General features: G+C 69.7%; 47 protein-coding genes and 3 tRNA genes. 28 read left to right on the plus strand and 22 right to left on the minus strand.

Annotated elements, in window-relative coordinates; genetic code table 11:
- Positions 1–46: 46 nt before the first annotated feature.
- The 7 genes from ACTH43_RS11655 to ACTH43_RS11685 all read right to left on the minus strand — a co-directional run bounded on the left by ACTH43_RS11655 (position 47) and on the right by ACTH43_RS11685 (position 5,715).
- Positions 47–841: a hypothetical protein gene (locus ACTH43_RS11655; RefSeq protein ID WP_441445069.1), complete on the minus strand. Its 795-nt coding sequence runs from the start codon at positions 839–841 to the stop codon at positions 47–49.
- Positions 838–1,314 (minus strand): hypothetical protein, encoded by a 477-nt coding sequence (locus tag ACTH43_RS11660; RefSeq protein ID WP_441445070.1) that lies wholly within the window; start codon positions 1,312–1,314, stop codon positions 838–840. Before ACTH43_RS11660 ends, ACTH43_RS11655 begins: the two co-directional genes overlap by 4 nt.
- 62 nt (positions 1,315–1,376) lie before the next feature.
- The gene (locus ACTH43_RS11665; RefSeq protein ID WP_441445071.1) at positions 1,377–2,150 is read right to left on the minus strand and encodes a hypothetical protein; all 774 of its coding nucleotides are present in this window, start codon (positions 2,148–2,150) and stop codon (positions 1,377–1,379) included.
- A gap of 92 nt (positions 2,151–2,242) precedes the next feature.
- Positions 2,243–3,499, minus strand: a complete 1,257-nt coding sequence (locus ACTH43_RS11670; protein WP_441445072.1) for a tyrosine-type recombinase/integrase — start codon at positions 3,497–3,499, stop codon at positions 2,243–2,245.
- 12 nt (positions 3,500–3,511) lie between these two features.
- On the minus strand, positions 3,512–4,069 hold the full coding sequence (locus ACTH43_RS11675; RefSeq protein ID WP_441445073.1) for a hypothetical protein: 558 nt from the start codon (positions 4,067–4,069) through the stop codon (positions 3,512–3,514).
- A 16-nt stretch (positions 4,070–4,085) separates the two neighbouring features.
- Positions 4,086–5,531: a tyrosine-type recombinase/integrase gene (locus ACTH43_RS11680; protein WP_441445074.1), complete on the minus strand. Its 1,446-nt coding sequence runs from the start codon at positions 5,529–5,531 to the stop codon at positions 4,086–4,088.
- A 110-nt stretch (positions 5,532–5,641) separates the two neighbouring features.
- Positions 5,642–5,715 (minus strand) — tRNA-Gly (locus ACTH43_RS11685).
- Positions 5,716–5,853: 138 nt separating this feature from the next.
- Between ACTH43_RS11685 and ACTH43_RS11690 the strand changes: the two genes are divergently transcribed.
- The 3 genes from ACTH43_RS11690 (at position 5,854) to ACTH43_RS11700 (ending at position 8,321) form a co-directional block, all read left to right on the plus strand.
- Positions 5,854–5,927: transfer RNA gene (locus tag ACTH43_RS11690), tRNA-Pro, on the plus strand.
- 83 nt (positions 5,928–6,010) lie between these two features.
- A complete protein-coding gene (gene tig, locus ACTH43_RS11695; RefSeq protein ID WP_441445075.1) occupies positions 6,011–7,606 on the plus strand; it encodes a trigger factor in 1,596 nt (531 codons plus the stop codon).
- A 133-nt stretch (positions 7,607–7,739) separates the two neighbouring features.
- Positions 7,740–8,321, plus strand: a complete 582-nt coding sequence (locus tag ACTH43_RS11700; RefSeq protein WP_441445076.1) for a dihydrofolate reductase family protein — start codon at positions 7,740–7,742, stop codon at positions 8,319–8,321.
- A 68-nt stretch (positions 8,322–8,389) separates the two neighbouring features.
- Here ACTH43_RS11700 and ACTH43_RS11705 read toward each other — a convergent pair whose 3' ends face one another.
- Positions 8,390–9,235 carry a C40 family peptidase gene (locus ACTH43_RS11705; RefSeq protein ID WP_441445077.1) on the minus strand — a complete coding sequence of 282 codons (846 nt, stop codon included), beginning with the start codon at positions 9,233–9,235 and terminating at the stop codon, positions 8,390–8,392.
- Between the two features lie 477 nt (positions 9,236–9,712).
- Here ACTH43_RS11705 and ACTH43_RS11710 point away from each other — a divergent pair, with 477 nt between their 5' ends.
- The 8 genes from ACTH43_RS11710 to nrfD all read left to right on the plus strand — a co-directional run bounded on the left by ACTH43_RS11710 (position 9,713) and on the right by nrfD (position 19,721).
- Entirely contained in the window at positions 9,713–10,288 is a 576-nt protein-coding gene (locus tag ACTH43_RS11710) for an ATP-dependent Clp protease proteolytic subunit (RefSeq protein ID WP_441445110.1), read from the plus strand.
- Between the two features lie 97 nt (positions 10,289–10,385).
- On the plus strand, positions 10,386–11,033 hold the full coding sequence (locus ACTH43_RS11715) for an ATP-dependent Clp protease proteolytic subunit (RefSeq protein WP_441445111.1): 648 nt from the start codon (positions 10,386–10,388) through the stop codon (positions 11,031–11,033).
- A gap of 335 nt (positions 11,034–11,368) precedes the next feature.
- Positions 11,369–12,709 (plus strand): ATP-dependent Clp protease ATP-binding subunit ClpX, encoded by a 1,341-nt coding sequence (gene clpX, locus ACTH43_RS11720; RefSeq protein WP_441445078.1) that lies wholly within the window; start codon positions 11,369–11,371, stop codon positions 12,707–12,709.
- Positions 12,706–13,074, plus strand: coding sequence for a chorismate mutase (locus ACTH43_RS11725; RefSeq protein WP_441445079.1), 369 nt, complete (start codon positions 12,706–12,708; stop codon positions 13,072–13,074). Before clpX ends, ACTH43_RS11725 begins: the two co-directional genes overlap by 4 nt.
- Before the next feature lie 203 nt (positions 13,075–13,277).
- Positions 13,278–14,192: a hypothetical protein gene (locus ACTH43_RS11730; RefSeq protein ID WP_441445080.1), complete on the plus strand. Its 915-nt coding sequence runs from the start codon at positions 13,278–13,280 to the stop codon at positions 14,190–14,192.
- 122 nt (positions 14,193–14,314) lie between these two features.
- Positions 14,315–17,611: a formate dehydrogenase-N subunit alpha gene (gene fdnG, locus ACTH43_RS11735; RefSeq protein ID WP_441445081.1), complete on the plus strand. Its 3,297-nt coding sequence runs from the start codon at positions 14,315–14,317 to the stop codon at positions 17,609–17,611.
- Positions 17,608–18,609: a 4Fe-4S dicluster domain-containing protein gene (locus ACTH43_RS11740; RefSeq protein WP_441445082.1), complete on the plus strand. Its 1,002-nt coding sequence runs from the start codon at positions 17,608–17,610 to the stop codon at positions 18,607–18,609. Before fdnG ends, ACTH43_RS11740 begins: the two co-directional genes overlap by 4 nt.
- Positions 18,606–19,721 carry an NrfD/PsrC family molybdoenzyme membrane anchor subunit gene (gene nrfD, locus ACTH43_RS11745; RefSeq protein ID WP_441445083.1) on the plus strand — a complete coding sequence of 372 codons (1,116 nt, stop codon included), beginning with the start codon at positions 18,606–18,608 and terminating at the stop codon, positions 19,719–19,721. The genes ACTH43_RS11740 and nrfD overlap by 4 nt, the downstream gene beginning before the upstream one ends.
- Before the next feature lie 63 nt (positions 19,722–19,784).
- On the opposite strand, the gene selD is transcribed toward nrfD, so the two are convergent.
- On the minus strand, positions 19,785–20,810 hold the full coding sequence (gene selD, locus ACTH43_RS11750) for a selenide, water dikinase SelD (RefSeq protein ID WP_441445084.1): 1,026 nt from the start codon (positions 20,808–20,810) through the stop codon (positions 19,785–19,787).
- 75 nt (positions 20,811–20,885) lie between these two features.
- Here selD and ACTH43_RS11755 point away from each other — a divergent pair.
- From ACTH43_RS11755 to selB, 3 genes are all read left to right on the plus strand, one after another.
- Positions 20,886–20,980: transfer RNA gene (locus tag ACTH43_RS11755), tRNA-Sec, on the plus strand.
- 58 nt (positions 20,981–21,038) lie between these two features.
- Entirely contained in the window at positions 21,039–22,382 is a 1,344-nt protein-coding gene (gene selA, locus ACTH43_RS11760; RefSeq protein ID WP_441445112.1) for an L-seryl-tRNA(Sec) selenium transferase, read from the plus strand.
- Positions 22,382–24,169 (plus strand): selenocysteine-specific translation elongation factor, encoded by a 1,788-nt coding sequence (selB, locus tag ACTH43_RS11765; RefSeq protein ID WP_441445113.1) that lies wholly within the window; start codon positions 22,382–22,384, stop codon positions 24,167–24,169. Before selA ends, selB begins: the two co-directional genes overlap by 1 nt.
- A gap of 91 nt (positions 24,170–24,260) precedes the next feature.
- On the opposite strand, the gene ACTH43_RS11770 is transcribed toward selB, so the two are convergent.
- On the minus strand, positions 24,261–24,737 hold the full coding sequence (locus ACTH43_RS11770) for a hypothetical protein (protein WP_441445085.1): 477 nt from the start codon (positions 24,735–24,737) through the stop codon (positions 24,261–24,263).
- Positions 24,738–24,894: 157 nt separating this feature from the next.
- Between ACTH43_RS11770 and ACTH43_RS11775 the strand changes: the two genes are divergently transcribed.
- On the plus strand, positions 24,895–26,193 hold the full coding sequence (locus ACTH43_RS11775) for a WXG100 family type VII secretion target (protein WP_441445086.1): 1,299 nt from the start codon (positions 24,895–24,897) through the stop codon (positions 26,191–26,193).
- A gap of 211 nt (positions 26,194–26,404) precedes the next feature.
- On the opposite strand, the gene ACTH43_RS11780 is transcribed toward ACTH43_RS11775, so the two are convergent.
- Together ACTH43_RS11780 and valS are read right to left on the minus strand one after the other, a co-directional pair.
- Positions 26,405–26,896 carry a hypothetical protein gene (locus ACTH43_RS11780; protein ID WP_441445087.1) on the minus strand — a complete coding sequence of 164 codons (492 nt, stop codon included), beginning with the start codon at positions 26,894–26,896 and terminating at the stop codon, positions 26,405–26,407.
- Positions 26,897–27,046: 150 nt separating this feature from the next.
- Positions 27,047–29,719, minus strand: coding sequence for a valine--tRNA ligase (valS, locus tag ACTH43_RS11785; protein WP_441445088.1), 2,673 nt, complete (start codon positions 29,717–29,719; stop codon positions 27,047–27,049).
- A gap of 107 nt (positions 29,720–29,826) precedes the next feature.
- Here valS and ACTH43_RS11790 point away from each other — a divergent pair, with 107 nt between their 5' ends.
- Positions 29,827–30,597, plus strand: a complete 771-nt coding sequence (locus tag ACTH43_RS11790) for a metallophosphoesterase family protein (protein WP_441445089.1) — start codon at positions 29,827–29,829, stop codon at positions 30,595–30,597.
- 23 nt (positions 30,598–30,620) lie between these two features.
- Here the strand turns inward: ACTH43_RS11790 and ACTH43_RS11795 are convergent, their stop codons facing one another.
- From ACTH43_RS11795 to ACTH43_RS11815, 5 genes are all read right to left on the minus strand, one after another.
- Positions 30,621–31,679, minus strand: a complete 1,059-nt coding sequence (locus ACTH43_RS11795; protein ID WP_441445114.1) for a lipoyl protein ligase domain-containing protein — start codon at positions 31,677–31,679, stop codon at positions 30,621–30,623.
- A gap of 42 nt (positions 31,680–31,721) precedes the next feature.
- Positions 31,722–33,017, minus strand: a complete 1,296-nt coding sequence (locus tag ACTH43_RS11800; protein WP_441445090.1) for a hypothetical protein — start codon at positions 33,015–33,017, stop codon at positions 31,722–31,724.
- Positions 33,018–33,127: 110 nt separating this feature from the next.
- Entirely contained in the window at positions 33,128–34,129 is a 1,002-nt protein-coding gene (locus ACTH43_RS11805) for an ABC transporter ATP-binding protein (protein WP_441445091.1), read from the minus strand.
- Positions 34,126–34,911 (minus strand): ABC transporter permease, encoded by a 786-nt coding sequence (locus ACTH43_RS11810; protein WP_441445115.1) that lies wholly within the window; start codon positions 34,909–34,911, stop codon positions 34,126–34,128. The genes ACTH43_RS11805 and ACTH43_RS11810 overlap by 4 nt, the downstream gene beginning before the upstream one ends.
- A gap of 82 nt (positions 34,912–34,993) precedes the next feature.
- Complete coding sequence (locus ACTH43_RS11815; protein ID WP_441445092.1) at positions 34,994–35,788, minus strand: ABC transporter permease; 795 nt, start codon at positions 35,786–35,788, stop codon at positions 34,994–34,996.
- 181 nt (positions 35,789–35,969) lie between these two features.
- Between ACTH43_RS11815 and ACTH43_RS11820 the strand changes: the two genes are divergently transcribed.
- The 4 genes from ACTH43_RS11820 (at position 35,970) to ACTH43_RS11835 (ending at position 42,422) form a co-directional block, all read left to right on the plus strand.
- Positions 35,970–36,416, plus strand: a complete 447-nt coding sequence (locus ACTH43_RS11820) for a cation:dicarboxylate symporter family transporter (RefSeq protein WP_441445093.1) — start codon at positions 35,970–35,972, stop codon at positions 36,414–36,416.
- 407 nt (positions 36,417–36,823) lie between these two features.
- Complete coding sequence (locus ACTH43_RS11825; protein ID WP_441445094.1) at positions 36,824–37,132, plus strand: helix-turn-helix domain-containing protein; 309 nt, start codon at positions 36,824–36,826, stop codon at positions 37,130–37,132.
- A 314-nt stretch (positions 37,133–37,446) separates the two neighbouring features.
- Positions 37,447–40,110 carry a hypothetical protein gene (locus tag ACTH43_RS11830; protein ID WP_441445095.1) on the plus strand — a complete coding sequence of 888 codons (2,664 nt, stop codon included), beginning with the start codon at positions 37,447–37,449 and terminating at the stop codon, positions 40,108–40,110.
- A gap of 758 nt (positions 40,111–40,868) precedes the next feature.
- A complete protein-coding gene (locus ACTH43_RS11835; RefSeq protein WP_441445096.1) occupies positions 40,869–42,422 on the plus strand; it encodes a hypothetical protein in 1,554 nt (517 codons plus the stop codon).
- Between the two features lie 60 nt (positions 42,423–42,482).
- On the opposite strand, the gene ACTH43_RS11840 is transcribed toward ACTH43_RS11835, so the two are convergent.
- A complete protein-coding gene (locus ACTH43_RS11840) occupies positions 42,483–43,676 on the minus strand; it encodes a hypothetical protein (RefSeq protein ID WP_441445097.1) in 1,194 nt (397 codons plus the stop codon).
- A 123-nt stretch (positions 43,677–43,799) separates the two neighbouring features.
- Between ACTH43_RS11840 and ACTH43_RS11845 the strand changes: the two genes are divergently transcribed.
- Positions 43,800–44,072, plus strand: a complete 273-nt coding sequence (locus ACTH43_RS11845; RefSeq protein WP_441445098.1) for a helix-turn-helix domain-containing protein — start codon at positions 43,800–43,802, stop codon at positions 44,070–44,072.
- A 34-nt stretch (positions 44,073–44,106) separates the two neighbouring features.
- Here ACTH43_RS11845 and ACTH43_RS11850 read toward each other — a convergent pair whose 3' ends face one another.
- Positions 44,107–44,655, minus strand: coding sequence for an antirestriction protein ArdA (locus tag ACTH43_RS11850; RefSeq protein WP_441445099.1), 549 nt, complete (start codon positions 44,653–44,655; stop codon positions 44,107–44,109).
- 354 nt (positions 44,656–45,009) lie between these two features.
- Positions 45,010–46,515 (minus strand): recombinase family protein, encoded by a 1,506-nt coding sequence (locus ACTH43_RS11855; protein WP_441445100.1) that lies wholly within the window; start codon positions 46,513–46,515, stop codon positions 45,010–45,012.
- Positions 46,516–46,543: 28 nt separating this feature from the next.
- Here ACTH43_RS11855 and ACTH43_RS11860 point away from each other — a divergent pair, with 28 nt between their 5' ends.
- The 6 genes from ACTH43_RS11860 to ACTH43_RS11885 all read left to right on the plus strand — a co-directional run bounded on the left by ACTH43_RS11860 (position 46,544) and on the right by ACTH43_RS11885 (position 52,181).
- The gene (locus ACTH43_RS11860) at positions 46,544–47,539 is read left to right on the plus strand and encodes a cation:dicarboxylate symporter family transporter (RefSeq protein WP_441445101.1); all 996 of its coding nucleotides are present in this window, start codon (positions 46,544–46,546) and stop codon (positions 47,537–47,539) included.
- A 117-nt stretch (positions 47,540–47,656) separates the two neighbouring features.
- The gene (locus tag ACTH43_RS11865) at positions 47,657–48,052 is read left to right on the plus strand and encodes an ArsR/SmtB family transcription factor (protein WP_441445102.1); all 396 of its coding nucleotides are present in this window, start codon (positions 47,657–47,659) and stop codon (positions 48,050–48,052) included.
- Positions 48,049–48,957 (plus strand): cation diffusion facilitator family transporter, encoded by a 909-nt coding sequence (locus ACTH43_RS11870; protein ID WP_441445103.1) that lies wholly within the window; start codon positions 48,049–48,051, stop codon positions 48,955–48,957. The genes ACTH43_RS11865 and ACTH43_RS11870 overlap by 4 nt, the downstream gene beginning before the upstream one ends.
- Positions 48,958–49,010: 53 nt before the next feature.
- Entirely contained in the window at positions 49,011–49,817 is an 807-nt protein-coding gene (locus tag ACTH43_RS11875) for an SDR family oxidoreductase (RefSeq protein WP_441445104.1), read from the plus strand.
- Entirely contained in the window at positions 49,817–51,748 is a 1,932-nt protein-coding gene (locus ACTH43_RS11880; RefSeq protein WP_441445105.1) for an ABC transporter ATP-binding protein, read from the plus strand. The genes ACTH43_RS11875 and ACTH43_RS11880 overlap by 1 nt, the downstream gene beginning before the upstream one ends.
- A 208-nt stretch (positions 51,749–51,956) precedes the next feature.
- Complete coding sequence (locus ACTH43_RS11885; protein ID WP_441445106.1) at positions 51,957–52,181, plus strand: hypothetical protein; 225 nt, start codon at positions 51,957–51,959, stop codon at positions 52,179–52,181.
- A 69-nt stretch (positions 52,182–52,250) separates the two neighbouring features.
- Here ACTH43_RS11885 and ACTH43_RS11890 read toward each other — a convergent pair whose 3' ends face one another.
- Positions 52,251–52,523 carry a 2Fe-2S iron-sulfur cluster-binding protein gene (locus tag ACTH43_RS11890; protein WP_441445107.1) on the minus strand — a complete coding sequence of 91 codons (273 nt, stop codon included), beginning with the start codon at positions 52,521–52,523 and terminating at the stop codon, positions 52,251–52,253.
- A 156-nt stretch (positions 52,524–52,679) separates the two neighbouring features.
- Entirely contained in the window at positions 52,680–52,937 is a 258-nt protein-coding gene (locus ACTH43_RS11895; RefSeq protein WP_441445108.1) for a hypothetical protein, read from the minus strand.
- A gap of 483 nt (positions 52,938–53,420) precedes the next feature.
- Between ACTH43_RS11895 and ACTH43_RS11900 the strand changes: the two genes are divergently transcribed.
- The coding region (locus ACTH43_RS11900) for a class I tRNA ligase family protein (protein ID WP_441445109.1) at positions 53,421–55,173 on the plus strand (1,753 nt) is incomplete at its 3' end.

The raw sequence follows: 55,173 nt of genomic DNA on the forward strand, positions 1-55,173 counted from the left end.
ATACCCGCCACAGCAGGGTCATTCACCACGAACCGCGAAGAGCCGGTTAAGCATGTAGGGCCATCTCCTTCACGTGGAGTCGGTAGGTAGCGCCGTGCTGGTTCTTCGGCTGCGCGATCAGCTCCAGCAGCGGGGGCCGGTCTGTCCCTTCGGGGCGCTCTTGCAGCACCCGCAGGGCACGGATCGCTGTGGTGCGGCTGATCTGGCAGGTGCGCTGGATCCACCGGGCGGACACCTGCACCTCGTCGTCTTCCCCGGCGAGGAATGCCACGGCGGTCAGCACGCGCCGCTGAGCCGGGCTGAGCGCGGGGGTGGGCACCAGCGGCAGCATGCTCGCGCTCGGGCAGGGTCCTTCGACCCTGAGCGGTGGCACACCGGGGGGTGGTGGGGGCAACGTGATCTGGTAGGTGGCGCGGCGTGACTGTCCTGGACGGTGCACCTCGGTGAGGGCAGTCGCCCCGGTTCGCCCCACGGTCGCCTTGCTCATGTGCCGGTTCCAGGCGCTGTCGGGGTCGCACAGATCGCCTATGGCATCGCTGACCTGATGGGGTGTGAGGCCGGTGAACCGGGCGATGCGCTCGTGGCCGCTCAGGGCGACGCCCTCAACGTTCCGGCGGTAGATGTCGCAGGCCAGCGCCAGCAGCACCAGATTCTGCGCCTGGGTGTAGTGGACAGAATGCGCCGTCACGATGGCCACGTAATCGCGGGCACCGTCAATCACGATGTCGCTGTGGCCGTCGGACAGGTCGGCGTCGGCACGGTGGTGGTCGATCTGTTCGGACTCGTCGGCAGCGTCGGTCGACGGTGACCAGGTGCCGGGCGCCTGGTCAGGGGTATTCATGCGATCCGCCCTGCCAGGGGGCCGGTAGTCGCGGTGTGGCTGTTGCGGTCGATCAGCTCGGCCACGTCGATTGGGCGGAAGCACACCCGGCGCCCGAGGCGGGTGGGGGCGATGCACAGCGGTGCGGCGGCGTCGAGCGCGATCCAGCGCTCCAGCGTGGTGCGGCTGATGCGCAGCCAGTGCGAGGTCTCATCGAACCGCAGTAGCCGGGCGCCGCTCAGCTCGGGGAGGTAGGACGCTGGTGGGCGGGGCAGGGTGCCGGTGGCGGCGTGAGTGACCAGGGCGTCGAGCGCTGAGGCGCGGACCAGCACGCGGGAGCCGAGGCGGACGACGGGCAGGCGTCCAGCGGCCAGCCAGCGGTCGAAGGTCCGTTCGGTGGTGGCGGCGTGGTCGGCAGCTTCGTGCCGGGCCAGCAGGACCAGTGAGGCGGGCAGGGGGATGGGCGTCCAGGTGGGCGCGGTGGGGGCAGACATGCGGGTTTCTCCCTAGGTGTGCCGCCTAGGGGTGTGCGCGTGTATGCCGGTGCGGCCTGGTGTCAGGCGGCGAGAGTGACAGCGCAGCGCGGGTACGGCACCGGCATACCGGGGGCCGGTGGTGCTGCGGTCAGGGTCGAGCGGGTCAGGGCGAGGCGTTGCGGGGCCGGTGCGGGCAGCTCTGAGGCGCGCAGCAGCAGCCCGGCGACGTACAGCGCGGCGAGGTGCTGAGCGGTCCGCAGCAGGGCGAGCAGGGCCGGGGACAGGTCGGTGAGCGCGTCGGCGCTGTGCGGCTGTTCTCGCTCCACCGTGTGCGCGATCGCGGCCCGTGCGTGGCGGGCGGCGGCGGGGGGCACGTCGCGCTCGCGGGGGTGGTCGTGTTCGGCCAGCAGCAGCCGGGCGGGGTGGTCCGGGGGCAGGTATCCGTCGACGGCGGCGAGGGCGTCACCGTGGCGGGCGGCGGTGCGGTTGCTCGCATCGGTGCGGCGGCGCACGTCGGCGCGGCGCTCGCGGTGCTGCGGTGCCTGAGGTGCGAGGGCGAGTGCGTCGACCTCGGCGGGTGGCGTGGTGCAGGTGCAGGTGAGCGGGGAGCAGGGGGCATCGGCTGCGGCGAGGGTCCAGTCGCTGAGGGATCCCAGCGTCTCGGCGTGGCGATCGGCGCTCACGGTTGCATCGGCAGCCGGTAGGTCCAGGGCGAGGGCGGCGAGGTCATCCCACAGGGCCGCGTGCTCGGCACAGGGGCTCTCCAGTTCGGCGGCGAGGGCCAGTAGCACGCGACGGGGCCGGGGGCGGCGTGTGGCCGTGCCCCGGTCCCATAGGTGCTGTGCTGTCCTCATGTCCCACATCATGACAGGGTGCACAGTCAGTCGACGCCATGGCGAAGCGAAAGCGCAGGACAGGACGAAAAGTGAACCCCTACGAGGTGACATTAGGCGACATTAGCCGACATGCGTACGCGGGCAGGCAGGGGTAACGGGGCGTCGGCCACGGCGTCGACCACGGACCATAGTTCGTCCACGTCCAGCCCGACGTAGCGCTGCGTGACCGATGGGGAGCCGTGGCCCAGCAGGCGCTGGACGGCGTACAGATCCCGGCTGGCGCGGTAGATGTTCGTGGCGAACCGGTGGCGGAGGGTGTGCAGGGTGTGCGAGGGCGGCAGCACCTCGGCGGCGAGCTTGCCCACGTAGCGCGGGGACAGGTGACCGTCGGGGTGATCGGACGGGAACAGGTACCCGTCGGGGAGCGTGAGCAGGGCGCGGCCCAGGTTCTCGGGGACGGGCACGATGCGCTCGCGGGCGCCCTTGCCGTGCACCAGCAGGGCGACCCGTCCGGCGCGCTCGCGCAGGTCTCGGGTGTGGCACGCGGCGATCTCGGCCCGGCGTAGTCCCACCTCAGCGGCCAGGCGCAGGATCAGGCGGCGCCGGTCGTCGGCGCGGTCCAGGGCGTCGGCTAGATCCTCGTCGGGGATCGGTCGCGGCAGCGGCCTGGGGGTCGACACCTCGGGCAGCAGTTTGGCCGGTGAGGTGGCGACATGGCCCACCAGCTCGGCCCAGCTGTAGAACGCTCGCAGGGTCGAGCGGCGAGCACGGCGGGTCTCGGGGGCCAGCTCGGCGTCGGCCATGACATAGGCGAGCAGATCCGCGTCGGTCACGGACCAGGGGTGTGTCTCGGCGTTGCGGCGGGCGAACCGGGCCAGCTCTTGCCTGCGGGTGGTGCGGGTCGTCTCGGGACGGCCCCGCATGATCAGGTAGGCGTCGAACAGCTCCAGCGCCTCGCGCCACAGGGCGGGCACGACAGCTCGGGGCGGGCCGTAGGACCGGGCCGGTGCGGGACCAGCTGGCGGCAGCCCCTCGGGGCGGGCACCGGGCAGGGTCCCGGCTGGCGAGCTGGTGAGGTGACCTGCGCGCACGGCCCAGGCGTAGAACGTGCGCAGGGTGGCGCGACGTGAGCGCCAGGTGGCGGGGGCGATCTGTTCGCGGGCGAGCCAGGCCAGCAGCGTGTCGGTGCTCAGGTCCCACGGGGTGTGCTTGGGGTGCGCCTCGCGCAACTGGGCGAGGATCGCGGCGTGCTTGCGCCGTGAGGTGTCGGCAGCGCCCTGCGTTGCCAGGTCGAGGTCGAACAGCAGCAGGTAGTAGCTCCACTGGTCACGCGGGGCGAGGGCGGCGAGGTCGGCGGGGTGCGGCATGACGGTTCTCTCTCAGTGCTCGGGGTGATCGTGGTGGCCCTCGGCGCGGGCGTCGGCCTGCGCGGCCTGTAGCTGGTCCTCGGCGGCGAGGATCGCCAGCGGGTGCGCGTCGGGGTCATGCGTGACGCGGTGGTGTTCGGCGCGTGCGGCGGCGAGGTAGTCCGGCGCGGGAACCTCGGCAGGGACGCTCTGTGGGCGCACCAGGCGCAGCGGGGCGGCATCTGTGGGGGCGGGCAGCGGGTCACCGTCGAGCACGCCGCGTGGGCACGCCCAGGCGGTGAACGATGCGAGCGCGGCGGGCAGCTCGGCGTGCTGCGCTGCGGTGAGGTCGGCGCCCTCGGCGGCATTGGCGAGGTCATCGGCGGTCACGTCCAGCGGCGAGGGATCGCCCAGGGCGCGCACGACGGCCAGCAGCAGGGCGGGGTGCCCGTTCGGTGCCAGCGGGATCCCGTCAGGGCTGATCCGGTGCGGTAGGTGGGCGTGGGTGTCGTGGTCCCAGGCGAGCATGGCGACCAGCCAGGCGGGCGGGAACAGGTTCAGGTCGAGCGGGGGCGGGGCGGTGTCGGTCATGGCGGGGTGCTCACTCTCAGGCGGTGCGGACTAGGGACAGGTGGCGGCGCGCAGGCGCAGGGGCCGGCTGTGCGGCAGGGACAGGATCCGGGGCAGGTGCGACAGCGGGCGGCGCCTCGGGCGACGGCGACGGGGGCACGGGGCCGGGCGCGGCGAGGGCGTCGAGCTGGTCAGCGATCCAGCGGTCACGGTCGGCGCGGGCGTGCTGGTAGATCGCAGCAGCACGGGGCGTGCTGTGCCCGATCCGGGCCTGTAGCTCGGCCTGGGTGGCCCCGGCGATCGCGGCGAGGGTGGCCCCGGTGTGGCGCAGGTGGTGCCAGGTGGCATCGGGGCGCCCAATCGCCTCGCGGGCACGGCGCAGGGCGCGGGTGCGGTCGGCGCCGCGCCAGGGGCCACCGGCAGGGGTGGTGAACACCAGCGCCTCGGCGCCGGACGCGGTGTGCTCGGCCAGGTGGGTGGCGAGGGTGGCGGCGACGGATCCGGGCAGGGACACGGTGCGGCGCCCGGCTGCGGATTTGGGCGGGCCGTAGGTGATGGGGGATCCGGGGACCTCCACCAGTGCGCGGCGCACGGTGACGGTGCGGGCGGTGGTGTCCACGTCGGTGCGGCGTAGGGCGAACAGCTCACCGGGGCGTAGCCCGGACCAGGCGGCGACCAGCACGGCAGCGGACAGCTCGGCAGGGACAGCGGCGGCGAGGGCGCTCACCTCCTCGGCGCTCAGCGGCAGCCGTTCGGGGTGGTCGACCTGACCGGCGCCCTTCACCCTCGCGGGGTTGTGGGGGATCAGCCCGTCGGACGCGGCTTGGTTCAGCACGGCCCGCAGCAGCCGGTAGGCCTGCGCGGCGGCGGTGCGGCCCGCAGTCTCGGGCACGGCGCCCTCGGCGTGGCCGGGGGATCCGGCAGCGCGCCAGGTGTCCAGGATCGCGGGGGACAGGCGCCCGGTGGGGGCGACGGTGTACCCGGCCTGCCGTGCCCAGGCGCGGGCGGGGTGGGAGCGGGTGGCGCGGCGCACTGCGGAGCGCTGGGCGTGGCCGACGGCCTCGGCGTGGGCGTGGTCTGTCAGTGCCGTATGCCACTCGCGCAGCAGGGGCGTGGTCAGGGTCGACAGCGGCAGCGGCCCGAGGTCGATCCGGGCGGCGTCGGTGCCGACGGGGCGCAGGATCCAGCGCTCAGCGGTGCGGTGGTACAGGTCCAGCGTGCGGGGGCGCAGCCGTGAGGCGTTGGTGCGCAGGTAGGTGGCGACGGCCTCGGCCACGGTGATGCGGGTCGGGATCACGGCAGCGGTGTTGCCTGCCAGCAGCTCACCGCGCACGCGGGCCAGGTAGTCGGTGGCCTCACGCTTGGTGGCGAAGGTGCGGGGTGCGGTCACCAGGCGCCCGTCGGGGCCGGTGAATCGTGCGCGGTAGCGGCCTGAGCGCTGGCGGTCGATCTGACCGAACTCACGGTGTGTGCGGCGGGGCATCGGGGGACCTTTCGGGGCAGTGGCCCCGCAAAGCCCCGCAAATACCCGGTTCCCGCGTGCTCAGCCGCTCGGCCCCGCACACCTGCGCCGCTGTGACCAGCGGTGATACATGGAGCGGGCGACGGGAATCGAACCCGCGTAATCAGTTTGGAAGACTGAGGCTCTACCATTGAGCTACGCCCGCGCTGCGGCTCTATTGAACCAGATCAGCGATGCAAGAGCACATCCGCAGTGGCCTAGGCGACATGCATCTGCTCACAGCGCCCGGGCCAGACCGAGGCACTCCGCAGTGGGAACGGGTAATATCTCCAAGGTTGCCCCCCGGGGTGTAGCTCAGCTTGGTAGAGCACCCGCTTTGGGAGCGGGAAGTCGCAGGTTCAAATCCTGTCACCCCGACTCCGCGTCGGGTCGCCCGCGTGCGGGCCCGGGGCGCCATCAGAAACGTCCACCTACTGTCCATCTACAGGGAGACCTGACCAGTGAAGACCGAGTCCGAGAAGCTCAGCCCCACCCGGGTGAAGCTCACCGTCGAGGTGCCCTTCGACGAGCTCAAGCCCGCCGTCGAGACCGCCACCAAGAAGATCGCCGATCAGGTGCAGATCCCCGGCTTCCGCAAGGGCAAGGTCCCCTCCAAGCTCGTCGAGCAGCGCTTCGGTCGCCCCGCGATCATGCAGGAGGCCGTCAACGACGCCCTGCCCGACTTCTACCAGCAGGCTGCTGCTGAGGCGGAGATCAAGCCCGTCGGCCGCCCCGAGGTGGAGATCACCGAGGTGCCCGGCCTGGACGGCTCCGAGGACGGCAACCTGCTCTTCACCGTCGAGCAGGACGTGCGCCCCGAGATCGAGCTGCCCGACTTCTCGACCTACGAGGTCGAGATCGACGAGCCGACCGTCGACGAGGACGCCGTCGAGGTGCGCCTGGACGAGCTGCGCGAGCGCTTCGGCACCCTCGTGGGCGTGGACCGCCCCGCCGAGGATGGCGACTTCGTCTCCCTCGACATGGTCGCGACCATCGACGACGAGGAGATCGAGTCCGTCGAGGGCGTGTCCTACCAGATCGGTGAGGGCAACATGCTCGAGGGCCTCGACGAGGCGCTCATCGGCCTCTCCGCCGAGGAGACCACCACCTTCGTGTCCAAGCTGGCCGGTGGCGACCGTGCCGGTGAGGACGCGCAGGTGAAGGTCACCGCACAGTCCGTCAAGGTGCGCGAGCTGCCCGAGGCCGACGACGAGTTCGCCGAGATGGCCTCCGAGTTCGACACCATCGACGAGCTCAAGGATGACCTGAAGAAGCAGGCCGCCGCCGACGCCGAGGGCAACCGTGTGGGCCTGGCCCGCAACGCCCTGCTCGAGAAGCTCCTCGAGGAGCTCGAGATCCCGGTCCCCGAGCAGCTGGTGGAGGACGAGATCCTCTCCCACCTCGAGAACGAGGGCAAGGAAGCTGGCGACCCGCACGGCGAGGAGATCCGCGAGGACACCGAGAAGGCCGTTCGCGCCCAGTTCCTGCTCGACGAGATCAACGGCACCCGCGAGGTGAACGTCGATCAGAGCGACCTCATGAACTACATGACCCAGCTCTCGACCCAGTACGGCATCGAGTCCAACCAGCTGCTGCAGATGCTCGCCCAGTCGGGTCAGCTCGAGCAGATCTTCTCCGAGGTCCAGCGCTCCAAGGCGCTCGAGGTCGTCCTCGCCGAGGTCACCGTGAAGAACACCGCTGGCGACGTCATCGACCTGGGCCTGAAGGCCGAGGGCGCCGACGCCGACGCGGCAGAGGCCGACGAGAAGCCCGCCAAGAAGGCCCCGGCCAAGAAGGCCCCGGCCAAGAAGGCCGCTGCCAAGAAGGCGCCGGCCAAGAAGGCTGCTGCGGCGGATGACACCGACGCAGCGGAGGCCGACGAGAAGCCCGCCAAGAAGGCTCCGGCCAAGAAGGCGCCGACGAAGAAGGCTGCTGCGGCGGATGACGCTGACGCCGCTGAGGCGAAGCCGGCCAAGAAGGCTCCCGCCAAGAAGGCACCGGCGAAGAAGGCCGCTGCGAAGAAGGACGAGGCCGCCGAGGCGACCGACTCCGAGTGACTCGCCGCCCCCGCTGCGGGGCATGAGACGACGCCGGGCCGTCACCCATCGGGGTGGCGGCCCGGCGTCGTCGATGGAAGACTCGGCGACCCGGCCCGCAACGGTCCGAGACTGCCGTCCCCGGAGGTACCTGATGGGATCGTCGACCGCATCCGGCACGAGCAAGGTCACCTGGAGCTTCACTGCGTCCCTGGACGGGTTCATCACCGGCCCCGAGCACGACATGGCGTGGCTCGAGGCCTGCCCGAGGATGGACGAGTCGGTGCTCGCACGACTCGCCGCTGCCGTCGGCGTGATCCTCTCCGGGCGCCGCGGCTACGACGCCGCCCGCGCACAGGCCGACCATCGCGATGAGCTCACCGCCGAAGCCTACGGCGGGGCATGGACGGGCACCGAGATAGTTCTGACCCACCGCCCGGCGGAACTCGCTGACGATCCCGCGGTGACCGCATGGGATGTGGACGTCGTGGAGGCGGTGCGCCGGGCTCAGCAGCTCGCAGCGGGCAAGGACGTGCAGATCATCAGCGCGGATATCGCCCGCCAAGCGCTCGAGCATGGCCTGGTCGACGAGCTGCAGGTGTTCTCGGCCCCCGTCATGCTCGGCGATGGCACCCGCGCCTTCGACGTGCCCGGTGGTCGCTTGGTGGAATGGGAGCTGGTCGGGCCCATCCCCGGCGCCGAGGCGGCGTTCGGCAGGATCTACCGGGCACGCTGAGGTGAGCGGCCATGCGAACGGCCCGGCTCCCCAGAGGGGGCCGGGCCGTTCTGCGTGCGCGCTGTGGATCAGCGGTAGGTCACGAAGCCGATCGGGTTGCCCCAGATGGAACGCTCGACGACGCGCTGCTTGGAGCCGGAGGCGTCGATGATCTGGCCGTTGCCGGCGTAGATCGCGACATGGCCGGACCAGGCGACGATGTCTCCGGGCTGAGCCTGCGACTGCGAGATCCAGCGGCCGCCGTTGGCGATCTGGCCCGAGGTGCGCGGGAGGTCGATGCCGGCAGCCTGGTAGGCGTAGTTCACCAGGCCGGAGCAGTCCATGCCGCCGAGCGAGGAGCCGCCCCAGCTGTAGGGGGTGCCGACGGCCGAACGGGCGGCGCTGACGATCGAGCTGGTGTTCGAGGAGGAGCTCGAGGACGAGGCGGCGGGAGCCGAGGCGCCGCCGGTGGAGACGGCACCGCCGTTGAGCGCGCTGCGGGTCTGGGGACCGACGACGCCATCGACCTGGAGGCCCTGGGAGGACTGGTAGTCCTTCACTGCGGAGTGCGTGCGCTTGCCGAACACGCCGTCGACGGACAGGTTCGCGCCGTGGTCGTTGAGCGCCGACTGCAGATCCTGCACGGCACCGCTGCGCGAGCCCCAGCGGAGCTTCTGCGAGCTGTCCAGGACAGCGGTGGGAGCGGTGGCCGTGGGGGCCGCGGGGGCGGCGTTGACAGCAGGTGCTGCCGGGGCGCTGGCGATCGGGGCGGCGGGCGCCGCCGGAGCGGCCTGGGCGGCGCCGCCGACGAAGGCGGTGCCGAGGACCACGGTGCCGAGGACGGCAGCTCCACCGAGGCCACGAGCCGCGCGCTGGGCGTGGTGGGTCGGGAGCTGGGCGCGGCCGGGGATGCGATGCGAGTTGTGCTGGGCCATGATGTGCGGTTCGTTCCTTCCGGTCCCGGCGTGGGCCGGGGTGTACTGCAGGCTGTTGTGACCACCGTCTTCGAGGCGATGTAGCCACCGTAGGAGGGCGACGGGGCATCGGTAAGGGTGCTTGGCAGAGCTGAACCGTGGTCTTGACACGGTTTTTGCACGCGCATCGCCGGACGTGACCCGATCTCGCCACGACTTGACGATCTCGCGAGAGGCGGGACACAGCGGAGGGATCTGGCGAGGGCTGGGACGCGGTGGAGCGAGCCCCGTCCGGCTGCGCGTGACGTCCGCTCTGCTGGCAGGGCCCGCTGTCCCGCTCGTGCAGTGCGCCTGCGGCGAACAGGGCCCGCGAGGGTCCCGCCGAGCGCCTAGAGTCGTGTCATCGACGATTTCCGCTATCAAGGAGACACCGTGACCCGCGTGACCCCGCAGAGCACTCAGACCTCCCCGCCCCGCAATGCGGCCGGCGACACCCCCATGGGGCTGGACGACAACGTCTACCAGCGCCTGCTGCGCGAGCGCATCGTCTGGCTCGGCTCCGAGGTGCGCGACGAGAACGCCAACGCGATCTGCGCCAAGATGCTCCTCCTCGCCGCCGAGGACCCGGACAAGGACATCTACCTCTACATCAACAGCCCCGGTGGTTCGATCACCGCCGGGATGGCCATCTACGACACCATGAAGTACATCCAGCCGGACGTGGTCACGGTGGCGATGGGCATGGCCGCCTCGATGGGACAGTTCCTGCTCTCCTCCGGCACCAAGGGCAAGCGTTTCGCCACGCCCCACACCCGCGTGCTCATGCACCAGCCGCTCGGTGGCCTCGGTGGCACCGCGACCGATATCAGGATCCAGGCCGAGCTCATCCTGTCGATGAAGCGCACCCTCGCCGAGTTGATCGCCGAGCAGACCGACAAAAGCGTCGAGCAGATCACCGCCGACTCCGACCGCGACAAGTGGTTCACCGCGGAGGAGGCGCTCGAGTACGGCTTCATCGACAAGATCGTCACCGGTGCGCGTGACGTCACCGGTGGCGGCGGCACCGCCGACTGACCGGCCCCGGCACCCACCGACACCCTTGACTCAAGGAGACCCAGTGACCTTCGACCCCCGCACCATCGGCGCATTCCCCACCGCCCAGGCCGGCCGGATGGCCCCGACGGCCCCGCTTCCCACGTCGCGCTATGTCCTGCCTCAGTACGAGGAGCGCACCGCCTACGGCATGAAGCGTCAGGACCCGTACACCAAGCTGTTCGAGGACCGCATCATCTTCCTGGGCGTCCAGGTCGACGACGCCTCCGCGGACGACGTGATGGCCCAGCTGCTGGTCCTGGAATCCCAGGACCCGGATCGTGACATCACGCTGTACATCAACAGCCCCGGCGGCTCGTTCACCGCGCTGACCGCGATCTACGACACGATGCAGTACATCAAGCCCGAGGTCACCACGGTGTGCCTGGGCCAGGCGGCCTCCGCCGCCGCCGTGCTGCTGGCGGCCGGCGCTCCGGGCAAGCGCCTCGCGCTCCCGAACGCGCGCATCATGATCCACCAGCCCGCCATGGGTGGAGAGGGCGGCGGCGGCCAGGCCTCCGACCTGGAGATCCAGGCCAACGAGATCATGCGCATGCGCGAATGGCTCGAGGAGACCCTGGCCTTCCACTCCGGTCGCACCAAGGAGCAGGTCAGCGTCGACATCGAGCGCGACAAGATCCTCACCGCGGCCGGAGCGCTCGACTACGGCCTGGTGGACCAGGTGCTGGAGTCCCGCAAGGTGCCTCGCGCGCAGCTCTCGAAGTGATCGCCCGCCGCTTCCGGCGCCTCGGCTGAGGCCCCGCGGCGGCACCGGCGTCACGATCCATCGGCCCCTGCCCGCTCCCGAGCGCTGGCAGGGGCTGATGTCGTTCCCGCGGGGCGGCGACGGTTCCCTCGGAGGCCGGCCGTCGATCCGGCGGGGCGCGGCCTCAATCCCTCGGGGGCCGAGCATCGCTCCTGCGGGGCGCGGCGTCCCGGAGCGCGTCGCCTACCGCGTCCGGGGTCGTCTGCGCGGTACCGTGGTGAGGGTCCGCGGGGCTCGAGCCGTGACCCGAGGATTCTGCAAGAGCACTGCTGACGGCCCGATGAAAGGACACGGACATGGCGCGTACGAGCGATGGGTCCGACGTGTTCAAATGCTCCTTCTGCGGAAAGTCGCAGAAGCAGGTCGAACGACTGATCTCCGGCCCCGGGGTGTACATCTGCGAAGAGTGCATCGAGCTGTGCAACGAGATCATCGCCGAAGAGATCCAGGCCGCTCAGCCGGTCGCCCAGGACCAGGCCCCCCTCCCGGCCCCCCGCGAGATCTTCGACTTTCTCGAGGAGTACGTCGTCGGCCAGGAGCCCGCCAAGCGTGCGCTCGCGGTCGCCGTCTACAACCATTACAAGCGCGTGCGTGCGCAGGACGCCGCCGAATCTGCCTCGCCGGCCAAGAGCGCCGCGGTGAGCCTCGCGGAGGAGGCCGACTCCGAGCGCGACGAGATCGAGGTCGCCAAGTCCAACGTGATGCTGGTGGGTCCCACCGGCTGCGGCAAGACCTATCTCGCGCAGACCCTCGCCCGGATGCTCGACGTCCCCTTCGCGATGGCGGACGCGACCGCGCTCACGGAAGCGGGATATGTCGGGGAGGACGTCGAGAACATCCTGCTCAAACTCCTGCAGGCCGCAGATTACGACGTCAAGAAGGCCGAACGCGGCATCATCTACATCGATGAGGTCGACAAGATCGGTCGGAAGTCCGAGAACCCGTCGATCACCCGCGACGTCTCCGGGGAGGGTGTGCAGCAGGCCCTGCTGAAGATCCTCGAGGGCACCGTCGCCGCGGTGCCGCCGCAGGGCGGGCGCAAGCATCCCCACCAGGAATTCATCCAGATCGACACCACGAACGTGCTGTTCATCGTGGCGGGTGCCTTCTCAGGCATCGAGGACATCATCGGTTCACGGCTCGGCAAGCGCGGCATCGGATTCGGCGCCGAGCTGCATACCCCCCTCGAGCAGGAGCAGATCTACTCCAAGCTGCTGCCGGAGGATCTGCTGAAGTTCGGACTGATCCCCGAGTTCATCGGCCGTCTGCCCGTGATCACGAGCGTCTCGAACCTCGATCGCGACGCCCTGATCACCATCCTCACGGAGCCGCGCAACGCACTGGTCAAGCAGTTCCAGAAGATGTTCGCCCTGGACGGGGTGGAGCTCGACTTCGAGCGCAGCGCCCTGGAGGCCATCGCCGACAAGGCGATCCAGCGGGAGACCGGAGCACGTGGACTGCGAGCGATCCTGGAGGACTCCCTGCAGCCGGTGATGTTCGAGGTGCCCTCTCGCGACGACGTGGTCAAGGTCGTGATCACCGAGGGCGTCATCACCCAGGGACGCGCCCCGCTGATGCTCACCGGCAAGGACGCGGACCGTGAGAGCTCCCGGACCCGCCAGGAGCGCACGGCATGACCGGTGCGAAGCCGGGACCTGCAGGAGGCAGCCACCCCGAGACCCGTGCCCGCGAGCTGCTTCTGGAGGAGCGGCGCAGCATCGACAACATCGATGCCGCGCTCGTGCATCTGCTCGCCGAGCGCTTCGCCCACACTCAGCGTGTGGGGGTGCTCAAGGCCGAGCATGGACTGCCGCCTGCGGATCCTTCGCGGGAGCGCGAGCAGGTCGATCGGCTTCGTGCCCTGGCTGATCAGGCAGGTCTGGACCCCACTTTCGCCGAAGCCTTCATGCGCTTCATCGTCACCGAGGTGATCCGCCACCATGAGCGGATCCGGGACGAGAGCTCCGGCGCGAGCCCCGCGGAGAGCTCTGCGCAGAACTGACCCGGTCGCACCTGCCGGGCCATCCCCGTCGGGCCACCCCCGTCGGGTCGTCTCTGCCTGATCACCCCTGCTGGGCCGCTCCGCTGAGGCCCGTGGTCCTGCCGCAGCAGGCGGGTGCATGGATAGTCCTCCCCATCGACGGATGGAAGCGGGCCCCGTAGTTTCTCGTCCTAGACGGATGGCGATGAGCAGGGGAGCGGACGATGAGCGGGTTCTGGGGAGCCGAGGTCGAGGTGCTGCGTCAGCATGGCACGGCCTGCGGTGCAGCGGCAGGGGCGGTGGAGTCGCTGCTGGGGAGCTGCGCGAGTCTGATCGACGGGATCGAATGGATCGGGCCTGATGCCGACTCGTTCCACGAGCGCTGGGGCGGGGAGGTCCGGCCGCTCATCGAGCAGATGATCCACATGCTCCGAGCAGATGGACGCGAGCTGAGCCGTCACGCCGATGCCCAGGACGAGGCCTCCGGCGGCGGTGACGGACGCCGAGCGCCCACCTCGCCGGGAATGCCGATCCCGAGCCAGCCCCTGCCGTTTCCCCTGCCCAAGGGGCTCCCCCCGATCCTTCCCCCGATCTTCCCTCCGCTCCCGATACCGGGAGATGACTTCACGTGGCCGATCACTCCGCCGTGGGGGAAGCCGCCGGTCTCTCCGCTCCCGACACCGGGGGATGACTTCACCTGGCCGATCCCCCCGCCGTGGGGCAAGCCGCCGGTCCCGACCGTTCCGGACGGACCGTTCGACGTCGGCCCCTTCCCGTTCCCCATCCTGCCGCTGCCGAGGCTGGAGATCCCGCGCTGCCCGGTGCCGCGCATCGATCCGGACGACCTGATCATCGGGATCCCGCCGATCCTCACTGACTGCTTCCCGACTCCGCCACCGCTGCCGCCGCTGTTCCCACCGCCCATGACGGACTGCTGGCCGATCGGGGAGCGCGCGCCGCTGCCCATGCCGGAGAATTGGCCGCTGCCTCAGCCGCGCTCGCTGCCCAGCCTGCTTCCGGAACCGATGCCGTTGCCGGAGAACTGGCCGCTTCCTCAGCCGCTGCCGCGTCCGCTGCCGATCCCGGACCAGTGGCCTTTGCCGATGCCCCTGCCGCGGCCCGACATCTATCGGCTCTGAGGAATAGCGGGCCGTCGCCCCCTGGTCCAGGGCCATCTGCCCAGGTGAGAAGGTATGAACTTGGCAGCGGGCAACTGTGGTGAGGCGGCCCGCCGCGGGCAGGCGGTAGGTAGGATGCCGATATGGCTCGCACAACGTTCCTCGACTGGCCGGTGATCCGGCAGCTTCGCGGGGCAGATCCGACAGGCCGCGGCAAGGCGGTCACCTCGGCGAAGACCCGCACCACCGCCCCGCGCACCGCTGACGTCGACGGGGTGGCGGACAGCGTCTGCCCGTACTGCGCAGTCGGCTGTGGCCAGCGTGTCTTCCACAAGGACGGCAAGGTCATCCAGATCGAGGGCAACCCGGATTCCCCGGTGTCCCGCGGTCGCCTGTGCCCCAAGGGCGCCGCCAGCGAGCAGCTCGCGAACTCCTACCTCCGCCAGACGAAGGTCCGCTATCGCCGGCCCTACGCGACCGCGTGGGAGGATCTCGAGCTCGAGACGGCGATGGACATGATCGCCGACCGCTTCATCGCCTCCCGCCGCAAGCACTGGGAGGACGAGGACGAGCACGGCCGGCCTCTGAAGCGCACGATGGGGATCGCCAGCCTCGGCGGGGCGACCATCGACAACGAAGAGAACTATCTGATCAAGAAGTTCTTCACCGCGGCGGGCGCCATCCAGATGGAGAACCAGGCCCGCATATGACACTCCGCCACGGTTCCCAGTCTGGGAACCTCGTTCGGACGTGGCGGTGCCACGCAGTCGGTCCAGGACTTCGCCAATGCGGACCTCATCGTCATCGAGGGCTCGAACATGGCCGAGGCCCATCCGGTCGCCTTCCAATGGGTGATCGAGGCGAAGAAGCGCGGTGCGCGGGTGATCCATGTCGATCCTCGCTTCACGCGCACCTCGGCGAACGCTGATCGGCACATCCCGATCCGCTCCGGCACCGACATCGTGCTGCTGGGCGGGGTGATCCGGCATGTGCTCGAGAACGATCTGTACTTCAAGGAGTACGTCCAGGCATTCACCAACGCCTCGACGCTCATCTCCGAGGAGTACGGGGACCCCGAGGACCTCGACGGCCTGTTCTCCGGCTACGACCCGGAGACCTCGACCTATGACAACAGCAAGTGGGCGTACGCCGGTGATGAGGACAGCATCACCCGCGGGATGCCCGAGCGTGACGAGACGATGCAGCATCCGCGCAGCGTGCTCCAGATCCTGAAGCGCCACTACGCCCGGTACACCCCGCAGATGGTCCAGGACACCTGCGGCATCGCCCCGGAGGACTTCGAGTACCTGGCCACCGCGATCGCGGAGAACTCCGGGCGCGAGAAGACCACGATGTTCGCCTACGCGCTGGGCTGGACCCAGCACCAGGGCGGGGCGCAGATGATCCGCACCTCCGGCATCCTGCAGCTGCTCATGGGCAACATGGGCCGCCCGGGCGGCGGCATCATGGCACTGCGCGGCCATGCCACGATCCAGGGCTCCACGGACATCCCGACGCTCTATCACATCCTCCCCGGCTACCTGCCGATGCCGAAGGTGGGACAGGACGACTTCGCCGAGTTCACCCGCGGGATCGGCAAGAAGGAGCAGAAGGGCTTCTGGGCGAACGCGGACATCTACACCATCAACCTGCTCAAGGCATGGTGGGGCGAGAACGCGACGGTGGAGAACGACTGGGGATTCCATCACCTGCCCCGGCTGACCGGTGCCCACGGCACCTACCAGACCACCATGCGGATGCTCGAGGATGGCGTCGACGGGTACTTCCTCTTCGGCCAGAACCCGGCCGTCGGCTCCGCGAACGGGCGGCTCCAGCGCCTGGGCATGTCGCATCTGGAATGGATGGTGGTGCGGGACTTCTACATGATCGAATCCGCCACCTGGTGGCGCGACGGTCCGGAGATCGAGTCCGGGGAGCTCACCCCGGAGCAGATCGCCACCGAGATGTTCTTCCTGCCGGCGGCGAACCACACGGAGAAGGCGGGCTCCTTCACCCAGACTCAGCGCATGGTGCAATGGCGCGACCAGGCTGTCGAGCCCCCGGGTGACGCGCGCAGCGACCTGCAGTTCATGTACGACCTCGGCTGCCGCATCCGGGAGAAGCTCAAGGACTCCACGGACCCTCGTGACCGTGCGATCCTCGACCTCACCTGGGACTACCCGGTCAACGACCATGGTGAGCCCGACGCCGAGTCGGTGCTGGCCGAGATCAACGGCCGCCACCTCACCGGGGAGAAGGCCGGGCAGCCGCTCGCCGCGTTCAGCGAGATGAAGGGCGACGGCTCCACGATCGGCGGCTGCTGGATCTACACCGGTGTCTACGCCGAGGGCATCAACCAGGCCCGCCGCCGCACGCCCGGCCAGGAGCAGGATGAGACGGCCGCCGAATGGGGCTGGGCGTGGCCGGCGAACCGCCGAATCCTCTACAACCGTGCCTCGGCCGATCCCCAGGGCAGGCCCTGGAGCGAGCGGAAGAAGCTGGTGTGGTGGGACGAGGAGGCCGGCCGGTGGACCGGGAACGACGTCCCCGACTTCCCGCTGACCAAGCGTCCGGACGATCCGGGGGATCCCAGCCAGGGTGGTGCCGCGGCGCTCTCCGGCACCGACGCCTTCATCATGCAGTCCGACGGCCGCGGCTGGCTGTTCGCCCCCACCGGGATGGTGGACGGCCCGATGCCGACGCACTACGAGTCCCCGGAGTCGAACATCCGCAACCCGCTGTATGCGCAGCAGTCCAACCCCACCCGGGTCACCTTCCGCGATGAGGACAACCTCAGCTCGCCCGGGGCGATGGGGCCCGGCGGCGAGGTGTACCCCTACGTGTTCACCACCTACCGGATCACCGAGCACCACACCGCCGGCGGCATGAGCCGCTTCCTGCCCTACCTCTCGGAGCTGCAGCCGGAGATGTACTGCGAGGTCTCCCCGGAGCTGGCCGAGGAGGTCGGGCTGGAACCCTACGGCTGGGCGACCATCATCTCGGCGCGCAGCGCGATCGAGGCGAAGGTGCTGATCACCGAGCGGATGACCCCCCTGCAGGTGGGGGAGCGGACGGTCCACCAGATCGGGCTCCCGTTCCACTGGGGCCAGGGCACCGAGGCGATCATCAGCGGTGACGGCGCCAACGACCTCATCGGGATGAACCTCGACGCCAACACGCAGATCCAGAACAGCAAGAACAACTCGTGCACCCTCCTCCCGGGACGCCGCCCGCGGGGTCCGGAGCGTGGGAAGCTGGTCGAGGAATATCGTCGCCGCGCCGGCCTGGTCGTCTCCGAGCACCCGGCCGTCGACGGCGCCGAGGGTGCCCCGGGTGCCGGGCCCGCCGACGGCTCCGTCCCGCATGAGGTGCGAGGGCCGGAGGAGGCCAGCGCGGTCCCCAGCGGAGAACGCTCGATGAAGGAGATGAAGAACCGATGAGCCTGCTCTCCGGACCTGAAGGGCCCGCCGCGGATGCCGGCTGGGCGCACGAGCACGTGCGCAAGGGCTTCTTCACCGACACCTCGATCTGCATCGGCTGCAAGGCCTGCGAGGTGGCGTGCAAGGAGTGGAACCGCAATCCCATCGACGGCAACCTGGAGATCCTCGGCTCGAGCTACGACAACACCGGTGAGCTCGGCGCCAACACCTGGCGCCATGTCGCCTTCATCGAGCAGGGGCAGGAGCGGATCGAGGAAGCCCGGGAATCGGGCCGCAAGCTCGTCAGCCTCGGCATGCCCGGGATCGGCCCGAAGCCCTCGGGCCGCCGCGGCGCGACTCCGGCCGGGGATCTGTCGAGCACGGACCGCACCCCGCCGGACACCCCTGAGTTCCGCTGGCTGATGTCCTCGGATGTGTGCAAGCACTGCACCAACGCCGGCTGCCTGGACGTCTGCCCGACCGGCGCGATCTTCCGCTCCGAGTTCGGCTCCGTGGTGGTCCAGGAGGACGTCTGCAACGGCTGCGGCACCTGCGTGAGCGCCTGCCCCTTCGGGGTCATCGAGCGCCGCGACGACGGCACCATCTCACCCTTCGCGCATCGCGGGGACAAGGTGGATCGGATGGGCACCGCCAGCAAGTGCACCCTCTGCTACGACAAGATGGTCGACGGGCAGGAACCCGCCTGCTCCGCGACCTGCCCCACCCAGTCGATCAAGTTCGGCGATCATCCGGACCTGACCACGGAGGCGCAGCAGCGCGTCACCGACCTCCACGAGCGCGGCATGACCGAGGCCCGCCTGTACGGCGCGAACCCCAAGGACGGAGTCGGCGGCACCGGCTCGGTGTTCCTGCTGCTGGACGAGCCCGAGGTCTACGGGCTCCCACCGGACCCGCAGGTCCCCACCAAGTCCCTGCCCGCCACCTACGCCCGGGTGGGCATCGCCGCTGCGGGCATGGTCGCCGTGGCCGCGCTCTCGTTCCTGGGAGGGCGCCGATGAGCATCACCGAGTTCGATGCCGACCGCCCGCCCGAGCTCCCGCGGAAGCGTCGCCGGGGCGGGGGACGGCGCCGCCGCAGCCTCACCGAGGTCGGGATGGGGGACGGCTCCCGCGAGGGCGCCGTCGTCGAGGACGTCGAGTTCGAGCGGTCCGATGAGTTCGACTCCTATTACGGCCGACAGGTCGTCAAGGCTCCGCCGTGGAAGGAGCCGATCGCGATCTACCTGTTCCTCGGCGGGGTCGCCGGCGGCTCCGGTCTGCTCGCCCTCGGCGCGCAGTGCACCGGCCGCCCGCTGCTGCGCCGCAACTCCCGCCTCATCGCCCTCGGCGCGGTGGGTGCGGGCACCGTCGCACTGATCGAGGACCTCGGCCGCCCCGAGCGATTCCTGAACATGATGCGCACCGTCAAGGTGACCTCCCCGATGAGCCTGGGGACCTGGATCCTCGGCGGGTTCGCGACCTTCTCCGGAGTGCTCGGCGCGATCGAGGTGGATCGGATGACGGGGGAGAGGCTCCCGTTGGGAGTGCTGCGTGACCTGCTCAGCGGGCTCGAGGGTCCCTCCTCGCTGGGTCAGGGCGTGCTCGCGCCGCTGCTGGCCTCCTACACCGGCGCGCTGCTGGGCAACACCGTCGTGCCGACCTGGGAGGCGGGCCGCGAGCACCTCTCCTACCTCTTCACCTCCTCCGCGAGCCTCGCCGCCGGCGGAGCCGCAATGCTCACCAGCCCCGTGGCAGAGGCCGGTCCCGCCCGGCTCCTCGCCAGCGCCGGGGTGGTGGGAGACGTGATCTCCATGCACCTCATGAAGGAGTCGATGCATCCGCTGGAGGCCGAGCCGCTGGAGACCGGGCGGGCCGGGACGCTGCTGAAGTGGTCCGAGCGCCTCGCGATCGCCGGCGGCATCGGCACCCTCCTCGGCGGCCGCAACCGGTACCTCGCCGCCGCGAGCGGCGTCGCGCTGCTGACCTCCTCCGCGCTGACCCGCTTCGGGGTGCTGTACGCGGGGCTGGAGTCCGTGAAGGACCCGCGCCGCGTCATCGAGCCGCAGAAGGCACGGCTCGCCGCGCGCCGCGCCACGGGCAACACCGACGACTCGATCACCACCGCCGGCTGAGCTCCGGCGCGGGAGTTCCCGGCGCAGGAAATGTCAGCGCAGGAATCCTCAGTGCAGGAGTTCTCAGCGCACGTCGATGCCCGAGCCCTCCACGGTCTCGCCGATGATCGGATAGCCGGGGACCTCACCGATCACCAGCAGCCCGCCGGAGGTCTGCGCGTCGGCCAGCAGCAGAAGATCCTCCTCGGTGATGCCGGCCCCGGCGCGCAGCCCCCTGCTGGCCTGCACCCACTCGAGGTTCCGTCGCGTCCCACCGGAGACGTAGCCGTCGCGCAGCGCCTCGGCGGCCCCGTCGATCAGCGGCACCGCGGCACGGTCGATCACCATGCCCACCCCGGAGGCGCGACCCATCTTGAACAGGTGTCCCAGCAGACCGAATCCGGTCACATCGGTCGCCGCCTTCGCGCCGGCGGCGAGTGCCGCCTTCGAGGCATCGCGGTTCAGGGTCGTCATGGTCTCGATCGCCGCGGAGGAGACCTCACCGGTGCTCTTCATCCGGTTGTTCAGCAGGCCCACGCCGAGCGGCTTGGTGAGCGTGATCGGCAGTCCTGCCTCGGCGGCGTCGTTGCGCAGCAGACGGTCCGGGTGCGCGGTGCCGGTGACCGCCATGCCGTACTTCGGTTCCGGATCGTCGACCGAGTGCCCGCCGATGACCGGCACCCCTGCCTCCTGCGCGATCGCAAGACCGCCCGCGAGCACCTCCTGCAGCAACTCGTAGGGGAGCACCCCGCGGGGCCAGCCCACCAGGTTGATCGCCACCACCGGGTCGCCGCCCATCGCGTAGATATCCGAGAGGGCGTTCGCGGCGGCGATGCGACCCCAGTCGAAGGCGTCATCGACCACCGGGGTGAAGAAATCCGCGGTCGAGAGCACAGCGGTGGTGCCATCGGGCCCGCCGATCCGCACCGCGGCGGCGTCGTCACCGTCCTCGAGGCCCACGATCACCTGCTCGTACTGCTGCCCGGAGAGTGCGGAGACGACCTCCTCCAGCTCACCCGGCGGGATCTTCGAAGCGCAGCCGCCGCCGTGCGCCATGGTGGTCAGACGGATCGCGGGCTGGGACACGGGACGGATCAGGTTCTCGTTCATGCATCGAGCCTATGTCGCCGCAGACGCCCGTGCGGGGCGAGTCGTCCCTGGTCCGGCGGTGATAGCTTGGTGCGCGGAGGCGTACGTGTCCTGGTGGGCGCCCCGGTCTTCAAAACCGGTGAGACCGAGCATCTCGGTCTGGCGGGTTCGATTCCCGTCCGCCTCCGCCATGCATTCGCCGCCCCCGCAGGTGGCACCGCCCCGTCGGCACCAGGAGGTCCCGTGCCCATGCCCGTGCCCCCGCAGCCCGGCGAGGAGAGCCCGGACCCGCGTCGTCGGATACCGCGCACCGACCAGCTGCTGGCCCATCCCGACGTCGTCGCCGCGACAGCGACCTTGAGCGAGCTCGTGGTGGTCGGCATCGTGCGCGCGGTCCAGGACCGCGCCCGGACGGGTGAGATCACCCCCGAACAGGTGCAGGAGGAGATCCTCGCGGCCCTTGGAGGTCGTCCCGCCGGGTCCTCGCGCCCGGTTCTGAACGCGACCGGGGTCATCGTCCACACCAACCTCGGCCGAGCGCCGCTCTCCGGGGCTGCACGCACCGCGCTGCAGGATGCCGCCGGATACACCGACGTCGAGTTCGACCTCGGCACCGGTGCCCGCTCCCGCCGCGGCGCCGGGGCCCGGGCGGCGCTGCTGGTCGCCTGTCCCGAGGCCGAGGACGCGCTCGTCGTCAACAACGGCGCGGCCGCACTGCTGCTGGCCGTCACGGCACTGGCCGGGAACGGCGAAGTGGTGCTCAGCCGCGGGGAGATGATCGAGATCGGTGCCGGCTTCCGCCTGCCGGACCTCATCACCTCGACCGGCGCGAAACTCCGCGAGGTCGGCACCACGAACCGCACCCACCTCGCCGACTACACAGGAGCGATCGGCCCCGGGACCGGCTGCGTGCTGCGCATCCACACCAGCAACTACCGAGTCATCGGCTTCACCTCCGAGGTGGGCCTGCGCGAGCTCGCCGGCCCCTGTCACGAGGCGGGCGTCCCGCTGATCGCGGACCTCGGCAGCGGACTGCTCGCCCCCGAACCGTTGCTGCCGGAGGAGCCCGATGCCGCCACCGCCCTGCGCGGGGGAGCGGACCTGGTGATCGCCAGCGGGGACAAGCTGCTCGGCGGCCCCCAGGCCGGGATCCTGCTGGGCAGCGCCGAGATCATCGCGCGCCTCGCCCGGCACCCCCTGGCCCGGGCCGTGCGCGCGGACAAGCTCACCCTCGCCGCGCTCGAGGCGACCCTCGGAGGGCCCGTCCCCCCGGTGCTCGAGGCGCTGCGCCAGGACCCGGCCGCCCTGCGCGAGCGCACCGAGCGCCTCGCCGTGCAGCTCGGCGGGCGCGTGCTCGCCCACGAGGGCCGGGTCGGCGGCGGGGGAGGAGCCGAGGTCCCGCTGCCCGGCTGGGCGCTCGCCCTCGAGCCCGAGCTCGCCGCCCCGCTGCGCACCGGTGAGCCGGCGGTCGTCGCCACCGTGCGGGACGGCGACTGCCTGCTGGACCTGCGCTGCGTGCCCGCCGCTGAGGATGCGCATCTCGTCCTGGCCGTGGCCGCGGCCCGCGGGCGCCTGCAGCAGACTTCTCGATGATGCAGGTCATCGCCACCGCAGGTCATGTCGACCACGGCAAGTCCACCCTCATCCGAGCTCTCACCGGGATCGAGCCGGACCGGCTGGCCGAGGAGAAGCGGCGCGGGCTGACCATCGACCTCGGCTTCGCCTGGACCGCGCTGCCCTCGGGCCGAGAGGTGTCCTTCGTCGACGTCCCCGGTCATGAGCGCTTCCTCGGCAACATGCTCGCCGGCCTCGGCCCCGCCCCGATCGTGTGCTTCGTGATCGCCGCGGATGAGGGCTGGCAGGCTCAGTCCGGCGACCACCGGGATGCGATCGCGGCGCTCGGCATCGACCAGGGCCTGATCGTCATCACCCGCATGGACCTCGCCCCCGACCGGGTCGAGCAGGTCATCGCCGAGGCCCGCAGCGAACTCGCCGGAACCGGCCTCGCAGGCGCGCCCGCCGTCGGCATCTCCGCAGTCGCCGGGCAGGGCCTCGACGAGCTGCGCACGCTGCTGGATGCCGCGGTCGGCTCCGCCCGCGAACCCTCCACCGCGCAGCGGGTGCGGCTGTGGGTGGACCGTGCCTTCTCGATCTCCGGAGCTGGCACCGTGGTCACCGGCACCCTCGCCGCCGGCACCCTGCGGCGCGAGGACCGCCTCACCCTGTGCGGCGCTGATCGCAGCGGAGAGGTCGTGGTGCGCGGCCTGCAGAGCCGCGGCGGCCAGGTCCCTCAGCTGGGACCGGTCAGCCGTGCCGCGGTGAACCTGCGTGGGGTGAGCACCGAGGAGATCGGTCGCGGCGACGTGCTGCTCACGCCGGACACCTGGGAGCTCACGCATCTCCTGGACGTGCGCCGCAGCACCGGGACATCCCTCGAGGACGCCCCGCAGCAGCTGGTGGCCCACATCGGCACTGCCGCAGTCGGGGCGCGGGTGCGCCCGCTGGGGCCCGACCACGCGCGTCTCACCCTGGACCGCCCGCTCCCGCTCCAGCTCGGGGACCACCTGGTGCTGCGCAGCAGCGGCAGCCACTCGGTGCGCAACGGCGTGCAGGCGCTCGACCTCGACCCTCCCTCCCTCGAGCGGCGCGGCGACGGCGCCCGGCAGCGCGCAGTGCTCGAACAGATGCCGCTCGGCGGCGACCTCGCCCTCGAAGTGCGACGCCGCGGCGCGGTGCGTGCCTCCCTCCTCCTCCGCTACGGGATGACGCTGCCGGTCCCGCTGCCGGAGACGGTGCACCGCCACGGGGACTGGCTGGTGGATGCGGAGGCGAGGACGGGCTGGGCGGAGCAGCTGGGCGAGCGCGTCGCTCAGCAGCGTCGCACCGATCCGCTCACCGCTGGGCTGCCGCGCAGGGCCGCGATCGATGCGCTTGCGCTGCCTGACGAGGCGCTGCTCGACCTGGTGGTGGCTGCTGCCGGACTCGTCCAGCACGAGGGTCGGGTGCGCGATGCGGAGTCGGGCCAGGATCTCGGCGCTGCCGAGGCTGGCGTCCGCACCCTCGAGGAGCGGCTCGCGCGATCACCCTTCGCCGCGCCGGAGGCCGACGATCTCGCCGCGCTGGGACTCGGGCCGAGAGAGCTCGCGGCCGCAGCCGCGCAGGGACGGCTGCTGCGCCTGCCGGACGAGGTGATCCTGCTGCCCGCGGCGCCCGCGCTGGCGATGCGCGCCCTCGCCGCGCTGCCGCAGCCCTTCACCACGAGCGAGGCCCGGCAGGCGCTCGCGACCACTCGCCGAGTCGCGATACCGCTGCTCGAGCATCTCGACAGCCGCGGCTGGACTCGCCGCCCGGATCCCGGCCACCGCGAGGTCGTGCGCTGAGCTGTGCGCTGAACCGGGCAGCGCAGCATGTGCCGGGCCGTCTCCGCAGGTTCGAGGACGGAAACGGTCGTCTGCGGGGGCCCGCCTTGCCTCAACGCCGTGCGGCGAGCCACTCCTGATGAGCGTTGAGCAGAGCGTTCTGGGCCCTGCTGTGGTCGGCCGGGGTCAGCAGCGCGGCAGGTGAGGTCGGAGACTCCCAGATCGCCCTGACCTCGACCTGCCGGCCGTCGTGCAGCTGGGCGATCACGACGGTCCGGGGGCTGCCGGGCGGGGGAGGCAGCAGCTGATGGACCTGCTCCCAGCGCAACGACTGCGCAGCCTTGAACGCCCCGCACCAGCTGAAACCCTGCCCGTCGATCCGCAGCCCAGAGCGCTGCACCGCCCAGAGGATGAACACGCCCGCGCCGATCGCCAGCAGCGAGGGGAGGAACAGCATGAGGAAGCCGGCACTCTCCAGGGCCCACGTCAGGATGATCGCCGTGATGCCGGCTGCGATCCCGATCAGGATGACGAAGGGTCCGACGGCGTAGTTCACCTTGGCGGCGACGCTGCGGATAGTGATGCTCAAGAGGGTTCTCCGACGTGAAAGGGGACGGACCCGGCCACACTACTGTCCCGGTGCTGAACCATCGATCGTCGGCACATGGGGAGTTGTCCCCATGGGCACGGCGATGACCACTGGGTAGCCTCGTGATGTTCGGGGACCAGAAGTGAGGACGGGCGGCATGGCGGGTTTCTACGGCAGCGACACGGATCAGCTGCGACAGCACGGGGATGCATCCCGGCAGGGTGCGCAGGCCCTCATCGAGCTGACCGAGCGGGTCACCGCTGCGATCGATGCGGCAGCCTGGATCGGCGCCGACGCAGACGCCTTCCGTGCCGAGTGGCACGGGACGGTCAAGCCCGGACTCCATACGCAGGCGGACACCCTCCGCGGCAAGGGCGACCAGCTCGATCAGCACGCCGAAGAGCAGGACCAGGCGTCGGCAGTGGACGGCGGCGGCGGTGGCCTGCTCGACCTGATCGGTGATCTCCACGTCCAGCTGCCCCTCCTCGGAGGCCCGCTCATCGGCCTCCCGCTGACCCCTGACGTCATCCGTGACCTGGCCGACGGACTGGACGACTGGTTCACCGGTGGGGACGCCGAGGGTGATCACCACATGTACGGCTCCGGGGAGGACTTCGGCGAGGGGCAGGTGGCCGCCGACGGACGCCCGGTCGGCCAGTCTGACGCAGGAGGCTCCCACTGGGACGGCAGGGAGATCGACAACGAGCGAGGGTACTTCGACGGCTACGCCGAGACCCGTGCGAGTGCGGGCGCTCACGCCACCCAGGACGAATACGGCAACTACACCGCGAGTGCAGGTGCTCGGGCCGGCGCCGAGGTCGGCTTCGACGAGATGGTCTACGGCCCTGACGGCAAGCCCCTGATCTCGGCCGACGGACGCATCGGCGCGGAAGCCTATGCTGAGGGCGGTGCCAGCCTCGGCCCTGACGGGGCGAGCGCCGGCGTCCGCGCCGGAGCGGGGGTCTACGGCGATATCTCGAACACCTTCCACGGGCCGATGGGCTCGAGCTACGAGATCGGTGTCGAAGGCTATGCGGGCGCCCACGCCGAGACCAACGCCTACGCGAACCTGACCCGCAACGAGGACGGCCAGGTCAACGGCGCTGAGTGGGGCGCGGGAGCTGAGGCCTTCGCAGGCGCCGAGGGTGCGGTGAAGTTCGAGCGGACCAGTCCCGGAGGCTGGTTCTCCAGCGAGGGTTCTGTGGGCGGCCAGGCAGGTTTCGGTGCTGGCGCGTCGACCGGCGGCTCCGTCTCGACCGATGAGATCTCCTTCGGCCTCGGTGGCGAGTTCGCCGTCTACGGGGGAGGTACCGGTAACCTCTCGGTCGCGATCCACCCCAACGCCATCGTCGACTCCTTCACCCCCGGTGACTACAACATCGATGACGCGCTCGGTGATGCCTCCGGAGCAGCTCGCGATGCCGGACATTGGGTGGCGGACCGGTGGCCCTTCTGAGCGCTCCTCGGTGACGACGAGACCGGGCAGGGGAGTTCCCCCCATGGGCATCTCCGCACGGGAGATATAGGCCCTTCGGAACGGGCGAGTACGACCTCGAGAACATCATCGACGACGCCTCCGGCATCTTCGACGGGGCGAAGAACTTCGTCGAGTAAAACTGGCCGTTCTGACCTGGCCGGCTCAGCCCAGCAGCCCCGGCCGGGCGGGCTCAGCGCCCGGACTCGGGGTTCTGCGCAAGCCACTGCTGATGCGCCCTGATCACAGCGGCACCGGCACGCACGTACCACGGATGAGGGCCGGTGCTGTCGCCGGCGCTCTGCGTCTTCCGCAGCGGCGTGATCGGCACCATGGAGCCGTCCCGGAGCCACAGCAGCACCGAGTCGCCTCGCTCGTGCATCCCTGGGACCACGACCTGGTGGACCTGCTCCCAGGGCACGAAGCTGCGAGCTCCGAACATCGTGGACCAGGCGACCCCGCGGGCATCCAGACGTGCGCAGGCCCGGCGGGCGAGCAGGAACAGGGCGACCCCGACCCCGACCACAAGCAGTCCGAGCAGCACCACGAGCACGGCACCCAGCACCTCACCCTGGACGATCAGGGCCACGGCGAACAGCGCAGTGAAGACTCCGGTGGCGGCGACCGCGGCACCGGCCCACATGAGTCCGGAGCTGGATCCTGCCCGGACGGTGGCGAAGCCCATGGGGTCTCCTTTTCACAGCGCCGGCCACTCAGCTCCGGCGACGATCGGGTCTGCACAGACTGAGTCGGGTCTGCACAGGCCGAGTCGGGTCTGCGCAGACTGAGCCGGGCCTGCGCAGACTGCGACTGTGCAGAACGAGCCTGCGCGGGCTCAGCCCTGGTTCCGGGGCTGCTTGACCGGCGGCTCGCCGAGCTCGACATCGCGGGTGAGGATCCCTTCGACCTCACCGGCGACCAGCTCGAGCTTCTCGATGCGGCCCAGCGCCGTGAGGTCACCGGCGGCGGCCTCGAGGTGGGCGAGCGCCGCCTGTGGGGCCACGACCGTGACGGACAGGATCGGGGTCTTCTGTGAGACCTTCGCATCGGACTTGATGCGCCGCAGCGTGATCGCGGCCTGCGCGACCGTGTCCACGAGCGCCGCGTCCTGACCGGCTGCCGCTTCCCGCAGGGGAGCGGCCTCGGGCCAGGCCTGGGTGTGCACGCTGCCACCCCGCCACCACGACCAGACCTCCTCGGTCGCGAACACGACCACGGGGGCGAACAGCCGCAGCAGCACCTCGAGCGTGATCGCGAGCGCGGCCCGGGCCGAAGCTGCCCCGGCCTCACCGGCGGGGGAGTTGCCGTGGGCACGCTCCTTGACCAGCTCGATGTAGTCATCGCAGAACGCCCAGAAGAACGGCTCGATGACCTCGAGCGCGCGGGCGTAGTCCATGTCGTCGTTCGCGGCGGTGGCCTGCTCGATGACATCCGCCAGCTGTGCGAGCAGCGCCCGGTCCAGCGGATCGGTCACCACGGCAGGATCTGCGGCGAGGCGTCCGGCGGGATCGGCCGGGGCGTCCCCGAAGCCGAGGGCGAACTTCGAGGCGTTGAGGATCTTGATCGCGAGGCGTCGGCCGATCTTCATCTGCCCCTCGTCGAAGGCGGTGTCCACGCCCTGACGGGCACGACCGGCCCAGTAGCGCACCCCATCGGAGCCGTGCTGCTCGAGCAGACCGATGGGGGTGACCACGTTGCCCTTGGACTTGGACATCTTCTTGCGGTCCGGGTCCAGGATCCAGCCGTTGATCGAAGCGTGCTTCCAGGGCAGCGAGTCCTGCTGCAGGTGGGAGCGCACGATCGTGGAGAACAGCCAGGTGCGGATGATGTCGTGGCCCTGGGGCCGCAGATCCATCGGGTACACCTTGGAGAAGAGCTCCGGGTCGGAGTTCCAGCCACCTGCGAGCTGCGGGGTCAGCGAGGACGTGCCCCAGGTGTCGAGGATGTCGGGGTCGGCGACGAAGCCGCCGGGCACGCCGCGCTGGGACTCCTCGAAGCCGTCGGGCACGTCGATCGTGGGATCGATCGGCAGTGACTGGACCGACGGAGTGAGCACGGTGTCGTAGTCCGTCTCGCCATCGGCGCCCACCGCGTACCAGATCGGGAAGGGCACACCGAAGAAGCGCTGGCGGGAGATCAGCCAGTCACCGGCCAGGCCCTCGACCCAGTTGCGGTAGCGGGACTCCATGTACGTGGGGTGCCAGGTCAGCTCCTTGCCACGGGCGATCAGCTCGTCGCGCAGGCCGCCCTCGGACTGATCACGGCCTCCGTTGGTGAGGTACCACTGGCGGGAGGTGACGTACTCCAGCGGCTTGTCGCCGTTCTCGTAGAACTTCACCGGGTGGGAGATCTTCTCGATCTCGCCGGTGAGGTCTCCGGACTCGGTCGCCATCTCCACCACGCGCTTCTGCGCGCTGAACACGGTCAGTCCCGCCAGCTCGGAGTAGTTCGCCTGGCCCTCGGGCGTGGTGATCCACGGCGCCTCGGTCAGGAAGCGGCCGTCGCGGCCGATCACGGAGCGGGTGGGCAGCTCGAGCTCGCGCCACCAGGTGACGTCGTTCGAGTCGCCGAAGGTGCAGATCATCGCGATGCCCGCGCCCTTGTCGGGCTGGGCGAGGGGGTGCGCCAGCACGGGCACCTCGACCCCGAACAGGGGAGAGGTGACGGTGCTGCCGAAGAGCCCCTGGTAGCGCTCATCGTCCGGGTGGGCCACAAGAGCCACGCACGCGGGCAGCAGCTCGGGGCGGGTGGTCGCGATGACGACCTGCTCGCCGGTGCCGTCGGTGCGGGTGAAGCCGAGGCGGTGGTAGGCGCCGTCGCGGTCGCGGTCCTCCTGCTCGGCCTGCGCCACCGCGGTGCGGTAGGTGACGTCCCACATGGTGGGGGCCTCGGACTGGTACGCCTGACCGGCCTCGAGGTTCTCGAGGAAGGCACGCTGGGAGGTCGCGCGGGAGTGCGCGTTGATGGTCTGGTAGCTGTAGTTCCAGTCCACCGAGAGGCCGAGGGTGCGGAACACTTCCTCGAAGGACTTCTCGTCGATCGCGGTGAGGCGCTCGCACAGCTCGATGAAGTTGCGGCGCGAGACGGGCACCTGGTTCCCGGGCTTGGAAGACTTGTTGTCGCCGCCCTCCTGCGGGGGCGTGTAGTCCTCCACATAGGGCAGCGAGGGGTCGCAGCGCACGCCGAAGTAGTTCTGCGCGCGGCGCTCGGTGGGTAGGCCGTTGTCGTCCCAGCCCAGCGGGTAGAAGACGTTCTTGCCGCGCATGCGCTGGTAGCGCACGATCATGTCCGCCTGCGAGTAGCCGAACACGTGGCCCACGTGCAGCGAGCCCGAGGCCGTGGGCGGCGGGGTGTCGACGCTGAAGACCTGGTCGCGGGTGGTGTCGGGGTCGAAGGCGTAGAGCTGCTGCTCGCTCCATACGCCGTCCCACTTGTCCTCGAGGCCCTCGAGGGAGGGTCGATCGGGGATGGAGGTGGCGGTGTCAGGGCGCGGTGCAGTGTCGGTCATGGGGACATTGTTCCAGGTCTGTGCTCGGGTGCAACGCAGGCGGCGACAGTGTGAGCGCCCTCGCGTACGAGGCGGGACGCAGCAGGGGCGGGCCGTACCGTGGAGGGATGTCCTTCGAACGCCTCGCCGTGGTCTCCGACGTGCACGGCAACCTCACCGCTTACGACGCTGTGCTCGCCGACATCGCAGCGCGCGGCATCACCCGGATCCTGAACCTCGGCGATGTAGTGGGCAAGGGCCCCCGCGGCGCCGCCTGCACGGCGCTGACCCGAGAGCGCTGCGAGGCGACCGTGCGCGGGAACTGGGAGGTGTTCGTCGCCGGAGATGGCGAGCTGCGCAGCGAGGGCCAGGCCTGGTGGCGGAAGGAGATTCCCCCGGAGGACAGGCAGTGGCTGTTCGCCCTGCCTGGCAGCCTGGACCTCGAGCTCTCCGGGCGACGGGTGCGGGTGCTGCACGCCTCGCCGGTCGATGAGTTCACCCGGGTGCACCGCGAACACGGGGCGGAGCAGTTCGCGATGATGTTCGCTCCCACCCCGTTCACCGGGGACGGCGGCCCCGCGGATGTCGTCGTCTACGGCGACATCCATGACCCCTTCCTGCGCTCCGGCAAGGAGGGGACGCTGGTGAACGTCGGCAGCGTCGGCAATCAGTTCGACGATCCGACCCCCTCCTACGCGATCCTCGAAGGCGACCCGGACGGCGGGAAGGACGCACCGTTCGGGATCCAGTTCGTACGGGTGTCCTATGACGTCGAGGCCGAGATCGCGGCGGCCCGTGCGCTCGGCATGCCCGAGCTCGAGGCGTACGAGATCGAGCTGCGCACTGGGGTGTACCGCGGGGACCATGCGGCGCTCGGGCTCAGCACGCCGCGTGGCTGAGCCTCACCGCGCATCTCGAGCGCTCACGGCACCCGCGCGGTCCACTCCTCGGTCCCGAACTTCGTCTCCACCAGCTCGCGGGCCTTGGCGAGCTCATTCTCGGTGTAGTCCGAGTCGACGGTGTCATAGCGGGCGCGGAAGAAGTCCAGGAACCCGGCGATGATCTGCTCACGGGCCAGGCCCGTCTGCGAGCGCATCGGGTCCACGCGCTTGTTCGCGCTCTTGGTGCCCTTGTCGGAGAGCTTCTCGCGGCCGATCCGCAGCACCTCGCTCATCTTGTCCGCGTCGATGTCGTAGCTCATCGTCACGTGGTGCAGCAGCACCCCGCCCGCGAAGCGGCGCTGGGCGGCGCCGCCGATCTTGCCCTGCTCGGAGGCGATGTCGTTCAGCGGCACGTAATGAGCCTTCACCCCGATCTCCGCGAGGGCGCCCATCACCCAGTCGTCGAGATAGGCATAGGACTGCTCGAAGTTAAGTCCCTCCACCAGGGAGGTGGGCACCACCAGCGAGTAGGTGATGCAGTTGCCCTGCTCCATGAACATCGCGCCGCCGCCGGTGATGCGGCGCACCACCCCGATGCCATGCCTCGCTGCGCCCTCGGCGTCGATCTCGTTGCGCAGCGACTGGTAGGAGCCGATCACCACCAGCGGGGAGTCCCAGTCCCAGATCCGGAAGTGAGGGTTGCGACGCCCGGCGATCACCTCGTTCGGCAGCACCTCGTCCAGCGCCACGTGCATCACCGGCGGCAGCACCTGTGGGCCGATCACGTCGAAGGTGAGGTCGTCCCAGCTGGTCGCGTGACCGAGCGCCCGGCGCACCGCGATCGCGACCGCCTCGACGGAGAAGCCGATCATCTGCACCGGGTCCGGGCGGGCCTCGAGCCGGGTGGTGAGCGCCGCGCCGAGCTCGGCGGCGGTCGCGTCGGTGGGCATCCCCTCCAGCGCGGCGTTGAGATCCTCGAGGGCATCATCCGGCTCGAGGAAGAAGTCCCCGAAGACGTGGGCGGTCGCGATCCGGCCGCCCGCGACGGTGACGTCCACCGAGACCAGCTTGCCGCCGCGCACCTTGTACTGGCCGTTCATCACCGTGCTGTCGTTGCGCTCTTCCATGCCTGCCATTGTCCCTCAGTGGATCGTCAGCGACCGCAGAGCGCGGTGGACCTCCCAGACGAAATCCGCGGTGGACTGGCTCTTGCGCGGCGCGATCGCGTAGGTCTCGGCGGGGCGCCGTGAGGTCTCCTCACGAGTGACGCGGGGGATGAGGTTCTTCCACTCGCGCTCCCCGCCCACCCACAGGCGGTACTCGGTGCCGGACTCGTCCCCCCTGTGCAGCAGCCGCATCCCCATCGACGTCGCGGTCAGTGCCGGCTGGCGCTTGGCGGCTGCCGGCTCGAAGCCGCGGTCGCGCAGCAGCATGGGATTGAACAGCGCCCACAGCAGCAGCCGCGCTCCCTCCAGCTCGGGGGACGCGGGCGCGCCTATCAGCTCAGCGGAGACAGGCGGGCTCCCCGCCTCCGTGCGCCACGCGGTGCGACGGGAGAACATCGCCAGGCGCTGCGTGACAGCCTCCCGCTCCTCGTCGGTCTCGATCCGGCCGATGCCCAGCGGGACGGGGTCCTCGCCCGTGCGCAGGAAGTGCACCGGGGTGCCCTGCTCGACCTCTCCGAACTCGAGGCCCGTGCGATGCCGTCCCACACCCGCCTGGAGGTGGGCGCCGGTCTGGCCGCGACGGGTCGAGAAGTGCGGGCTCGTGCCGAGCAGGGTGCGGCTGGCCAGGTGGAGCACGTCCAGGTGGGCGCGGAACTCGCGGGCGGTGGAGGTCTTCGTCAGCAGCTTCTTCGCATCGACGGGGAACTGCACGACGGGCCGCCCGGCGTTCTCACCCACCTCGCCGAGGGTCTCCCACAGGTGGGCGTGGCCGGGATCGGCCTTCGGCATCCGCCTGGCCACTCGGGCCCAGCTGGTGGCGACGACCCCGTCGGGGACTTCGCCGTCGAGTTCGGCGCGGTCGGTGTGTCGGGCGATCGCGACCAGCAGGTGCTGGGGTGAGGGGCCGAGCGCCGCTCGCATCTCCCTCAGCCGGGTGGTGGAGAACGGGCCGCCGACGCGCAGAGCGATGCCCAGGCGGGCGCCGTCGTCGGTTTCCCCTGCGGTGGGCAGCAGCTCGGCGAGCAGATCGGGGGAGGTCTTCCGCAGCCGTGGGGCGGCGGCGATCGAGCCGGTGGTGTGCTCGGTGCGGGCGATCGTGCGCAGGAACGCGTCCCGACTGCGAGGGGACATCAGCACGAACTCGAGCATGTGCCGCAGGATCACCTCGACCCGCACATGGCGCTCCGCCGAGGACTCCAGATCGGGGGAGAGCGCGGAGCGATCCACGGCATAGGTGAGCATCTGTCCGACGGTGGCGTACGAGCGGGCCATGATCCTCCTTCTCCAGGGCGGGCACAGGCGGTCCGGGCTGTGGTGGTGGGCCATTATCCTCCTCCTACAGTGTGCATCGTCGCAGGTGGAGGGTCTAGGCGTGTCCCGGGTCAGAGCCTCCCGTCGCGGGCGTAGATCTGCCGCACCAGGTCCTCGATCGCCGGTTCGGTCAGCGACAGGTCCCGCACCTGGGCCTGGGCACCGATCGCGGTGAGCAGCGCCGGGACCGTCAGCTCGGCGCCCGAGAACGCGATCCGGTGGCGGATCCCGTCGGCCTCCACCGCGAGGGTGCTCGCGGCGGTCGGGAGGGTGAGCGCGGCGAGGGGCTCCTCGAGATCCACGATCAGCTCGCGGGGAGCACCGAGGCGCGCACGGAAGGAGGCCAGCGCCCCGTCGTACGCGACGGTGCCCGAGTTCACCACGACGATCCGGTCGCACAACCGCTCCACGTCCCCCATGTCGTGAGTGGTGAGGAACAGGGTGGTGCCGCGCTCGGCGCGGTCCTCGCGCAGGAAGCGGCGCAGCCCCTCCTTGGAGACCATGTCCAGCCCGATCGTCGGCTCATCGAGCACCACCAGCTCGGGCGAGTGCAGCAGCGCTGCCGCCACCTCGCCGCGCATCCGCTGCCCGAGCGACAGCTGCCGCACCGGGCGGTCCAGGAACCCGCCGAGGTCGAGCCCTTCCACCAGACGCCCCAGGCGCTGCTCGCGGCCACGGTCGGTGAGCCGGTGCATCGCCCCCAGGATCCGGTAGCTGTCCCGCAGCGGCAGGTCCCACCACAGCTGGGATCGCTGGCCGAAGACCACCCCGATGTCGCGGGCGAGGTGACGGCGCTCGGGCACCGGGTCGCGGCCCAGCACCCGGACCGTGCCGGCGGTGGGCTGCAGGATCCCGGTCATCATCTTGATGGTGGTGGACTTCCCCGCGCCGTTGGCACCCACGAACCCGACCGTCTCACCAAGGTCGATGCGCAGGGTGACGTCGTCCACCGCGCGCACCAGCTGCCGTCGTCGCCGCCGGGAGCCGGCGACGGGAGTGCGGACAAGGTAGTCGCGACGCAGCCCCGCGAGCTCCACGGCGGGGGACTGCGGTGACGGTTCAGGGGTGCTCATCCACCGGCTCCTGTGTATCTGCGGACTCCCGCGCGCCAGAGCAGACCGGCGACGATCCAGGCCAGGACCGTGGCCGGCAGGCCCAGCCACCCGGCCCAGGCGGGGATCAGGGCCGGGCCGGGCAGGTCCAGCAGCGCGAGGGTGGGGGCGTAGGCGATCAGCGTCGCCGGGATGACGAAGGTGAAGAAGGCGCGCATCGGCAGTGCGAAGACGGCGCCGGGGGTGGTGGCGACGTAGTTGCCGCCGTAGGTGAAGGCGTTGGCGAACTCGCGGCCGTCGACCAGCCAGAACTGCAGGGCGCCGGCCACCGTGAACAGGGCGCCGAAGAGCAACGCGCCGGCGAGCGGTGCGAGCACGGCCAGCAGCAGCGTGGCCCCCGTCGGCTGGAAGCCGGCGAGCACCAGGGCGGTGACGTACATCGCCAGGCCCACCACGATCCGGCCGATGCGGCGCAGCGAGAGATCCAGGCTCGAGATCTGCAGCAGCACCGGAACGGGGCGGATCAGCAGGGTCTCGAGCTTTCCGGACCTGATCTGGGTGGAGAGCCCGTCGATCTCCCCGAAGAGGATGTCCCCGATCCCGAAGGCGAGGGCGCCGAGTCCATAGACCACGGCGACCTGCGTGAGCGTCATCCCGCCGAGCGTGCTCACCTGCGAGAGGATCACCCACAGCTCGAGGAACTCGGTGCCCACGATCAGCACCTGCCCCAGGAGGTCGGTGAGGAAGCTGGTGCGGAAGGTCGCCTGTGAGCGGATCCGGGAGCCGTACAGGGTGCGGACCATCCGGGCTGTGGAGACGGGGCGGTCCAGGGGATCGGGGCGGGCCGCCCGGGCGGCACGATCCGCAGGCGAGGGACGGGGCTGCTCAACCACCCTGCACCTCCACGCTCCGCACCCCGGCGTGCAGCATCGCCAGAGCCGCGGCGGTGAGCACCGCGATCCAGCCCAGCTGGGTCCCCAGCAACGGCAGCGCCTCCAGCGGGGACACCCGGCCGGAGAGGGTGTCGATCGGGGTCTGGATCATCGAGGGGAAGGGCGTGGCGCGGGCGATCGTGAGCAACCAGTCCGGAAACCACACGATCGGGATCAGGAAGCCGGAGAGCAGATTCATCACCGCGGTGTAGACCACGGTCAGACCGCGAGTCTCGAGCAGCCAGAAGGCGGCGAGGTTCACCAGCATGTCCGCGAGGAATGCGACCGTGATCGCCAGCAGCAGGGAGAGCGCGCCGAGCAGGTAGGACAGCGGATCCTCCGGCAGCGCGAGGCCGGTGAGCAGCGCGCCGATCAGCAGCGGCGGCACGCCGCGGCCGAGCAGCAGGAAAGCGGCACGTCCCAGCTTCTGCGCGTAATAGAGGCCCAGGAAGGAAGTGGGGCGCAGCAGGTCTATCGCCACATCCCCCTGGTGGACGCGCTGGGAGACCTCACGGGTGCCGAAGGCCTCGATAGGGGCCAGCAGCGCCTGTCCGAGCCAGACGTAGGTCGCCGCCTGGGCGATGGTGTACCCGCTGAGCTCGCCGCCGGCGGTGGTGATCGCGGCGAACAGGATCGAGGCGCGGATCAGGCCGAAGATCGAGTTGGTGAATACCCCGGCGGCCGTTGCCAGACGGTAGGTCGAGTACTGGCGGAAGGCCGCAGCGGCGATCGTCCAGTACGTGGGCACTCGCGCGAGCCTAGCGAGCTGTGGGAGGTGCCACAAGGTGAACGTGGAATCCGTGTCCACCTGGGCCGGGCCGCGCTGTCCCTCCGGGTGGCGAGCGATCGGGTCGAGGGCGCAGCCGGCGTGCGCACCGCCCGGGTCTACGCTGTTCCGGTCCCCACCCGACCCCTGTGAGAGCCGGCCCATGCACACCTACTCCGACGCCTCCTCCGACGCTCCCTCCGACACCGCCGTCGACCCCTCCGCGCGCGCACCTCGTCGGAAGCGCTTCGGACTGCTTCCCCGGATCCTCCTCGCGATCGTGCTGGGGATCCTGCTGGGCCTCGTGATGCCCGAGGCGCTCGCCCGCATCTTCACCACCTTCAACGGGGTCTTCTCCGGGTTCCTCGGGTTCCTCATCCCGTTGATCATCGTGGGCCTGGTGACGCCGGCGATCGCGGAGCTCGGCCACGGGGCCGGGAAGATGCTCGCCGCTACCGTGGTTGGGAAAAAGCGTACTTTGACGGCGTCTCACCCTTCGGGGACGTCGCGGTGGCCCGCCCATCACGTGCGCGCGCCTGACGACACGGCGAACCCGGCCACCTTCAGGACCGCGCTACCGTCTAGAGCACTCGGAGTTGCCCACGCTTGACAATCCCGATAGGATTGCGACTAGTCTTTTTGGATCGCAACCCGAAAGGTCCGAAAGGAAGGGTTACCACCTGTGTGACGATCGACAGGTCGTTGGTCTAGACCGGGCCAGGGAGCAGCGGCTCTGAAATACACCCATCAGTTAGTGGTGGGGTTTCGCACGCCCCTTAGGAGGTGCCGAGGGGCTTGCCCGCCTCGTCGCTAAGGCTCGGATTGGTTTCCGGACCGAAGCTAGGCAATAAAGAGGCTGCGGGTCCATCCCGCGGTCACAGGGCGGAACACGTGGTCGCGGTTGAAAAACAGTGGCTTAGTTCCATCTGGCGACGTGGACGGTACAGATGCCGTCTACTGTGAGCGCGTCTGTCAGAGACATCAGCACGCTATGCGTGCTTGTCTCTGGGAGACCCCGTGGCATCCTCCACCTATGCGCCGTCATCGAGCGGCGTCCACTACCTCAACCTTAGCGACGCTGTAGCTCTGGGCTATGGCGCGTATCAGACACTGCGGCGCTACATCGCGGACGGACGCCTGCCCGCCGTCAAGATCGGCGGCCGCGTCAAGGTCCTGCGCACTGACCTCGACGCTCTCGCGGTCCCGAGGCGTGAATCCACGTTCGAGGACGTCGTCTCCGCCGTCGAGCGCGTTGTAGCCGAAGCGCCTCCGCTCACCCCGGAGCAGCGCGAGCGCCTCGCGGTCGTCCTCGGCGGCACGTCATGAGCGTCGCCGTCGCCGGATGGGACAGCCACGAGATCACCGACGGCGCGCGTCATGGCGCTCGCTTCGACGTGCTCGTGCGTCGTCGCGCGCGGACCCCGGCCGCTGGGGCAGGGGCCGTGCCCGCAGGCACCTCGGGCGATGGGGCAGCGAGGTCCCAGAGCCAGCTCGCCGAGTGTGACACTTCCGGACTGTCACACGTTCCGACCCCTCTCGGGACAGCGGTTTCCCCAGGTCAGGAGGCGAGAGGCCCGGCACGGTCATTAGCCCCTATGGGGAGCCCCGCGTTACGACCGTATGACCGCACCGCTGCGACCGTGCCTGCGACGCCCGCGCCGAGCGCCGTGTCCGGGTCCGCGACCGCGTTCGGCGACCTCCCCTCGGTGAAGGCGATGGGCACGGGCCGCGCCGGGATCGTCGTCGGGTTCGACACCGAGTTCACGACGAACGACGGCGTGCGCGTGATCGACTCGTTCCAGTTCGCGACTCCGGACCCGCTTGACCCCACTGTGATGGTCGAGGTCGTGATCCTGCCGCCGCTGGGATCGACCTCGCGCCTCTCGCTGCACACGGCGTTATGGACCGTGGTGGTCGCCGCTCGGCTGTGGGAGTCGCCGCTGGTCCCCGACGAGGTCGGTCCCCGCGGGGTGCCGCGCGGCGCGTTCTGGACCGACGACTGGCATGACCGTCGGGAGGCGCTGGCGAAGCTGCGCGTGCCCATCGTGCTCGCCTGCCACTACGGCTCGGCGGACCTTACGACTTTCCGCACGGGCGGTCAGAGCCGCGAGCTGGACAGCCTCGTCCGGCTAACCTCGGCTGCCGGTGGCCTGGTGACGCTCCTGCCGTTCCGCTCGCAGCGCGGCAACGAGAACGGGCACTGGTGGCAGAGCCTGTCGGTGTCCGTCCGCGACACCATGTCGCAAGCACCCGCCGGGAAGAAGAGTCTTGCCGTCCTTGGCGAGGCGTGCGGTGTCACGAAGCTGGACGTGCCGGAGGGCTGGATCTCCCGCATGACGGACTACCGACGTGAGCACCTGGATGAGTTCCTGGAGTACGGCATCAACGACGCGGTGATCGTCGTCGAATACCTCGCTCGGCTGTGGGGTGACGGAGTCGTTCCTCCGATCACCCTCAGCGGTGGTGCTGCTGCCGCGCTCGTGGACTCTGGAAGCTCCTACTTGGGGGCGTCGAGCCCCTCGGAGTTCCGCCGGAAGTTCGCTGGGCTGGTGGACGAGGACGAGGGCGTCGAGGCTGTCGAGGAGGGTGACCGGCTGAGCTTCTACGCGAAGCGGGGTCGCAACCCTCTCGATGGCGCTGCCGCGCAGCTCTCCTCCGCGTTCGCCCGCGCGTATCACGGTGGCCTGAACTCGTGTCCGATGCCGGGCTACTACCCGACCCCGAGTGTGGACATCGATGCGCAGAACGCCTACCCGACCGCGATGGCTCTCGTGCGTGATCTCGACTGGGAGGCCGGTGCCATCGAGGAGGTCGTGCATGAGCGAGCGCTCGCCGTTGACGACGTGTCCTCGGCGGCGACGCCGTTCGTCGGCTTCGTGTCGTTCGAGTTCCCCGCCGACGTGGTGTATCCGTGCTTGCCGATCGTCGCTGATGGCACCCTCGTCTATCCGCGCACGTCCGAGGGCGTTGCTGGCACCTGGGTCTGCGGCCCGGAGCTGTGGCTCGCTCTCCGCCTCGGCGCTGTGGTCCACTGCCAGATCGGCTATCTCGGTCGCGAGCTGGGGCAGGACGGTGGGCCGAGCCTATCCCTGCGCCATGGGGTGAAGCAGCTCATCGACGACCGGAACGCTGCCAAGAAGATTTTCGGCAAGGGGTCCCTGGAAGAGCAGACGCTGAAGACCGGCGTGAACTCGGTGTACGGCAAGACTGCGCAGGACGTCGCTGAGCAGCACTCCTGGGACGCCCGTGCGCAGGAGATGGACAACGTCGGTGGTTCCGCCGTGTCCAGCCCATACCATGCGGCGACCACGACGTCGTTCGTCCGCGCGCAGCTGCTGGCGACGATGAACCAGATCGTCGAGCACGGCGGCCAGGTCTACTCGGTGACGACGGACGGCTTCATCACCGACTGCACGGTGGACGAAGTCGCCGCCCTGGACCTGTACGGACTCGCCGACGTGCTCCGCGAGTCCCGCACGGCCCTGACCGGCGACCCGGACATCTGGGAGGCGAAGCACGGTCAGGATGACCTCGTGAACTTCACCACCCGCGGGAACGTGTCGCTCGACCTCGGCGGCGTGTGCGCGCACAACGGGCTCAAGACGCCCAAGGAGATCGTGCGCGACAGCATCGAGGACCGCGAGATGCTGCTGGTCTCCGTCGCCACTCGTGAAGGGCGGGTGCCCAACGGGTATACGCGATTCCCGTCGTTCCAGGAGCTGTCGCGCACCGAGGACCGCAAGGACTTCCTGCCGTCCCGCGTCGAGCGCTCCGTGAGCATGGACTACGACCTCAAGCGCAGGCCCGTCATGACCTCGATGGTCGGTGCGATGGTCCCTCTCCCCGACGGCTCCATTAGCGAGATGGCTACGTTCACCACCGAGCCGTGGGAGCGGGTGGAGGACTGCCTGCGCGCTCGCCAGATCGCCCGCGACATGGCCGAGACCGGATGCCTGCGCACCGTCGCTGAGTGGCGCGACTGGAACCTGAAGTACACGCACGGTAAGGGCCGCCGCATCGTCACTCCGCAGCGCGCAGTGCTCATGTCCATCGTCATGGCGCACCGTCAAGGCGTCGCCACGATCCCGACTCTCGCTGACCGCTCGATGACTATTGCCGACCGCCTCGACTGGCTCGCGGAGTGGGGCCTGGGGACGGTGTCCCGGGGCGACTGGGACAACGCCCGTCGCCCGGAGCGCGCTGCTCAGATGCTCCCCACGGATGTGCTCGCCCCTTACCTCGACCGGATGGCGGCAATGGCCTCCGGAGAACGCCCCACGGACGCCGACCGGCGGCCGTACTGACTGAAAAGGACTAGTCATCACGACTCGGAAGACATCTCAGACCTCCGCCGAAATCATCGCGGAGTCGAAGCGGCTGGCACGCGAAGCACGGGTCATCCGCAAACGTGAAATCGAGGCCGCGAAGCTCACCTTTGCCGGCGAGATTCTTGAGCGCTATGCCCCGGTGGAGAAGCGCGTCCAGCGCGACGACATCGAGGCTCGGATCGTGACCGCTCTCGGTCGCATCCGCACTCCGTCCACGGGTGCCACGGAGCGCAGCGCCGTCGGCGTGACGACCGAGCCCCGCGATCGTGCCAACGACGCGCTCGGGCTCCTAGACCGAGGTGCTGCGCAGTGATGCGAGAAGGCGGAGCCTTGGAGCGGCACGGAGCCAGTGGTCACCGAGGACGCTGCAGCGTCCGCGGTGACCACTGCGGGCGGAGCAGGGACGGACGCGCCAGCGTTCGGCCTCTGCGGAGCCGCCCTCCGCAGGAGCCCCGGACAACCCGAGCTTGCGAGGGTTGTCTTTACGGGGCTAAAGACGACTCGATCTTTGGGGTAGCGAAGCGAGGGAACCCACGGATCAAGTCGTCTTGCGGCGGCACGGCGTGTGGAGGAGCGCAGCGAGAGGCTCCACGCGACGGGACGACCGCGCGACAGCCTAGACGCGAGTGGTTCCGAGCGGGTGGGGTGGAGCACGGGAGGCGAGGGCACGAGCCGACCAGGCGGCCGCGCGAGGAACGAGCACAGATTGCTCGGAACGAAAAGGAGGAACGACGATGAGCGACGAGGCAAAGGGACGGGCTGGGTTCAACGCCCGGCACCTGCGGCACGGGGCCACCGGCACCGAGAGTGATCGCAGGTCGATCTTGAAGGAAGCGATGCGCGACCTCAACGATTGGGACGCCGATTTCTATGCGAACAAGAATCCCAACATCGTGCGCGAGGAGACGCACCTCAACAAGTCCTTGGTCAACGACGGGCAGGGCGGTTTTCGTCACGCGAAGGACGTCGATGAAGTGGTCGAGTACGGCAACGCGCGCATCGGCACGTGCGACAACGACAAGGGTGAGGATCGGGTGACCGACACGGGGCGCAAGTGGCGCTCCGATAGCTTTGAGACTTCGCTGTTCGTGGTCTCGCTGCCGCGCACGCTCTGCACGGAGATCAAGGATTTCTATCCCGTCATTGACGAGCGGGGTGAGCCGGTGGTGGCGGACGGCGAGCCGGTCATGCGCTCGCGCTGGGTCGCGCGCGACATCGACGAGGCACGGGAGTACTTCATGCGCGCGGCCGGGTTCCTCGGCTCGAACGTGCTCACCGGGGGCACCGATGCGATCCACGGCATCGCCCCGAACTTCGACGAGGCATACCCGCACGTGCAGATCATGGCCGACACGCTCGGTCCTGGCGACGACGGTGCGCTGCGGTGCGACGCTTCGAGGATGTGGGGGTCGCATCGTGACGTGCGTGACGCGAGCGGTAGGCAGGAGTCGGGCAAGGCGAAGTTGTCTCGGTATCAGCGGGAGCTGCGGGAGCACATGGCGCAGTGGTACGACGTCGAGCTGGAGACGGCGCACCGTAGCAAGAGCAGCCACAGCCGTGAGGAGTGGGCCAGGATCAAGGACCGCGAGCAGATCGCTAAGGCGCTGCGGCAGAGCGCCACGCGCAAGCGGGAGCTGATCGACTCCGAGGGTAAGCGCGTGCAGGACCGTGAGGAGGAGATCGACGAGCGAGCAGGCAAGGTGCGGGTGCGCCAGGCCAAGCTCGCTAAGCGGGAGGCTGAGGTCACTGCGCGGGAGCGCGCAGCCACCTTGGAGGCTCAGAGGGTCGCTGAGGAGCGTGCGCGTGTCGCTGAGCGCGAGGCTGACGTCGAGGCGCGTATCAAGGCTTACCGGCGCGAGATCGCTGTGCAGGATCGTCATATCAGGGAGATCGCGGCGGACGTTCGTCTTCCGACCGCTGCTGACCCCGAGGTCGGCCTGGCAACGCAGGCAGTTCTGGTGGTGCGAGAGATTGCGCGGCGCGCGGATCAGGCCCGGAAGGTCGAGGGCAGGGCGAAGCGGCATGAGGAGGAGGCTCGGCAGTCGGCGGAGAGTGCGAAGCAGTTGGAGAACGATGCTCAGGTGCGCGTGAATGAACTCGCGGAAACGCCGCCCTTCTGGCAACAGTTCGCGGACAACCATCAGAGCAACGGCGTCACGATGACCGAAAAGTTCCACAAGTTCGTGGAGCATGAGAAGAAGAAGCGTGAGCCGCTTAAGTCCGTGTCGTCCCTCAAGAGTCCCTCTGCGCGGCAAAAGAGCCTGCAGTGGCCGAAACCGCCGCAGTGACAAAAACACGGCCCCGACACCGCTCTCAAAACGGTGCCGGGGCCGTGGACGTAGCCCGAGTTACCGCAGCTCCACGCCGACGACGCCGCTACCCTCGGCGGTATAGATCTGGAAGACAGCGATCCCGCCATCCATGATCCCCAACGGAGCAGCGCCATCGTAGAGAACACCCTCGACACCCGGTGCACCGAAGTCGATCATGACCGCCGACTCCTTGGCATCGGAGTCACCCTCGACCTTCCCGAAGGCGAGGCCCGAGTCATCGACGGCACTGAGCTTCGGGGTCCGCTCACCGGAGGATCGGTCGCCGTAGCAATGACCCTCATCGGCCGAGACGACGACGTTGCCGTAGACCGCGTACTCACCGTTGGGACTGCGTGTCCCGAAGCTTCCGTCACCACCACCGGTGAACTGGTCCATGCACTCGAACGTGTAGCGGACCTCGCCCGTATCCACGTCCGCGGCCGTGACCGGTTCCGGGCTGTTGATCGAATGCGACAGGAAGGCGAGCCCGAGACTCGGCACACGCATGTGATAGGACAGATCCCTCAGCTTGCCATCCGGATTCGGCACACCAGCGACGGGAAGCGGATCATCCGGTGTACCACCAGGCGGCTTCGACATCCCATAGGGGCGCTTCTCGCCAGTGTTCTCATCGTAGAAAGCCGACATGTCGTCGTCACCGCCGGAGCCATCATCCTTTCTCGACATGAGCCAGCCCTTCGGGATGCGCACGTCGTCGAACTCGTCGGCGACGCTGCCGTCGTCGTAGGACAGCAGCTGAACCGTGTCGACCTTCTCGGTCTGGGTGAGCCCCTCGGACTCGGAGCCTCCCTCGTTGAGGACGGCGAAGTGACCACCCAGGAAGTGACCTGAGTCTTCAGCGAAGTCCGTCGTCCAGACCTCCTGGCCGTCCGCGTCGAGGGCCACGAGGACCTTCTCGCCGGCAGCGTCGCCGTTGCGGACCACGAAGGTGCGGTCGCCCTGGACGAATCCGACCTCGTCGTGCTCGCTGCCGAGCTCGTGGGCCCAGACGACGTCGCCGAAGACGTCCTCGGGGAGGTCGCCGAGGTCCTCGCGCGTGAACGCGAGCTGCTCCTCGGCGGGTTCCTGCTCCTGGGACTGCGGCTGCTCGTCGGGCTGGGGCTCCCCGGGCTGGGGCCCGTCCGCCGCGCCCGAGCATCCGGCGAGCAGCAGCGCGAAGGCCGCGACGGATGCGGCGACGGTGGTTCGAACGGTGCAGTTCGTTCTCATACTGGCTCCGTGTCTTCTGGTGTTTTTCCTGGTCTGACCGGGGTCGATCCGAGATCAACCCTACCGACAATCAGGCGCGTTTAGGTTACTGTGCATCAAACGTAACTGCGGGGGCGTTGGTGTGTGCCCGTACCCGCTCCTGACCTCCGCGCCCTCGGTGTCGAGATCGCGCGCCTGCGGAATGAACGCGGACGCTCGCTGGACTATCTCGCCGAGGCGGCAGGGGTGCACCGGAAAACGCTCATCCAGATCGAGGCGGGTCGGGTCGCCGCGCGGATCACGACGCTGCACGGCATCGCGCACGCGCTCGGAGTTCCGCTCACCGAGCTTGTAGCTCCCGTGTGCGCCCGGCACCCGAAGTCGATTCGGGTGCCCACGCGCCTCGTCGAGCGTTGATCCCGCCGAGGCATCCGGGCGAGCGAGCTTCCCCTCACATGTTGCGGAAGACGTAGACGCCTCCGTCCGTCCTCGCCGTGGTGAAGTCCATCGCGAGGTCTCGGGTCCAGGCGGTCCAGTCGAAGTACCGCGCGACCTCTTCCGGGGCACCGTCCAACAGGCCAATGTCCTCGGCGAGGTTCTCGGCGTACTCGCGGAAGCTGTCCCAACAGCCCGCGTACCTCTCCTCGAAGTCGCTCACCGAGGGTATGTCGCCCAGCCCCTCGATGATGTAGTCGCCAGACTCCACCCAGGCGCCCAGCGCCGCACGGGCGTGCTCCGGGACGGCGAGGATTGCTTGCGCCCATTCCGAGGCATCGTAGGGACTCATCTCGCCGCGGGCGGGGATGTTCTCGTGGTCCATCACCCACAGCTCCTCGCAGCCCGCCCGCACGCGGCCAGCACCGCCGTGCACATCGGCGAGGGTGACCTCGTCCGCGCCCGCGGCGTCGAACCACTCGCCTATGAGGCGTCCGTCGTTGTAGCAGTGCATGCACCCGATCCAGGCCCGGGGCGTCGTATCGGTGGTGAGAGCAGTGCTCATGTCGGGTCTCCTCCGTGTTCGGGGAGAGCGGTAGGCGCGACCGGCAGTCGTGCTCAGGGAATCGACGCGCTTACGCAGCGCCGACCGCTCTCAGGAGACCTCTCGGCCGCGCTCTGCGCGGCGTTCACGGGTGGTCCTCGGCGGCGTCAGTGCCTGTGGATAGGCTGAGGTGTATGGGCGTAGACGACGGTGCAGGGGACGAGCGATACCGCACTTGCGCCGACTACGGTCGCGACTGCGAGCCCGAGCCGTTCGACGCTGGACACGGCCAAGGGGTCAGGATCGCGTTCTCATGCCCCGAGCACGGCGTGCACAGCGTCATAGACCCGTTCGAGGACCTGCGGTAGCACGACGCTACTCGCGGCCCTTCCAGCCGATCTCTACGGTGTCGGCGGCTGCGTCGAATGTGGTGATCCGTCGTCCCGGGCCCACGGGGTGGATGATGACGGTCATGAGCGCTTCCACCACGGAGCGGCGACGGGCGAGTGTCCTCTCCTCGTCGTGCCACCATGCACGGGCATCCTTGATGCCAACCAGTTCGGCGAGCGGATCGGTGGCGACGGCACGGGCAATCTCAGCGTCCACGGTCCGCAGCTGGTCAGCGAGATCGTCCAGCGCTTCCTCCGCGTCCGCTTCGGTCGCCCGGCCGGAGGCGAGCTGCTTGAGGACGCTCTTGCGCCTCCCTCCTAGGGCGATGCGCCGGGAGTGGAGCACGCGGATGTCCACGACATCCGGCTTCGGGGCCAGCAGGTCGAGCGTGTCGGGCTTGGACAGGCGCGTGATGCACACCTCCGAGACGAAGTCGTCGATGATCTCGCCTCGGCGCATGATGTGCCCGTTCACGCATCGGTAGGTGTGATAGCGCTGACTGGGAGCCGAGCCGGACCCGTCCTTCCGAGGGGTCGGGTGGGTCGCGCCTCGCGCTGAGCGGACCGGCTGGCGGCACACGGCGCAGATCGCTAGACCGGACAGCAGCCACTTCCGGGCCGTTCCCTGGTGGTTGGGCTTGACCCCGACGAGCTTGTCGCGAGCGGCGACCAGGTGGTCGCGCTCGATGAGCGCCTCCCACGCGCCGGACGTGCAAGTGGAGAGGTCGATGATGGCCAGGTCGTGCGGCTGGCTTCCCTGCGACGGCGGAAGGAGTGCCGAGTACAAGGGGTTCATGAGGATGCGGCGGACCGTCGAGGTGTGCCAGCGCGCACCCTTGCGGGTCTTCCGGCCAGCAGAGTTCAGGTCGCGGGCGATCTGGCCGAGCGGAGCACCGGAAAGGAACTCCTTGAAGATCACCCTCACGTCCTGGGCCTCGTCCTCGGCGATCTCGTAGCGGGTGCCCTTTGCGTCTCGGTTGGCAGCGGGGACCCAGCGGTAGCCGTGGGGGGCCTTACCGGGCGAGGGGTGCCCCATCGCCCGGCGCTCGCGCGCGTAGCGCGCAGCACGCTCGGCCTTGACCTTGACCTCGCGTTCCGCGAGCAGCACGAGCTGCTTCAGCATGAAGTCGTCGACGTCAGTGTCGACGCCTTCGCGGATCGTCACGACCCGGATGTCGCGGCGAGGTGGCCGGACATCGAGGACATCGGGGAGGCTCCGCGTCAGCCGGTCGCTCGCCGTGACCAGCAGGACGTCGAACTCGTCTGCGTCGAAAGCATCGAGCATCTTGGCCCAGTCGGTCTTTGGGCCCCGAACCTTGCTTCCGCTCACGTCGTTGTCCTGGTATTCGAGGACGACCCGCCACCCTCGGCGACCGACTTCGGCGCGGCCGTCGGCGAGCTGCTGCCCGATGCCCTGGTCCTCCTCCTCCGACTGCCTCGCGTACAGAGCGACTCTAGGAGGGTTGTAGGGCGCGGCCGTAGTGTTGGACATGGATCAAGTATGTCCTACAGCATCCACAGTGGCGACCGCCGGGATCGCCTACCTCTCCTCCATCCTGTGCGGGCTGTTCGCGCTGGCGCTCTCCCTGTTCCTGCTGCCGCGGATGCTGGGCGGGGCGCGCATCGACTCCCTCGAGAACCCCGAGGACTCCGCGATCGCGGCCTTCTTCGAGATCGAGATCCCGCCGGTGTTCGGCGTGATGACCGCGCTGGTCCTCTCGTTCTGCCTCGGCATCGGGCTCACGCTCGTGAAGAAGGGTGCGCTGCAGGAGTCCTTCGTGCAGCTGCGCACGATCGTGGTGCGCATCATCGAGGCGATCATCATCCCGCTGCTGCCGCTCTACATCTTCGGCATGTTCCTGGGGCTGACCATGAACGGCCAGATCTGGACCGTGATCGGCACTTTCCTCACCGTGATCCTGCTGGTCTTCGGGATGACCGTGGTGGTGCTGCTCGCGCAGTACGCCGCGGCCGGCTGGGCGATGGGCCGCAATCCCCTGAAGATGCTGTGGACGATGCTGCCCGCCTACATGACGGCGCTCGGCACCAGCTCCTCGGCCGCGACCATCCCGGTGACCACCGAGTGCACCAAGCGCAACGGCATCCCCGACGCGATCGCCGACTTCGTGATCCCGCTGTGCGCCACGATCCACCTCGCCGGCTCGACGCTGAAGATCACCACCTTCGCCGTCGCGATCATGATCGTCACCGGCATGCCGCTGAACATCGGCGCCCTGGTGGGCTTCGTGTTCATGCTGGGCGTGGTGATGATCGCGGCGCCGGGCGTGCCCGGTGGCGCGATCATGGCCGCCGCCGGTGTGCTCGCCTCGTTCCTCGGCTTCGGTGAGGCTGCCGTGGGCCTCATGATCGCCGCGTACATCGCGATCGACTCCTTCGGCACCGCCACGAACGTCACCGGGGACGGCGCGATCGCGGCGCTCATGACCAGGTTCTCCAAGGGACGCATCAGCGGCGACATGACCGCGCAGCACCATCCGCAGGTGCACGGCGTCTGAGCTGTCGTGTGAGCTCGGCCGTCGTGAAAGCGGGCCCGTCAGCACCCTGCGAGGTGCGGGCGGGCCCGCTTCTGTTCGTCAGCCGCTCGCACCTGAAGCATCTGCCATACTGAACATATGAGCAATCGTTCAGATGTTGAGGTGCGGTCCGCCGAGATCGCCGACCTCGCCGACGTCTTCTCCCTGCTGGGGGATCCCAGCCGCCTGCGCCTGCTGTTCGCGCTGCGCGGGGGCGAGGTGAGCGTGGGGGAGCTGTCGACCCTCACCGGGCAGTCGGATTCCGCGGTCTCGCATGCGCTGCAGCTGCTGCGCGCCCACCGCATCGTCCGCGTGCGTCGGGAGGGGCGGCGCGCCTTCTACCGTCTGGACGACCCGCACGTGCGGATGCTGCTCGAGGTCGCCCTCACCCACACCGAGCACAGCGAGCTCCAGCATCCCGAGAGGAGCACCGTGGACGCGCCGCAGGAGCGTGCGGGCTCGCCCCACGAGCCGGTCGAGCAGGCAGTCTCATGAGCCATTCCCACGGGGGCGGCGCCACCGGCCACGCCGGGGCCGCGCACCGCTGGCGGCTGATCGTCGCGGTGGTGCTGATCGGCGGGTTCTTCGTCGTCGAGCTGGCGGCCGGGCTGCTCTCGGGCTCCCTCGCGCTGCTCTCGGACGCCGGGCACATGGCTGCGGACGTGGTCACCCTGTCCGCGGCGCTCGCCGCGACGGTGTTCGCTGCGCGTCCCTCTCGTGATGGCCGGCGCACCTTCGGCAACTACCGCCTTGAGACCTTCGCCGCCCTGCTGGCGGTCCTGATCATGCTGGTCGTCGCCGCCCTCGTGACGATCAGCGGGATCAGCCGGCTGGGTGCCGAGGTCCACGTCGACACCACGCCGATGCTGATCGTCGGCGGGCTCGGCCTGGTCGTGAACCTGGTGGTGCTGCTGATGCTGCACGGCGGGGCGAAGGAGAGCCTCAACGTCAAGGGTGCCTATCTCGAGGTCCTGGCCGACACCCTCGGCTCGGTCGGGGTGATCGTCGCAGCGGTGCTGATCCGTCTGACCGGAGCGAGCCTCATCGACACGATCGTCGCGCTCGCGATCGGGGCGTTCATCGCGGTGCGTGCCGTGCTGCTGGCCCGCGAGGTGCTCACCGTGCTGGGCCAGGCCGCACCCGCAGACATCGACCCCCAGCAGGTGGAGGACGATCTGCGGGCCCTCGACGGGGTCGCCGATGTCCACGACCTGCACCTGTGGACCCTCACCTCCGGGATGGAGGTCGCCACCGTCCATCTGGTGACCGCGCCCGGAGCTGATCCGCACCCGGTCCTCGACGCCGCCCAGGAGCTGCTCAGCACCACGCACGGCATCGCCCACGCGACCGTCCAGACCGAGCCGACCGACCACCACGGCTGCCTCGAGATCGGCTGGTGACCTGCAGGCCGGACCGCCGGATGAGAGCGTCGGGCTCCGCGTACGCTGGGGCCATGACCTCTACGACCTCCATGAATGCTGCGAAAACTGCTGGCAACGACCCCACCCGTCTGACCGCCGTCGTCACCGGCGCCTCCTCCGGCATCGGCCGCGCCACCGCCGTGCGCCTGGTGGCCGAGGGCTGGCGCGTGCTCGCTGTCGCGCGCCGCGAGGACCGGCTGCGCGAGCTCGCCGAGCAGACCGGCTGCGAGGTGCTCGCCGTCGACATCACCTCCGATGACTCCGTCCAGCGCCTGGTCGAAAGGGCCGCCGAGCTGTTCGGCGGCTCCCTGAACGCCGTGGTGCATGTGGCCGGCGGCGCCCTCGGCGTCGAGACCGCCGCCGAGGCGGACCTCGAGAAGTGGCAGCGCATGTACGACATCAACGTGCTGGGCACGGTGCGGGTCACCCGCGCCCTGCTGCCGGCACTGCGGGAGAGCGGCCGTGGAGACCTGCTGTTCGTCACCTCGGTGGCCGGTCACGAGGCCTACCCCGGCGGTTCCGGCTACAACGCCGCCAAGGCCGGGGAGCACATGCTCGCCAACGCCCTGCGCCTCGAGCTGAACGGGGAGAGGATCCGCGTCATCGAGATCGCCCCCGGAATGGTCCGCACCGAGGAGTTCTCCCTCACCCGCCTCGGCGACCAGGACGCGGCCGACGCCGTCTACGACGGAGTCGAGCAGCCGCTGACCGCGGAGGACTGCGCGGACGTCATCTCCTATGCGCTCAATGCCCCGCATCACGTGAACCTCGATCTGGTGACCGTCCGTCCCCTCGCGCAGGCGGCCGCCCACCGCGTCGCCCGCCACCAGGGAGTCTGATGGTCCACGGCGGGATGGGCGGCCCCGGCGGAGGGATGGGCGGCGGGGGCGGCCGGATGCGCGACGACCTCAAGCTCGCCCCCGGCCAGCGCCCCGACCTGCGACGGGTGCTGTCCCTGTTCCGCCCGTATCGCGGGATCCTCACGGGGGTGCTGGCACTGATCGTGATCGGTGCCGCCGTCGGGGTGGTCTCCCCGTTCCTGATCCGCGAGATCGTGGATGTCGCCCTGCCTGAGCAGCGCGCCGACGTGCTGGCATGGTCCGTCGGCGGGCTGATCGCGGTGACGGTGATCTCGAGCGCGCTCGGCGTCACCCAGTCGATGCTCTCCACCCGGGTGGGCCAGTCCGTGATGCACGACCTGCGGGTCTCTGTCTTCTCCCACCTGCAGCGGATGGGGCTGGGATTCTTCACCCGCACCCGCACCGGAGAGATCCAGTCGCGGATCTTCTCCGACATCGGCTCCATGCAGGCCGTGGTCACCTCCGTGATGACCCAGATCGTCTCCTCCGGGGCGGGGGTGGCGATGGCGCTGGTGGCGATGTTCGCCCTGGACTGGCGGCTGACCCTTTTCTCCCTCATCGCATTGCCCTTCGCGGTGTGGATGAACCGCCGGGTGGGCCGCCGCAGACGAGCGATCGTGAAGACCCGCCAGGAGAAGGCGGCGGACCTCTCCGCCGGGATCCAGGAGTCCCTGTCCGTCTCCGGCATCCTGCTGGGGGTCACCATGGGGCGCACGCAGTCGCTCAGCCAGGCCTTTGCCACCGACTCGCGGGAGCTCGCGGACCTCGAGGTCCGCTCCGAGATGGCCGGCCGCTGGCACATGGCCGTCTTCACGACCCTGATGGCGCTGTTCCCGGCCCTGACCTACCTGCTCGGCGGCCACCTGCTCTTCGGCGACCCCGAGGGCCAGGGCGTCACCATCGGCACTCTGGTCGCCTTCATCGCCCTGCAATCCGGCCTGTTCCCCCAGATCAACGGGCTGCTGCGCGTCGCGACCCAGGTCAACAGCTCCCTGGCGCTGTTCGCGAGGGTGTTCGAGTACCTCGACGCTCCGATCCTCATCAGCGACGCGCCGGAGGCCCTGGCGCTGGACCCGGTAACCGTGCGCGGAGAGATCCGCTTCGAGGACGTCACCTTCACCTATCCGGGCGCGGAGGCGCCGGCGCTGCACGGCATCGACCTGGTGGTTCCGGCCGGGAAGCACACCGCGCTGGTGGGGGCCACCGGCTCGGGCAAGACCAGCACCGGTTACCTGATGGCGCGGCTCTATGAGCCCAGCTCCGGCCGGATCACCCTGGATGGTCACGACCTGCGGGTGATCACCATGGATTCGCTCGCGGCGAGCATCGGTGTGGTCACCCAGGAGACCTATCTGCTGCACGCCTCGATCGCCGACAACCTGCGCTTCGCCCGGCCGGAGGCGAGCGATGAGGAGCTGCGGAAGGCCTGCCGGATCGCGCAGATCCACGACCACATCGAGTCTCTGCCGCAGGGCTACGACACCGTGGTGGGGGAGCGCGGTTACCGGTTCTCCGGCGGGGAGAAGCAGCGTCTGGCGCTTGCGCGCACGATCCTGCGGGACCCGCCGGTACTGCTGCTCGACGAGGCGACCTCCGCGCTGGACGTCGCCACCGAGCGTGCGATGTCCGGTGCGCTCGACGCCGCCGCCCGTGGCCGCACCACCGTCTCGATCGCCCACCGGCTCTCCACCATCCGCCACGCCGATCAGATCATCGTGATGCAGCACGGCCGCATCCTCGAGCGCGGCACCTACGAGGAGCTGGTGACGCGAGGCGGGATCTTCGCGCAGCTCGCGATCCAGGACGCCCGACGGGACAGCGCCGCGCCCGGACCAGGGGACGGCGAGGCTTTGCAGCCGTGGGCGGCGAGTGACGATGCCGAGGACCCGGCCCCGCCGCTGCGGAGCTGAGCCGGTCCGCGGCCAGCTGAGCCGGTCCACGGCCAGCTGAGCCGGTCTACGACCCGATGTGCCGGTCTACGACCAAAGGGGGAGGGACATCTCCACCCTGCGCAGGATGTGGGAGACCTGCCGCCCGGGGGAGGATCTCTCCATGGAGAGGCGCCGCACCCCCACCGGACGGCGGCCTCTCGAGCATCCGAGCAGAGAGGTCCCCCTGATGACGACGACGCATCTCGGCCATGTCGAGCAGGCACGATCCGGGGCCAAGCCCGCCATGGGCAGGCCGCTGCTGTTCGCTCTGCTGCTCGCCGTCGCCGCTGCCGGAATGCTGCTCCTGCTGGTCACCGGCCCCAGCATCGCGCTGCCGTTCGCGGTCGGTGCCGCGACGGCGCTGATGATGCTGGTGGGCGTGGCCTGGGTCGTGGCTGGTCCCCGGCTCTGACGCACTCCGATCACGGAGATCCCGATCCGATCAGCGAGATCCCGGTCAGAGGGATCCTGAGGGACGTCCTCAGATGTCGATCTCGATCTCGCCCTCGCCGCGGGATACGCAGGTGATCATCTGGTCCGCGTGCTCGTCGTCCATCAGGAACTCGTCCAGGTGCTCGACCTCGCCGGAGACCAGCGGCACCACGCAGGTGCCGCACACGCCGCCCTCGCACGAGTAGTCCATCGGGATGTCAGCGTCAAGCAGCGCCTGGAGGAGGGATTGACCCTCGCCGATCTCGAGCGTGACGCCCGACTTCAGGCACTTGGCGGTGAAGGGCTCTCCGAACAGCGACATCCTCGCTCCTTCTGCGTCGACCACCCCGTGACGCGGGGCGGGATCGTGGAGCTCTCAGTCTTCCATGACCTCGCCTCCTCCACGAGGTGAGTCTTGCCTCCTCACCCAGCGCCTCGCCCAGCGCGTTGCAGAGCCCAGAGGGACATCAGCGGCAGCTCACCTGAGGGAGCCGTCGTCCGCGTCGGCCGTTTCACGAAGGTTCCCGGGACTCGCCGTCATCGGCGCGGGAGCGACAGACACAGGAGCCGAGATCGCGGCCCGCACGCTCGGCGTGCCCGGGACGGAAGGTGTCAGCGCGAGCGCCGACGGACCGAAGCTGAGCACGAGCAGGGCCGCCGCGCCGAGTGCCGAGGCGCTCGCCGTGGCCCGGCTGCGCCGTGGGCCGGCATCCTGGGCACCGGTGTCCTCATCCATGCGACCTCCTCGATGGGGGAGCGGCAGGTCGAGCCGCTGCCTGTATTCGACGTCCCGCGGCTGGGCAGGTGCTGTGCATCTCACCCGGATCTGCTGGGACGCGAATGGGATGCGCAAGGAGGGGACACGTAAGGAAGGGACGAGGGAGGGGGAGCCGGGCTGTTCCGCGCGTCTCTTCCCCGCCCGGCCGCGTGACCGTCCTCGGGCCGCCGCGTACACTGACCGCCATCGGCATCGACCCGGCCATCACCGGCGAGCCGCGGGAAGAACCGCCCATTGTCCGTTCGCGGGCACGGGCCTAGTAGAACCCGCCGGGACCAGCCCGTCACAGCTGAGGAACAAGGGGAGGCCCCTGGATCGCCACCGGCGATGCAGCGGACGTCAACCGAGGTGGTACCGCGCCACCGGCCCTGCGCCGGGAAGCGTCCTCGGACTGCGTGTTGTCCCAGCTCTCACCCTTGTTCTGCCTCGGAGGTCCGTCCCATGGTCTACCCGGTCAGCGGAGACCCGCTCGTCCCCTCACCGAACCTGCCCTCGCTCGAGAACGCCATCCAGGAGTTCTGGCGGCAGGACGACACCTTCCGTGCTTCGATCGCCCGGCGCGAGGGTGCCGAGGAGTTCGTCTTCTACGACGGTCCTCCCTTCGCCAACGGCCTGCCGCACTACGGCCACCTGCTCACCGGCTTCGTCAAGGACGTCATCCCCCGCTTCCGCACCATGTGCGGGAACAAGGTGGACCGCCGCTTCGGCTGGGACACCCACGGCCTGCCCGCCGAGCTCGAGGCGATGCGGGAGCTCGGGATGACCGAGAAGTCCGAGATCGAGGAGATGGGCGTCCAGGAGTTCAACAACGCCGCCCGCGCCTCGGTGCTGAAGTACACCAAGGAGTGGGAGGACTACGTCACCCGCCAGGCCCGCTGGGTCGACTTCGAGAACGACTACAAGACCCTCGACGTCACCTTCATGGAGTCGGTGCTGTGGGCGTTCAAGACCCTGTACGACAAGGGGCGGGCGTATGAGGGCTACTACGTGCTGCCTTACTGCTGGAAGGACCAGACCCCGCTGTCCGCGCACGAGCTGCGCATGGATGACGACGTCTACCAGGAGCGCCAGGATCAGACCGTGACGGTCACCTTCCCGTTCTCCGGGGAGAAGGCCGAGCAGCTCGGCCTGGACAGCGTGAAGGCACTGGCCTGGACCACCACCCCCTGGACCCTGCCCACCAACTTCTCCCTCGCCGTCGGTCCCGAGCTCCAGTACTCGGTGGTCCCCGCCGGTCCGCTCGGCGCCGCCGACGGCACCGCCGCAGGTGCAGGCCGCTACCTCATGGCCACCGCGCTGCTCGGCTCCTACACCAAGGAGCTCGGCTACGAGAGCGCCGAGGAGGCGCTCGCCGCCTGCGAGGAGCGCGTGTACGCCGGCTCCGAGCTCGAGCACGTCGCCTACCAGCCGCTGTGGACCGTCTATTCGGAGGACCGGGCGAAGTGGGGCACCGAGAACGCGTGGATCGTCACCGTCGCGGACTACGTCTCCACCGATGACGGCACCGGCGTGGTCCACCAGGCCACCGCCTACGGTGAGATCGACCAGCAGGTCAACGCCGAGTACGGCATCCCCGTGATCGTCTCGGTGGACGAGGGCGCCCAGTTCCTGGACTATTTCGCCGGCACGGAGCTGGACGAGATCGCCGGGGTGCAGGTGTTCGAGGCGAACCGCCCGATCATCCGCAATCTCCAGCAGGCCGGGCGACTCATGCGCGAGGCCAGCTACGTGCACTCCTACCCGCACTGCTGGCGCTGCCGGACTCCCCTGATCTACAAGGCCGTCTCCTCCTGGTACGTGAAGGTCGCCGACCAGCGCGAGCGCATGCTCGAGCTGAACGAGCAGATCGACTGGGTGCCCGGCAACGTCAAGCACGGCCAGTTCGGCCGCTGGCTCGAGGGCGCCCGAGACTGGGCGATCTCCCGCAACCGCTACTGGGGCACCCCGCTGCCGATCTGGAAGAGCGACGATCCGAACCATCCCCGGATCGACGTGTATGGGTCCCTCGCCGAGATCGAGGAGGCCTTCGGCACCCTGCCGCGCAACGAGCTCGGCGAGGTGGACCTGCACCGTCCGTACATCGACGAGCTCACGCGCCCGAACCCCGACGACCCCACCGGGCAGTCCACCATGCGCCGCGTCGAGGAGATCTTCGACGTCTGGTTCGACTCCGGCTCGATGCCGTTCGCGCAGA

Origin of the sequence: Brachybacterium sp. (assembly GCF_052095815.1) — a bacterium.
Taxonomy (GTDB): Bacteria; Actinomycetota; Actinomycetes; order Actinomycetales; family Dermabacteraceae; genus Brachybacterium.

Coding starts and splice junctions, on each gene's coding strand:
- ACTH43_RS11655 (WP_441445069.1), bottom strand. CDS start 841: ATGAATACCCCTGACCAGGCGCCCGGCACCTGGTCACCGTCGACCGAC.
- ACTH43_RS11660 (WP_441445070.1), bottom strand. CDS start 1,314: ATGTCTGCCCCCACCGCGCCCACCTGGACGCCCATCCCCCTGCCCGCC.
- ACTH43_RS11665 (WP_441445071.1), bottom strand. CDS start 2,150: ATGAGGACAGCACAGCACCTATGGGACCGGGGCACGGCCACACGCCGC.
- ACTH43_RS11670 (WP_441445072.1), bottom strand. CDS start 3,499: ATGCCGCACCCCGCCGACCTCGCCGCCCTCGCCCCGCGTGACCAGTGG.
- ACTH43_RS11675 (WP_441445073.1), bottom strand. CDS start 4,069: ATGACCGACACCGCCCCGCCCCCGCTCGACCTGAACCTGTTCCCGCCC.
- ACTH43_RS11680 (WP_441445074.1), bottom strand. CDS start 5,531: ATGCCCCGCCGCACACACCGTGAGTTCGGTCAGATCGACCGCCAGCGC.
- ACTH43_RS11700 (WP_441445076.1), top strand. CDS start 7,740: ATGGGATCGTCGACCGCATCCGGCACGAGCAAGGTCACCTGGAGCTTC.
- ACTH43_RS11705 (WP_441445077.1), bottom strand. CDS start 9,235: ATGGCCCAGCACAACTCGCATCGCATCCCCGGCCGCGCCCAGCTCCCG.
- ACTH43_RS11710 (WP_441445110.1), top strand. CDS start 9,713: ATGGGGCTGGACGACAACGTCTACCAGCGCCTGCTGCGCGAGCGCATC.
- ACTH43_RS11715 (WP_441445111.1), top strand. CDS start 10,386: ATGGCCCCGACGGCCCCGCTTCCCACGTCGCGCTATGTCCTGCCTCAG.
- clpX (WP_441445078.1), top strand. CDS start 11,369: ATGGCGCGTACGAGCGATGGGTCCGACGTGTTCAAATGCTCCTTCTGC.
- ACTH43_RS11725 (WP_441445079.1), top strand. CDS start 12,706: ATGACCGGTGCGAAGCCGGGACCTGCAGGAGGCAGCCACCCCGAGACC.
- ACTH43_RS11730 (WP_441445080.1), top strand. CDS start 13,278: ATGAGCGGGTTCTGGGGAGCCGAGGTCGAGGTGCTGCGTCAGCATGGC.
- ACTH43_RS11740 (WP_441445082.1), top strand. CDS start 17,608: ATGAGCCTGCTCTCCGGACCTGAAGGGCCCGCCGCGGATGCCGGCTGG.
- nrfD (WP_441445083.1), top strand. CDS start 18,606: ATGAGCATCACCGAGTTCGATGCCGACCGCCCGCCCGAGCTCCCGCGG.
- selD (WP_441445084.1), bottom strand. CDS start 20,810: ATGAACGAGAACCTGATCCGTCCCGTGTCCCAGCCCGCGATCCGTCTG.
- selA (WP_441445112.1), top strand. CDS start 21,039: ATGCCCGTGCCCCCGCAGCCCGGCGAGGAGAGCCCGGACCCGCGTCGT.
- selB (WP_441445113.1), top strand. CDS start 22,382: ATGCAGGTCATCGCCACCGCAGGTCATGTCGACCACGGCAAGTCCACC.
- ACTH43_RS11775 (WP_441445086.1), top strand. CDS start 24,895: ATGGCGGGTTTCTACGGCAGCGACACGGATCAGCTGCGACAGCACGGG.
- ACTH43_RS11780 (WP_441445087.1), bottom strand. CDS start 26,896: ATGGGCTTCGCCACCGTCCGGGCAGGATCCAGCTCCGGACTCATGTGG.
- valS (WP_441445088.1), bottom strand. CDS start 29,719: ATGACCGACACTGCACCGCGCCCTGACACCGCCACCTCCATCCCCGAT.
- ACTH43_RS11790 (WP_441445089.1), top strand. CDS start 29,827: ATGTCCTTCGAACGCCTCGCCGTGGTCTCCGACGTGCACGGCAACCTC.
- ACTH43_RS11795 (WP_441445114.1), bottom strand. CDS start 31,679: ATGAACGGCCAGTACAAGGTGCGCGGCGGCAAGCTGGTCTCGGTGGAC.
- ACTH43_RS11800 (WP_441445090.1), bottom strand. CDS start 33,017: ATGGCCCGCTCGTACGCCACCGTCGGACAGATGCTCACCTATGCCGTG.
- ACTH43_RS11805 (WP_441445091.1), bottom strand. CDS start 34,129: ATGAGCACCCCTGAACCGTCACCGCAGTCCCCCGCCGTGGAGCTCGCG.
- ACTH43_RS11810 (WP_441445115.1), bottom strand. CDS start 34,911: ATGGTCCGCACCCTGTACGGCTCCCGGATCCGCTCACAGGCGACCTTC.
- ACTH43_RS11820 (WP_441445093.1), top strand. CDS start 35,970: ATGCACACCTACTCCGACGCCTCCTCCGACGCTCCCTCCGACACCGCC.
- ACTH43_RS11835 (WP_441445096.1), top strand. CDS start 40,869: ATGAGCGACGAGGCAAAGGGACGGGCTGGGTTCAACGCCCGGCACCTG.
- ACTH43_RS11840 (WP_441445097.1), bottom strand. CDS start 43,676: ATGAGAACGAACTGCACCGTTCGAACCACCGTCGCCGCATCCGTCGCG.
- ACTH43_RS11850 (WP_441445099.1), bottom strand. CDS start 44,655: ATGAGCACTGCTCTCACCACCGATACGACGCCCCGGGCCTGGATCGGG.
- ACTH43_RS11855 (WP_441445100.1), bottom strand. CDS start 46,515: ATGTCCAACACTACGGCCGCGCCCTACAACCCTCCTAGAGTCGCTCTG.
- ACTH43_RS11865 (WP_441445102.1), top strand. CDS start 47,657: ATGAGCAATCGTTCAGATGTTGAGGTGCGGTCCGCCGAGATCGCCGAC.
- ACTH43_RS11870 (WP_441445103.1), top strand. CDS start 48,049: ATGAGCCATTCCCACGGGGGCGGCGCCACCGGCCACGCCGGGGCCGCG.
- ACTH43_RS11875 (WP_441445104.1), top strand. CDS start 49,011: ATGACCTCTACGACCTCCATGAATGCTGCGAAAACTGCTGGCAACGAC.
- ACTH43_RS11880 (WP_441445105.1), top strand. CDS start 49,817: ATGGTCCACGGCGGGATGGGCGGCCCCGGCGGAGGGATGGGCGGCGGG.
- ACTH43_RS11885 (WP_441445106.1), top strand. CDS start 51,957: ATGACGACGACGCATCTCGGCCATGTCGAGCAGGCACGATCCGGGGCC.
- ACTH43_RS11890 (WP_441445107.1), bottom strand. CDS start 52,523: ATGTCGCTGTTCGGAGAGCCCTTCACCGCCAAGTGCCTGAAGTCGGGC.
- ACTH43_RS11895 (WP_441445108.1), bottom strand. CDS start 52,937: ATGGATGAGGACACCGGTGCCCAGGATGCCGGCCCACGGCGCAGCCGG.